The sequence below is a fragment of the Zafaria sp. Z1313 genome, assembly GCF_050563205.1.
In the GTDB taxonomy this organism is placed as follows: Bacteria; Actinomycetota; Actinomycetes; order Actinomycetales; family Micrococcaceae; genus JAZDCJ01.
Genome location: NZ_JBNWUK010000018.1, coordinates 1 through 55852, shown reverse-complemented (window position 1 = coordinate 55852; position 55852 = coordinate 1). Strand labels below are relative to the sequence as shown.

At 72.2% G+C, this 55852-nt stretch carries 50 protein-coding genes (1 of these 50 cut by a window edge); 16 read left to right on the top strand and 34 right to left on the bottom strand.

Going from position 1 to position 55852, the window contains the following annotated elements; translation table 11 throughout:
• Positions 1–353, top strand: the 3' portion of a protein-coding gene (locus tag ACQ3I4_RS13935) for a MerR family transcriptional regulator (RefSeq protein ID WP_430633777.1). The gene continues 31 nt to the left of window position 1, outside the view; the window shows 353 of its 384 coding nt (coding positions 32–384); its start codon lies beyond the left edge, outside the window; its stop codon occupies positions 351–353.
• 78 nt (positions 354–431) lie between these two features.
• On the opposite strand, the gene ACQ3I4_RS13930 is transcribed toward ACQ3I4_RS13935, so the two are convergent.
• Complete coding sequence (locus tag ACQ3I4_RS13930) at positions 432–776, bottom strand: ArsR/SmtB family transcription factor (RefSeq protein WP_430633776.1); 345 nt, start codon at positions 774–776, stop codon at positions 432–434.
• Positions 777–858: 82 nt separating this feature from the next.
• Here ACQ3I4_RS13930 and ACQ3I4_RS13925 point away from each other — a divergent pair, with 82 nt between their 5' ends.
• Positions 859–2193 (top strand): NAD(P)-binding domain-containing protein, encoded by a 1335-nt coding sequence (locus ACQ3I4_RS13925; protein ID WP_430633775.1) that lies wholly within the window; start codon positions 859–861, stop codon positions 2191–2193.
• Positions 2194–2257: 64 nt separating this feature from the next.
• Here the strand turns inward: ACQ3I4_RS13925 and ACQ3I4_RS13920 are convergent, their stop codons facing one another.
• The 5 genes from ACQ3I4_RS13920 to trxB are packed head-to-tail and all read right to left on the bottom strand — an operon-like array spanning position 2258 to position 6061.
• Positions 2258–2662, bottom strand: a complete 405-nt coding sequence (locus ACQ3I4_RS13920; protein WP_430633774.1) for an arsenate reductase ArsC — start codon at positions 2660–2662, stop codon at positions 2258–2260.
• 15 nt (positions 2663–2677) lie between these two features.
• Positions 2678–3682 (bottom strand): metalloregulator ArsR/SmtB family transcription factor, encoded by a 1005-nt coding sequence (locus tag ACQ3I4_RS13915; protein WP_430633773.1) that lies wholly within the window; start codon positions 3680–3682, stop codon positions 2678–2680.
• A complete protein-coding gene (arsB, locus tag ACQ3I4_RS13910; RefSeq protein WP_430633772.1) occupies positions 3679–4767 on the bottom strand; it encodes an ACR3 family arsenite efflux transporter in 1089 nt (362 codons plus the stop codon). The genes ACQ3I4_RS13915 and arsB overlap by 4 nt, the downstream gene beginning before the upstream one ends.
• The gene (gene trxA / locus ACQ3I4_RS13905) at positions 4764–5090 is read right to left on the bottom strand and encodes a thioredoxin (protein WP_430633771.1); all 327 of its coding nucleotides are present in this window, start codon (positions 5088–5090) and stop codon (positions 4764–4766) included. Before trxA ends, arsB begins: the two co-directional genes overlap by 4 nt.
• On the bottom strand, positions 5087–6061 hold the full coding sequence (trxB, locus tag ACQ3I4_RS13900; RefSeq protein ID WP_430633770.1) for a thioredoxin-disulfide reductase: 975 nt from the start codon (positions 6059–6061) through the stop codon (positions 5087–5089). Before trxB ends, trxA begins: the two co-directional genes overlap by 4 nt.
• Before the next feature lie 175 nt (positions 6062–6236).
• On the opposite strand from trxB, the gene ACQ3I4_RS13895 reads away from it, so the two are divergent.
• Positions 6237–7346: a DUF4113 domain-containing protein gene (locus ACQ3I4_RS13895; protein WP_430633785.1), complete on the top strand. Its 1110-nt coding sequence runs from the start codon at positions 6237–6239 to the stop codon at positions 7344–7346.
• Between the two features lie 45 nt (positions 7347–7391).
• Here ACQ3I4_RS13895 and ACQ3I4_RS13890 read toward each other — a convergent pair whose 3' ends face one another.
• The 6 genes from ACQ3I4_RS13890 to ACQ3I4_RS13865 all read right to left on the bottom strand — a co-directional run bounded on the left by ACQ3I4_RS13890 (position 7392) and on the right by ACQ3I4_RS13865 (position 15914).
• The gene (locus ACQ3I4_RS13890) at positions 7392–9203 is read right to left on the bottom strand and encodes a BCCT family transporter (protein ID WP_329862461.1); all 1812 of its coding nucleotides are present in this window, start codon (positions 9201–9203) and stop codon (positions 7392–7394) included.
• 192 nt (positions 9204–9395) lie between these two features.
• Positions 9396–12779, bottom strand: coding sequence for a S8 family serine peptidase (locus ACQ3I4_RS13885; RefSeq protein WP_430633769.1), 3384 nt, complete (start codon positions 12777–12779; stop codon positions 9396–9398).
• Between the two features lie 172 nt (positions 12780–12951).
• Complete coding sequence (locus ACQ3I4_RS13880) at positions 12952–13689, bottom strand: VOC family protein (protein ID WP_430633768.1); 738 nt, start codon at positions 13687–13689, stop codon at positions 12952–12954.
• A gap of 100 nt (positions 13690–13789) precedes the next feature.
• Entirely contained in the window at positions 13790–14614 is an 825-nt protein-coding gene (locus tag ACQ3I4_RS13875; protein WP_329862455.1) for a hydroxymethylpyrimidine/phosphomethylpyrimidine kinase, read from the bottom strand.
• Between the two features lie 33 nt (positions 14615–14647).
• Positions 14648–15202 carry a hypothetical protein gene (locus ACQ3I4_RS13870; protein ID WP_329862453.1) on the bottom strand — a complete coding sequence of 185 codons (555 nt, stop codon included), beginning with the start codon at positions 15200–15202 and terminating at the stop codon, positions 14648–14650.
• Positions 15203–15221: 19 nt separating this feature from the next.
• The gene (locus ACQ3I4_RS13865; protein WP_329862451.1) at positions 15222–15914 is read right to left on the bottom strand and encodes a TetR/AcrR family transcriptional regulator; all 693 of its coding nucleotides are present in this window, start codon (positions 15912–15914) and stop codon (positions 15222–15224) included.
• 190 nt (positions 15915–16104) lie between these two features.
• Between ACQ3I4_RS13865 and ACQ3I4_RS13860 the strand changes: the two genes are divergently transcribed.
• Together ACQ3I4_RS13860 and ACQ3I4_RS13855 are read left to right on the top strand one after the other, a co-directional pair.
• Complete coding sequence (locus ACQ3I4_RS13860; protein WP_329862449.1) at positions 16105–16809, top strand: queuosine precursor transporter; 705 nt, start codon at positions 16105–16107, stop codon at positions 16807–16809.
• 150 nt (positions 16810–16959) lie between these two features.
• Positions 16960–17571 carry a DUF4126 domain-containing protein gene (locus ACQ3I4_RS13855; protein WP_329862447.1) on the top strand — a complete coding sequence of 204 codons (612 nt, stop codon included), beginning with the start codon at positions 16960–16962 and terminating at the stop codon, positions 17569–17571.
• Positions 17572–17700: 129 nt separating this feature from the next.
• Here ACQ3I4_RS13855 and tgt read toward each other — a convergent pair whose 3' ends face one another.
• Positions 17701–19047: a tRNA guanosine(34) transglycosylase Tgt gene (gene tgt / locus ACQ3I4_RS13850; RefSeq protein WP_329862445.1), complete on the bottom strand. Its 1347-nt coding sequence runs from the start codon at positions 19045–19047 to the stop codon at positions 17701–17703.
• Between the two features lie 108 nt (positions 19048–19155).
• On the opposite strand from tgt, the gene ACQ3I4_RS13845 reads away from it, so the two are divergent.
• Positions 19156–20340 (top strand): FUSC family protein, encoded by a 1185-nt coding sequence (locus ACQ3I4_RS13845; RefSeq protein WP_329862443.1) that lies wholly within the window; start codon positions 19156–19158, stop codon positions 20338–20340.
• 6 nt (positions 20341–20346) lie between these two features.
• On the opposite strand, the gene ACQ3I4_RS13840 is transcribed toward ACQ3I4_RS13845, so the two are convergent.
• Together ACQ3I4_RS13840 and ACQ3I4_RS13835 are read right to left on the bottom strand one after the other, a co-directional pair.
• A complete protein-coding gene (locus ACQ3I4_RS13840; RefSeq protein ID WP_329862441.1) occupies positions 20347–21234 on the bottom strand; it encodes a DUF6707 family protein in 888 nt (295 codons plus the stop codon).
• Positions 21235–21241: 7 nt separating this feature from the next.
• Positions 21242–21781 carry an NUDIX hydrolase family protein gene (locus ACQ3I4_RS13835; RefSeq protein ID WP_329862439.1) on the bottom strand — a complete coding sequence of 180 codons (540 nt, stop codon included), beginning with the start codon at positions 21779–21781 and terminating at the stop codon, positions 21242–21244.
• 288 nt (positions 21782–22069) lie between these two features.
• Between ACQ3I4_RS13835 and ACQ3I4_RS13830 the strand changes: the two genes are divergently transcribed.
• Entirely contained in the window at positions 22070–23485 is a 1416-nt protein-coding gene (locus ACQ3I4_RS13830; protein ID WP_430633784.1) for an MDR family MFS transporter, read from the top strand.
• Between the two features lie 267 nt (positions 23486–23752).
• On the opposite strand, the gene ACQ3I4_RS13825 is transcribed toward ACQ3I4_RS13830, so the two are convergent.
• A complete protein-coding gene (locus tag ACQ3I4_RS13825) occupies positions 23753–24463 on the bottom strand; it encodes a LysE family translocator (protein ID WP_329862435.1) in 711 nt (236 codons plus the stop codon).
• A gap of 103 nt (positions 24464–24566) precedes the next feature.
• Positions 24567–25682 (bottom strand): NADH:flavin oxidoreductase/NADH oxidase, encoded by a 1116-nt coding sequence (locus tag ACQ3I4_RS13820; RefSeq protein WP_329862433.1) that lies wholly within the window; start codon positions 25680–25682, stop codon positions 24567–24569.
• Between the two features lie 132 nt (positions 25683–25814).
• On the opposite strand from ACQ3I4_RS13820, the gene ACQ3I4_RS13815 reads away from it, so the two are divergent.
• The 4 genes from ACQ3I4_RS13815 (at position 25815) to ACQ3I4_RS13800 (ending at position 29240) form a co-directional block, all read left to right on the top strand.
• A complete protein-coding gene (locus tag ACQ3I4_RS13815; RefSeq protein WP_329862431.1) occupies positions 25815–26156 on the top strand; it encodes a DUF6507 family protein in 342 nt (113 codons plus the stop codon).
• A complete protein-coding gene (locus tag ACQ3I4_RS13810; protein ID WP_329862429.1) occupies positions 26153–27268 on the top strand; it encodes a hypothetical protein in 1116 nt (371 codons plus the stop codon). The genes ACQ3I4_RS13815 and ACQ3I4_RS13810 overlap by 4 nt, the downstream gene beginning before the upstream one ends.
• Before the next feature lie 85 nt (positions 27269–27353).
• A complete protein-coding gene (locus tag ACQ3I4_RS13805) occupies positions 27354–27812 on the top strand; it encodes a hypothetical protein (RefSeq protein ID WP_430633767.1) in 459 nt (152 codons plus the stop codon).
• A gap of 3 nt (positions 27813–27815) precedes the next feature.
• Positions 27816–29240: a hypothetical protein gene (locus ACQ3I4_RS13800; protein ID WP_329862425.1), complete on the top strand. Its 1425-nt coding sequence runs from the start codon at positions 27816–27818 to the stop codon at positions 29238–29240.
• On the opposite strand, the gene ACQ3I4_RS13795 is transcribed toward ACQ3I4_RS13800, so the two are convergent.
• Positions 29237–29962, bottom strand: a complete 726-nt coding sequence (locus tag ACQ3I4_RS13795; protein ID WP_329862423.1) for a VOC family protein — start codon at positions 29960–29962, stop codon at positions 29237–29239. The two genes, ACQ3I4_RS13800 and ACQ3I4_RS13795, sit on opposite strands and share 4 nt — an antisense overlap.
• A 2-nt stretch (positions 29963–29964) precedes the next feature.
• Complete coding sequence (locus tag ACQ3I4_RS13790; protein WP_329862421.1) at positions 29965–30150, bottom strand: CopG family transcriptional regulator; 186 nt, start codon at positions 30148–30150, stop codon at positions 29965–29967.
• A gap of 287 nt (positions 30151–30437) precedes the next feature.
• On the opposite strand from ACQ3I4_RS13790, the gene ACQ3I4_RS13785 reads away from it, so the two are divergent.
• Positions 30438–31055 carry a YdeI/OmpD-associated family protein gene (locus ACQ3I4_RS13785; RefSeq protein WP_329862419.1) on the top strand — a complete coding sequence of 206 codons (618 nt, stop codon included), beginning with the start codon at positions 30438–30440 and terminating at the stop codon, positions 31053–31055.
• Here ACQ3I4_RS13785 and ACQ3I4_RS13780 read toward each other — a convergent pair.
• The 4 genes from ACQ3I4_RS13780 to ACQ3I4_RS13765 all read right to left on the bottom strand — a co-directional run bounded on the left by ACQ3I4_RS13780 (position 31021) and on the right by ACQ3I4_RS13765 (position 35620).
• On the bottom strand, positions 31021–31800 hold the full coding sequence (locus ACQ3I4_RS13780; protein ID WP_329862417.1) for a glutamine amidotransferase: 780 nt from the start codon (positions 31798–31800) through the stop codon (positions 31021–31023). The genes ACQ3I4_RS13785 and ACQ3I4_RS13780 overlap by 35 nt on opposite strands.
• On the bottom strand, positions 31797–32876 hold the full coding sequence (locus tag ACQ3I4_RS13775) for an ABC transporter ATP-binding protein (protein ID WP_329862415.1): 1080 nt from the start codon (positions 32874–32876) through the stop codon (positions 31797–31799). The genes ACQ3I4_RS13780 and ACQ3I4_RS13775 overlap by 4 nt, the downstream gene beginning before the upstream one ends.
• On the bottom strand, positions 32873–34393 hold the full coding sequence (locus tag ACQ3I4_RS13770; protein WP_430633766.1) for an ABC transporter permease: 1521 nt from the start codon (positions 34391–34393) through the stop codon (positions 32873–32875). The genes ACQ3I4_RS13775 and ACQ3I4_RS13770 overlap by 4 nt, the downstream gene beginning before the upstream one ends.
• A gap of 141 nt (positions 34394–34534) precedes the next feature.
• On the bottom strand, positions 34535–35620 hold the full coding sequence (locus ACQ3I4_RS13765) for an extracellular solute-binding protein (protein WP_329863882.1): 1086 nt from the start codon (positions 35618–35620) through the stop codon (positions 34535–34537).
• A 263-nt stretch (positions 35621–35883) separates the two neighbouring features.
• On the opposite strand from ACQ3I4_RS13765, the gene ACQ3I4_RS13760 reads away from it, so the two are divergent.
• The gene (locus ACQ3I4_RS13760) at positions 35884–36663 is read left to right on the top strand and encodes an SDR family NAD(P)-dependent oxidoreductase (RefSeq protein ID WP_329863884.1); all 780 of its coding nucleotides are present in this window, start codon (positions 35884–35886) and stop codon (positions 36661–36663) included.
• 14 nt (positions 36664–36677) lie between these two features.
• The gene (locus ACQ3I4_RS13755; RefSeq protein ID WP_329863886.1) at positions 36678–37889 is read left to right on the top strand and encodes an acyl-CoA dehydrogenase family protein; all 1212 of its coding nucleotides are present in this window, start codon (positions 36678–36680) and stop codon (positions 37887–37889) included.
• Positions 37890–37918: 29 nt separating this feature from the next.
• On the opposite strand, the gene ACQ3I4_RS13750 is transcribed toward ACQ3I4_RS13755, so the two are convergent.
• From ACQ3I4_RS13750 to ACQ3I4_RS13720, 7 genes are all read right to left on the bottom strand, one after another.
• Entirely contained in the window at positions 37919–40384 is a 2466-nt protein-coding gene (locus ACQ3I4_RS13750) for a cell wall-binding repeat-containing protein (RefSeq protein WP_329863888.1), read from the bottom strand.
• A gap of 94 nt (positions 40385–40478) precedes the next feature.
• The gene (locus ACQ3I4_RS13745; RefSeq protein WP_329863890.1) at positions 40479–41297 is read right to left on the bottom strand and encodes a DUF1684 domain-containing protein; all 819 of its coding nucleotides are present in this window, start codon (positions 41295–41297) and stop codon (positions 40479–40481) included.
• Positions 41298–41337: 40 nt separating this feature from the next.
• The gene (locus tag ACQ3I4_RS13740) at positions 41338–43140 is read right to left on the bottom strand and encodes a hypothetical protein (RefSeq protein WP_329863892.1); all 1803 of its coding nucleotides are present in this window, start codon (positions 43138–43140) and stop codon (positions 41338–41340) included.
• Between the two features lie 114 nt (positions 43141–43254).
• Complete coding sequence (locus ACQ3I4_RS13735) at positions 43255–44274, bottom strand: pseudouridine synthase (protein ID WP_430633765.1); 1020 nt, start codon at positions 44272–44274, stop codon at positions 43255–43257.
• Positions 44275–44388: 114 nt separating this feature from the next.
• Positions 44389–44598, bottom strand: coding sequence for a dodecin (locus tag ACQ3I4_RS13730; protein WP_329863912.1), 210 nt, complete (start codon positions 44596–44598; stop codon positions 44389–44391).
• Between the two features lie 134 nt (positions 44599–44732).
• Complete coding sequence (locus tag ACQ3I4_RS13725; RefSeq protein WP_329863896.1) at positions 44733–45641, bottom strand: DNA-formamidopyrimidine glycosylase family protein; 909 nt, start codon at positions 45639–45641, stop codon at positions 44733–44735.
• A gap of 125 nt (positions 45642–45766) precedes the next feature.
• Positions 45767–51016, bottom strand: coding sequence for an Lhr family ATP-dependent helicase (locus ACQ3I4_RS13720; protein ID WP_329863898.1), 5250 nt, complete (start codon positions 51014–51016; stop codon positions 45767–45769).
• Positions 51017–51219: 203 nt separating this feature from the next.
• Here ACQ3I4_RS13720 and ACQ3I4_RS13715 point away from each other — a divergent pair, with 203 nt between their 5' ends.
• Positions 51220–51696: an SRPBCC family protein gene (locus tag ACQ3I4_RS13715; RefSeq protein WP_329863899.1), complete on the top strand. Its 477-nt coding sequence runs from the start codon at positions 51220–51222 to the stop codon at positions 51694–51696.
• Between the two features lie 7 nt (positions 51697–51703).
• Here ACQ3I4_RS13715 and ACQ3I4_RS13710 read toward each other — a convergent pair whose 3' ends face one another.
• Together ACQ3I4_RS13710 and rlmH are read right to left on the bottom strand one after the other, a co-directional pair.
• Complete coding sequence (locus ACQ3I4_RS13710) at positions 51704–52333, bottom strand: DUF4232 domain-containing protein (protein WP_329863902.1); 630 nt, start codon at positions 52331–52333, stop codon at positions 51704–51706.
• 83 nt (positions 52334–52416) lie between these two features.
• Positions 52417–52875: a 23S rRNA (pseudouridine(1915)-N(3))-methyltransferase RlmH gene (gene rlmH / locus ACQ3I4_RS13705; protein WP_329863904.1), complete on the bottom strand. Its 459-nt coding sequence runs from the start codon at positions 52873–52875 to the stop codon at positions 52417–52419.
• A 93-nt stretch (positions 52876–52968) separates the two neighbouring features.
• Here rlmH and ACQ3I4_RS13700 point away from each other — a divergent pair, with 93 nt between their 5' ends.
• Positions 52969–53709 carry a phosphatase PAP2 family protein gene (locus ACQ3I4_RS13700; RefSeq protein WP_329863906.1) on the top strand — a complete coding sequence of 247 codons (741 nt, stop codon included), beginning with the start codon at positions 52969–52971 and terminating at the stop codon, positions 53707–53709.
• Between the two features lie 330 nt (positions 53710–54039).
• Here ACQ3I4_RS13700 and ACQ3I4_RS13695 read toward each other — a convergent pair whose 3' ends face one another.
• On the bottom strand, positions 54040–54909 hold the full coding sequence (locus ACQ3I4_RS13695; RefSeq protein ID WP_430633783.1) for a tyrosine-type recombinase/integrase: 870 nt from the start codon (positions 54907–54909) through the stop codon (positions 54040–54042).
• A 29-nt stretch (positions 54910–54938) separates the two neighbouring features.
• The coding region (locus tag ACQ3I4_RS13690; protein WP_430632801.1) for an IS256 family transposase at positions 54939–55852 on the bottom strand (914 nt) is incomplete at its 5' end.

Here is a 55852-nt window from a genome sequence, read left to right as displayed (position 1 = left end):
AACTGGCAGATCGCACGGAACTGTCATTAAGGACATTGCGCCACTACGACGAGATCGGTCTCTTGGAGCCTTCCGGTCGCTCTGAGGGAGGTTTTCGCCTCTACACCGAGGGTGACTATGAGCGGCTCATGCTCATCCGCAGGATGAAGCCGCTCGGGTACTCGCTGGAGCAGATGCGCGACCTGCTCCGGGCGCTGGACGCGACCGGACCCGAGAGCGCCTCCGGCGCTGAAGCATCGCAACTCCTCGCCGAGTTCCTCACCGACGCCGAGCAGCGGCGGGCGAAGCTCGAGAAGCAGCTCGCCGCCGCCGATGAGTTCATCGGCCTATTGAGCGACCGCATCACGAGTTAGTCCACCCAAGGCATCACCGGGACAGCTATCTGGCGACCAGGACCCGCCCTGGCCCCCGGCCGGGACGCGGAAAGTCGATCAACCCGCCAGCAGCGCCTTCGTGGCGTCAGCGAGCGTGCCGGTGGTCGGCTGGTAGTAGGCCCATTTCCCACGCTGCTCGCGGGTGACGAGGCCCGCCTCGACGAGCAGCTTCATGTGGTGGGAGACGGTCGGCTGCGACAGGCCCACGGGGTCCGTGAGGTCACAGACGCACATCTCGCCAGCGCTGCTGCCGACGATCATGGAGAGCAGCTTCACCCGCGTCGGGTCGCCGAGCGCCTTGAAGACCTTCGCGAGGTCATGGGCGGTACCGTCATCCATCGCCTGGCCGGGGGCGCAGCAGGAGCCCGCGCTGATGTCGATCGTGACGGGCAGTGCGTTCATGGCTCCATTCTGCCCGACGTATTGACATCTGTCGATATGAGCGTCAGGATCGTTCGTGTCTCACATCGAAGAACGTCTATGCATGGAGGTCGCAGTGAACCCTGTCGTCGTCATCGGTGCTGGTCCGCAGGGACTGGCCGCCGCAACCCATCTCATCGAGCGCGGGCTCGACCCGATCGTCCTGGAGTCCGGTGACACGGCTGCCTCCGCGGTGGCCGAGTGGGGACACGTGCGCCTGTTCTCGCCGTGGACGGAGCTCACCGACCCCGCGTCGCGACGCCTGCTGGAACCGACCGGATGGACTGCTCCGACGCAGGGCTACCCGACCGGCGCGCAGTGGATCGAGCAGTACCTCGCGCCCCTCGCCGACGCCCACGGCGACCGCGTGCGCTACGGGGCCCGGGTCGTCGGCGTCGGCCGCAAGGGCCGCGACCTCTCCGTCGACGCAGGCCGCGCCGAGCAGCCCTTCGTCGTCCACGTCGAGCGCGCGGACGGCACCGAAGAGCGGATCGAAGCGCGCGCGGTGATCGACGCTTCGGGCACCTGGCGCACTCCGAGCCCCGCCGGCGCTGACGGGCTGCCCGCGCTCGGGGAACGCGCTGCAGTTGATGCGGGGCTCCTGGAGCACCGCATGCCCGCGATCGAGAACGCCAATGCGCTTGCAGGTCAGCACGTCGTGGTGGTCGGCAACGGCCACTCCGCGGCGACCACGATCGGGATCCTGTCGCGAGTGGCCAAGCGCGAGCCGGGGACGCGGATCACCTGGGTGCTGCGCCGCGGCGCGGTCGGCAACACCTTCGGCTTCGGCAGCGCCGACGAGCTGCCCGAGCGCGGCGCGCTGGGGCAGCTCGCGAAGAAGGCCGTCGAGGACGGCCTCGTCCATCTCGTGACCGGGTTCCGCACCGAGCAGGTCGTCATCGACGCCGGCCAGGCGGTGCTCGTGGCAGAGGACGGCCGACGGCTCGCGCCCGCGGCCCGGGTCTTCGTCGACACCGGCTTCCGCCCCGACCTCTCCTTCCTCTCCGAGATCCGTCTCGACCTCGACATGCGCCTGCAAGCCCCGACACGTATCGCCGCTGAGGTCGACCCGAATGTCCACTCGTGCGGCTCCGTGCGTGCCACCGGCGCTGCCGACCTCGAGCAGCCCGAGCCGGGTTTCTACATCGTGGGAGCGAAGTCCTACGGCCGCGCGCCGACCTTCCTCGCCCTGACCGGCTTCGAGCAGGTGCGCAGCGTCGTCGCCGCGATCGCCGGGGACCGCGAAGCCGCCGAGCGCGTGGAGCTCGCTCTGCCGGACACCGGCGTATGCGGAGGCTCCGGCCTCTTCGACGCGCCGGACGAGTCCTCCAGCGCTGGATCGTGCTGCGCGCCGGCCCCGCAGCTCATCCAACTCGGCATGGCACCAGCTGGCCGCTGAGTCGCGGACTACAGGAAGGGGCAGGAACCAGATGGTTCCTGCCCCTTCGCACGTGCGGTACGGCTCAGCCCAGGAGCTCGGCGAGAAGGGTTTCGACGCGGCCCTTGATCTCGTCACGGATCGGACGCACCGACTCGATGCCCTGCCCCGCCGGGTCGTCGAGCTTCCAGTCCTCGTAGCGCTTACCGGGGAAGAACGGGCACGCGTCACCGCAGCCCATCGTGATCACGACGTCGGAGTCCTGCACAGCTTCGGTGGTGAGGACCTTCGGCTGCTCGGCGGTGATGTCGATGTCCTCCTCGAGCATCGCCTCGACGGCGACGGGGTTGATCTGGTCGGCGGGCATGGATCCGGCGGAGCGGACCTCGACGCGGTCGCCCGCGAGCTCGCGGAGCCAGCCGGCGGCCATCTGGGAGCGGCCGGCGTTGTGGACGCAGACGAAGAGGACGGAAGGCTTCTGGTCGGTCATGTTGGTTCGCTTCTTTCAGTCGGTAAGGGTGGCGAGGAGGTCGCGGACGCGGCCCTCGATGTCGTGGCGGATCGCATCGACCCCATCCGGGGATGCCAGCGCGGGGTCCCCGACGGCCCAGTCCTCGTACCGGACCCCGGGGATGATCGGGCAGACGTCGCCGCAGCCCATCGTGACCACCACGTCGGCCGCGCGCACCGCGTCGTCGGTCAACGGCTTCGGGAACGCAGCCTCGGCCTCTTGCTCGCCCTCGATCTCGGTGAGCAGGGAGCGCACATGCGGGTGCACCTCCGACGCCGGGGTGGAGCCTGCGGAGCGGGCGACCACGCGGCCGTCGGCGAGCTGGTTGACGATCGCGGCGGCGAGCTGCGAACGGCCCGCGTTCTGCACGCACACGAACAGCACCCGCGGCACCCCGGACGAGCGATCCCGGGTCAGATCAGCGAGGCGCTGCCGGGCGAACCGCTCGGTCAGGGGGATCATGTGCGCCGTCAGCTTGGCCGAGCGCACCAGGCCGGCGTAGGACTCGCGCACGATCGCTATCACGAGGTCCCGGTTCAGCCCGGTCAGCTCGTCCGCGAGCTCTTCGGCGAGGCGGGTCACGCGGGCGTCCATCTGCTGCAGGGCCTCGGCCCGTGCTGCGGTGTCCTCGGGCTCGTCCGTTGTGGCAGCGGCGGGGGCGAACGCGTCGAGGAGGGCCGCGACGGCGCGCTGCTTGCCCGGGGCGATGCGGTAGTACACCCAGGTGCCGCGCCGCTCGGACAGCAGCATCCCGGTCTCCTTCAGCACTTTCAGGTGGTGGGAGACGGTCGGCTGCGACACCTCGGCGAGCTCGGCGAGATCGCACACGCAGGACTCTCCGCGCGGGTCGGTCGCGATCGCCGAGAGCATCCGCAGCCGCAGCGGGTCAGCGAGCGCCTTCAGCGCGCCGGCCACGGTCGCAGCTGCTTCGGTGCCGATGGCGTGCGTCGTGGACGGCGTGCACGCGTCGGCGTCGGCGATGACGGCGGTATCGGTCATGACATCCTCGATTCGGTGGCGTAGGGGTCGGTGTGGAACCAGGCTCGCGCGGCCCAGAGCGAGACATAGACGAGACCGACCAGCACCGGCACCTCGATGAGCGGGCCGACGACCCCGGCCAAGGCCTGGCCGGATGTCGCGCCGAAGGTGCCGATGGCGACCGCGATGGCCAGCTCGAAGTTGTTGCCCGCGGCGGTGAACGCGAGCGTCGTGGAGCGCGCGTAGCCCAGGCTGAGGGCTTTGCCGAGCAGGATGCCGGCGAACCACATCAGGCCGAAGTAGACGAGCAGCGGCAGCGCGATCCTCGCGACGTCCATCGGGTGGGAGGTGACCTGTTCGCCTTGCAAGGCGAACAGCAGCACGATCGTGAACAGCAGCCCGTACAGCGCCCAGGGCCCGATCTTCGGAAGGAACTTCTCCTCGTACCAGTCGCGCCCCCTGCGCTTCTCGCCAACCCAACGGGACGCGAAGCCCGCGATGAGAGGCACGCCCAAGAACACGAGCACGTTCAGCGCGATCTGCCAGACAGAGATCTCAAGCCCCTGCGCATCCAGCCCCAGCCAGCCGGGCAATACGGTCAGGTAGAACCAGCCCAGGACGGAGAACATGACTACCTGGAACACCGAGTTGATCGCGACCAGCACCGCGGTCGCCTCCCGGTCACCGCACGCGAGATCGTTCCAGATCACCACCATCGCGATGCACCGGGCGAGCCCCACGATGATCAACCCGGTCCGGTACTCGGGCAGATCCGGCAGGAAGATCCACGCGAGCGCGAACATCACTGCGGGCCCCACGAGCCAGTTCAGCACGAGCGAGGAGACGAGGAGCTTCTTGTCGCCGGTCACGGCGGCGACCTTGTCGTAGCGGACCTTCGCGAGCACCGGGTACATCATCACCAGCAGGCCCAGCCCGATCGGGATCGAGATCCCGCCGACCTCCATCGCGGAGAGCGCGTCCGAGAGCGCGGGCACGAAGCGTCCGAGCAGGAGGCCCGCGACCATGGCGAGGCCGATCCACAGTGGCAGCCACTTGTCGAGGGTGGAGAGCCGCTTCGGGACGGTGCGGGTCAGGGTGTCGGTCATGCGAGCAGCTCCTCGATCTTCGCGATGTAGACGGGTTTCGGGTGCGCGTCGATCAGCACGTCCACGCGTTCCCCGTCCCGGTAGAAGCCGAGGGTCGGGATCGAGGTCACGCCGGCCGCGGTCACGGTCTCGGGATTCTGGTCGGCATCGACCTTCACGATCTTCACCCGGCCCCCGTACTCGCGGGCGAGCTGGTCCAGGATCGGGGCGATCGCCTTGCACGGGCCGCACCAGGTCGCCCAGATGTCGACCACGACGGGGAGCTCGGACTCGAGCACCTCGGCTTGGAAGGTGGCGTCGGTGATAGGGGTGACGGTGCTCATGCGGAGACCTCCAGGACAGGTGTGGGAACGGTGGCGGGTGCGAGGTTCGACAGGTAGTGCTGGGCGTCCTGCGCGGCCGCGCAGCCGGTGCCCGCGGCGGTGATCGCCTGCCGGTACGTGTGGTCGACGAGATCCCCGGCCGCGAACACCCCGGCCAGGTTCGTGCGCGTGGACGGGTGCGAGACTCGCACGTACCCGTCCGCGTCGGTGTCGACCTGACCGGACACCAGCTCTGAGCGCGGGTCGTGCCCGATCGCGACGAACACCCCCGTCGCGTCGAGCGTGCATTCAGCCCCGGTGACGGTGTCGCGCAGCGTGAGCCCGGTGACCTGCTCGTCGCCGAGGATCGCGGCGACCTCGCTGTTCCAGGCGACCTCGATCTTCGGATCATCGAGCACGCGCTGCGCCATGATCCTCGACGCGCGGAACTCGTCCCGGCGGTGCACCACGGTCACCTTCGACGCGAAACGGGTGAGGAACAGCGCTTCCTCCATCGCGGAGTCACCGCCGCCGATCACGGCGATCTCCTGGTCGCGGAAGAAGAACCCGTCGCACGTCGCGCACCAGGACACACCGTGCCCGGACAGGCGCTCCTCCTCGGGGAGGCCGAGCTTGCGGTACGCGGAGCCCATCGTCAGGATCACCGCGCGCGCCCGATACGTAGCCCCGGCACCGGTCTCGATGACCTTCACGTCGCCGTCGAGCTCGAGGCCGATCGCGTCGTCGTAGACGATCCGAGCGCCGAACCGCTCGGCCTGCGCCCGCATCGACTCCATCAGCTCCGGGCCCTGCACGCCGTCCACGAAGCCCGGGAAGTTCTCCACCTCGGTCGTCGTCATCAGCGCGCCGCCCGCGGTCACCGAGCCCGCGATCACGACCGGGGCGAGACCCGCACGGGCAGCGTAGACCGCGGCGGTGTATCCGGCGGGACCGGACCCGACGATGACAAGCTCGATCTCTTGATTCGACATACTTCTATATTGACATCTATCGAACCAGTCCGCGAGCCCACGCAGACTCTTGTCACCGAATGTTCACCAACCAGGCCCGAGCAAGAATCCCACCGCCCTGCGCACATGACTTCCGTGTCGACCAAGAGTGTGCGAAAAGTGCACTCTTCAATAGTCGGACCTACCAGTAGAGGTCATCGGCCGCTTCGGGGCGTGGCAGGAGGTCTACTCGATCGACGAGTCGTTCCTGGGCCTGCCGGAGGCGGGCGAGGACGTGCTGGCGAGCACGGCGCGGGAGGTGCGCTCCGCCGTCGCACTCCACGTCGGCGTCCCCGTCTGTGTCGGCGTCGCGCCCACCAAGACCCTCGCGAAGTTCGCCAACCACGTCGCCAAGCGCAATCCGGGACTCGGCGGAGTGTGCTCGCTCGGCTCGCTGCCGCCGGGGGAGCTCGAGCGCATCCAGTCCCGCCTGCCCGCCACGGACGTGTGGGGCGTGGGGCGCAAGAGCGGGGAGAAGCTCGCCGCGCTCGGCATCGGCACGATCGCCGCGCTCAGGGCCGCAGACCCGCTGATGATCCGCAAGCGCTTCTCGGTGGTCATGCAGCGGACTGTCCTGGAGCTGAACGGCACGCCATGCATCGCGCCGGTCGACGAGCGGGCGGACCAGCAGCAGGTCATGTTCTCGCGCAGCTTCTCGACGCCCGTGGACACGGCGGCGCAGATGGAGGAGGTCATGTCCGTCTACGCGCAGAAGGCGGCCGGACGCCTTGCGGCCAAGGGGCTGCGCGCGTCGGTCGTGACGGTGAGTGCCGGGACGAGCCGCTTCGCCCACGGCACGCAGTCGTTCCCGAGCGCCTCCGTGCCCCTGCCGGTGCCGACGGACGATCCGATCCGGATCACGAGGGCCGCGGTCGCGGCGATGCGGGGTCGTTTCGAGCCGGGCGCCGCGTACGTCCGCGCGGGAGTGATGCTCTCGGGCCTGGGACGGGGCGGGCAGGCGGAGCAGCTGGACCTCTTCTCCGGGCTGGCGGAGGGGGAGGACGACGCCGATGCCGCCGCCGGCGCCCCGGGCGGCGGGGCGGCGGGTGGCCGGGCGGGCGCTCGGCCCGGGCGCGCGGCGGATCCGACCGGGGGCGTCGAAGGCCTCGGTGCCCTGCTGGGCAGCGTTCGGGCCCGGTTCGGGGAGGCCGCGATCGGGCTCGGGCAGGGCGGCCTCGCCGAACCCGCCGCGTGGTCGATGAAGCGCGAGTTCTCCTCGCCGAAGTACACCACCGAGTGGTCCGAGCTGCCGCGCGTCAGGGCCTGAAGCGCGGCTGCCCGGACCGGCCCCTGGCCCGGTCGCGGCCCGCGGTCAGCGGGGGAGCGGGGCCCCGGCCGCTTCGCGACCGCCCGCGTCGGGGTCCTCGGCCGAGGGCGCGGACGGCGTCTCGGGCTCGTCGCCCGCCGGGGGCAGCGGGCTCGACGGTCCCTCCGGGACGTCGACGTGGACGACGCCGGCGACGGCCTCGAGCGCCCGGTGCCGGCGTCGGAAGAAGCGCGTGAGGTTCAGGACCCGGGAGTCCTGGTTCGGCCCCTCGACCTCGAGGCCGTAGATCTCGCCGATGCGGCCCACGAACGCCTCGCGCCGCGCCTTGTCGTAGGCCCGGATCTCGCGGCTGAACGCCCGGACCGTGGCCCAGCAGATGAGGATCATGATGACGCTGAACGGCAGGGCGATGATGATCGCGGCCGTCTTCAGCGCGTCGAGACCGCCCGAGAGCAGCAGGGCGATCGCGAGGCCGGACGTCGAGAGGGTGAAGAAGACCCGGATCCAGTTCTTCGGCTCCACCTCGCCGCCCGTGGCGATCATGCTCATGACGAGCGAGCCGGAGTCGGCGGAGGTGACGAAGAAGATCGCGATGAGGATGACGACGCCGATCACCAGGACGGCGCTGCCGGGGAGCTGCTGCATGAGGGCGAACAGCGAGCCCTCGACGTCGACCTCGCCGTTCGGGCCGATCAGGCCGCCCTCGCCCTCGAGCTCGGTGTGGATCGCCGTTCCGCCCAGGACGGAGAACCAGATGAAGGTCACGAGGGTGGGAACCAGGAGGACGCCGGCGACGAACTGGCGCACGGTGCGGCCGCGGGAGATGCGGGCGATGAAGATGCCGACGAACGGCGCCCAGGACATCCACCAGCCCCAGTAGAACGTGGTCCACGTGGCCTGCCACAGCTCGCCCGCCTCGCCGGAGAAGGCGCTCACGTTGAACGCCATGGCCAGGAAGTTCTGCAGGTAGTTGCCGACGGACTGGACGAGGTTCCGGAAGAGGAACTGGCCCGGGCCCACGATGAGCACGAACACGACGAGCAGGGCCGCCAGGACCAGGTTGATGTTGGAGAGCCACTTCATGCCGCGGGCGACGCCCGAGAGCACGGAGAACAGGACGGCGCCGGTGATGATCAGGATGATGACGATGTTCAGGGTCTGGGTGGCCTCGAACAGGTTCGCGCTCTCGAGGCCGGCGCTGATCTGCAGGACGCCGAGGCCGAGGGAGGTCGCGACGCCGAAGATCGTTCCGACGAGTGCGACGATGTCGATCACGTTGCCCGAGGCGCCCTTGACGCGGCGGCCGAGGAGCGGCTCGAGGGTCCAGCGGATGGAGATCGGGCGGCCGCGGCGGTGGATCGCGTAGGCGAGCGCCAGGCCGAGCACCACGTAGACGGACCAGGCGTGGACGCCCCAGTGGAGGAAGGTCTGGGAGAGCGATTGCTGGGCGAGGACGGCCGGGCTGCCGTCGACGCCGGGCTTCGGGGAGGCGAAGTGGCTCAAGGGCTCGCTCACGCCGTAGAAGACCAGTCCGATGCCCATGCCGGCGGCGAAGAGCAGCGCGAACCAGGAGCCGACCGAGAACTCGGGTTCGTCGTCGTCCTTGCCGAGCTTGATGTCGCCGAAGCGGCTGAAGCCGACCCAGAGGGCGAAGATCACGAAGCCCGTCACGAGCAGGACGTAGTACCAGTTGAAGTTGTGCACGATCGTCTGCTGCACGGAGGCGAAGACCGACTCCGCCGTGCGCGGCGCGATCATGGCGAACGCGGTGAACGCGAGCACGATGATGGCCGAGGGCCAGAAGACGGCCCGGTGGACGGGTGGCTTGGACGTGGTGTTCTGGGCGGATTCGCTCATTCTTCACAGGATATGCAAAGGTCCGACGCGAAACCAAGGCAGCAGGGGGTGGACGTGTCCAGCGACACGCCGCCGGGCGGCTGGCGTGTCGCCGGACACGCCGGCGGTGTCGCGCCCTCGACCCGCGCCGCGCGGGCCGTGGACACGCAGGCGGCCCGGCACGGGTGCCGGGCCGCCTGCGGTGCGTGGTGCCTACTTCTTCTTGGTGAACGTCACCAGCTCGGCCTTGTCGCCGGTGTTGGAGCCCTTGCCGGAGAGGTTGCCCGTGGCGTTGTGGTAGTGCAGGAACAGGCCCGTCGCCTCGACGGAGGCCTTCTTGTCCTTGCCCTTGTCCTTCCCCTTGGCCTTCGTGGCCGTGGCGGTGGAGGAGTAGTCGCCCACGTGGGCCAGCAGGGACTGGCCCGGCAGGTCGACGAACGCGGTGCCGGTGCCGGCGCCCTCGAACCACAGGTCCGGGCTCACGGCGTTGTAGGCCACCCAGTCCGTGGTGTCGACCGGAACCGTGTTGCCGTCCAGATCCGTGTTGTACCAGCTGTAGGTGCTGACGCGGTACTGGATCTGGCCGGAGCTCGTGTCGTCGATCCCGAGCGCCTCGAGCGAGACGGGCAGGGACGCCACGTTGGTGTCGAACACGTTGGTGTCGGTCTCTCCCGTGAGGCCGTTGACCGGCCACAGGTCCACCTGGGCGCCCGTGGCGAGGTCGAAGGTCGCCGCGAGGTCCTGGTCGATGCCGTCGATCTGCGCCGTGAAGGTGACGAAGTCGGGGCGGCCGTCGCCGTTGGTGTCGATCTCGACGTCGATCTCCGTGCCGCCGGCGAGGTGGGTCCAATTGCCCCACGTGCTGACCCCGAAGTTCAGGACGCCGTCGGCGGTGCCGACGAGCGGGGCGTCGGAGGCGGCGCCCACATGCTGTAGGTCCATTTCACGCGCTCCGGGCACGGCGTCGACCGAGGCGCCGAGACGCGGGCTGGAGGCCCCGTGCTCGAACGCGGAGACGAGCGAGACGATCCGCTGGTCGCCGTTGCCCTGGAAGCGCCCGTTGCCCTTGAGCTTGACCTCGACGGTGTCCTGGCCCTTCTTGACCGTGTACTTCTTGCCCGCGGTCATGTCAGAGGAGGCCTTCGGGGCCGCCTGGACGGGAACGCGCAGGGTCGGCTGGCCCTTGGCGGTGAGCTGGATGCGGCCGTTGGCGTCGGCCAGCCACTGCCGGTTCAGGCCCTGCTGGGTCCGCTCCATCGTGGGGTCGATGGTCTTCGCGAAGCGCGCAGGGTCGACCGTGAGGGTGATCTTGAACTTGGCCGTCTTGCCCGCCTTGACCGTGACCTTCTTGGTGCTCAGCGCGTAGCTGGCGCCGGGGATCTCGGAGGAGGGGACGTAGGCGACGTCGTAGGTCTGGGTCCACTTGGACTTGTTGTGGACCGTGACCGACTTGGTCTCCTTGTGCTTCTTCTTCCCGAGCTCGATGACGCCGAAGACCACGGAGGTCAGGTCGGGGTCGTCGCTCGCGAAGGCGTAGGCCGGGGTCTTCAGCGCGGCGTCGCCGATCACGCGACCGGAGCCGACGCGGTTCGGTCCGTAGGCGGCGCCGTTCGGCGCCAGGACGTCCGCGGAGGCCGTGTTCATGACGATGCTCTTGATCTGGTACGGCGTGTAGTCGCCGGAGCCGGCGACGAGCGCGGCGAGGCCGGCGGTCATGGGCGTGGCCATCGACGTGCCCGTCATGACGGCGGGGCCGTTGCCCGTGCCGACGCCGGCGGAGCCGATCAGGGTGCCGGGTGCGGCGACGTCGGGCTTGACGATGCCCTCCGAGCCGTGGACGCCCCGCGACGAGCTCGGGTTCAGCGTGTCAAGCGCACCGGAGTCGCCGGACGCGGCGCCGATGAGGTCCGCGTCCACGCGCAGCTGCAGCGTTTCGGCCTCGGCGGCCGGGCGGAGCAGCTCGGAGTAGGTGCGGTTCAGCTGGACGCCGGGGATGCCCGTGTTGCCGGCGATGCCGGCATCGAAGACGAGGCGCGGCGAGTCGAGCACCACGCCGCCGCCGCCGGCGGCCTGCACGTTGTTGAAGCGGACGCCGGAGCCGCAGGGGAATGCGCCGTCCTCTTCCCACTGCAGCCAGACCCACTTGCCGCCGAGGTCGGTCCCCGGGGGGAACGGGTTGCAGCCGAACGCGTTGTCCGCCGGGGCCATGACGACCTCGCCGGTCAGCTGGTCGTCGCTCGCCGCGGCGTAGTTGAAGTTCACGGAGTACTGGCCGGAGGCCGTGCCCGCCACGTCGGCGGGGGCAAGGACCTCGATGGCGTCCATCGTGACCTTGGAGCCGATGCTGTTCGCGACGGTCAGCGAGGACCGCGAGTTGCCGGGGGATCCGCCGACGTCGGTGACGTCGCCGGCGTTGCCCGAGGCGACGACGGAGAGGATGCCCTGCTCGGCGAGGGCGTCGACGATCGCGTTCTCCGGGTCGTCGACGGGGGAGTGGTCCGAGCCGAGCGACATGTTCACGACGTGGGCGCGGTCGCTGAAGTCGCCGTCGTTGTTCGGGTCCAGGACGTAGTCGAGGGCCTGGCCGACGACGGCGGAGGATCCCTCGCAGCCGAACACGCGGATCCCGACGACCTGGGCCTTCGGTGCCGTTCCGGGGCCGATGCGCATGGCGGAGACCTGCGCGGCGGTGAGCGAGGAGTAGTCGCCGTCGAACGTGCTGCCGTCGGCGTTGACGCCGTAGCCGGCCGCGGATCCGGCGACGTGGGTGCCGTGGCCGGCGCTCGCGCAGTCCAGCGGGTTGGGGTCCGGGTTCGGGACGGGCTGGTACGTGGGCGAGCTCGGGTTGGCGTTGTAGTCGTCGCCGACGAGGTCCCAGCCGCCGATGAACTTGGCGGGATCGCGCAGCCCGGATGCCGCCGAGGGGAGCTCGAAGGAGTCCTGGGCGGCCTCGTAGGCCTCGAGGGTGCCGGGTCCGCCGAAGTCGGCGTGCGTGTAGTCGACGCCCGTATCGAGGACGGCGATGGTCACGCCCTCGCCGGTCTCGCCGAGGTTGGTCCAGGATTCGAGCGCCTTGGTGTCGATCACGGCGCCCTTGTTGTCCGGGCTCTTGGGGACGATCGCGCTGATCTTCACGACGTCGGGGCGGGCCGCGAGGGCGCGGAGCTGGTCCGCGTCGCCGCGCAGGGCGACGCCGGGGACCGTGTTGGTGGTGGTGTAGATGACCTTGGACTTGGATTCGGTGGCGGCGGAGCGCCCCTTGGCCGTGATTCCGTCGCGGATCTGGCGGACCTTGGCCTGGGCCTTGACGGGCTTGGCCTTGCCCGTGCGGACCTCCACGGGCTGCGTCTGTTCGAAGGCGCCGGTGCCCTCGAACTGGACGAAGACGGAGACCTCCCCCTGCGCGGTCGCGAGCGGGCCGCTGACCTTCAGGTCCTTCAACGCGGAACCCCCGAGGGCCTGCGAGAGGCTCCCGGGGGTTTCGGCGACTTCTTGTGGTGCCCCCAATGCCGGGGCGGACATGGTCGCGGCGAGGGCCACGCCCGCTGCCGCGGCCACGACTGCCCGGGCGAGCCGGGGCCGGTGCGAGTTTTTCATGATGCTCCTTGTTGCCTCGAGGCGGACGAAAGGGGCCCGCGCGGCCATCAGCCGCAGCACGCCCCCCGATGTGAAAGCCTAGGTGACCGGAACCACATGTCAAGGGTTCGTTTGACGATGTTTGTTGACAATCGTTCGACAACAAGGTGTGTCGAGGCGGGGAAGGCTGTCGTCAACGCGGGCGCAGCACGCAGAAGTCGTTGCCCTCCGGGTCGGCGAGGCACACCCACGGCACGTCGCCCTGGCCGAGGTCGACGTCCGTGGCCCCCAGCGACCTGAGCCGCGCCACTTCCGAGTCCTGGTCGTCGCCGGGTCCCGGCAGCACGTCGAGGTGGACGCGCCCGGACGAGGCGCCGGGGTCCACTTGGCGCACGAACTCCAGGAACGGTCCCACGCCCCGGGGCGAGCGCAGCCGCGCGAGGTCCGCTCCGGCGTCGTACGCGTCCCAGCCCAGGGCGTCGCCCCAGAACCCCGCCGTCGCCAGCGGCTCGGAGCAGCCCACCACGACGGCCGCGATCGGCCCCGTGTCGGCGTAGAGGCCGCGGGGTTCCAGGACGCAGAAGAGGTTGCCCTCGGGGTCGGCCATGACGGTCCACGGCACATCGCCCTGGCCGATGTCTGCCCGGTGGGCCCCGAGCGTCAGGAGGCGGGCGACGAGCTCCTCCTGGTGCGCGGCGGAGCTCGTCGCGAGGTCGAGGTGCGCCCGGTAGCGGACGGTCTCCGGATCCGGGACGGCGACGACGTCCACGCAGACGACGGAGGGGTCCGGCCAGTCGAAGCCGTGGGGCTCGACGTTGGCCACGCCGGGGGCCTCGCTCGAGACGCCCCAGCCGAGCGCGTCCGCCCAGAAGCGGCCCAGCGCCGCCTCGTCCGCGGCCTTGAAGTTCACCTGTACGAGATCCAGTGCCATGCGGCCCGACCCTATACCTCCACGGCCCCGCGCGGGAGGGGGTGCTCGAGGGGCGCAGGAGGGAGGACGACGGCGGTGCCCGGGTCGCGTCGTCGTCCCGCTATCCCGCGCCGCCCTGCCAGAGGGCGTCGAAGGGGGCCGCCGAGGCGACGCGGTGGCGGATGCCGGTGGTCACGAAGTCCTTGGCGGTGCGCGCGGCCGCGAGCGGCGCGGCGCCCTTCGCGAGTTCGGCCGTGACGGCGGCCGCGAGGGAGCAGCCGGCTCCGGACACGGCGACCTCGCCGATCTTGGGCGCCGCGAGGAACTCGGTGGTGGTTCCGTCGTGGTAGACGTCGACGGCGTCCGGGCCGTCGAGGCGGACGCCGCCCTTGGCCAGGACGGCGGCGCCGCTGGCCTCGTGGATGATCCGGGCCGCCTCGGCGAGGTCCTCCACGGAGCGGATCGTGCGGCCGGAGAGCGACTCCGCCTCGAAGTGGTTCGGGGTGATGAACGTGGCCCGCGGCAGCAGCGTGGACTTGAGGGCCTGGTCGGTGTCCAGGGCGTGGCCGGGTTCCTGGCCCTTGCAGATCAGCACCGGGTCGAGGACGACGTTGCGCCACTCCTGGCTGTCCAGCGCCGCGGCGACGGCCTCGATGGTGGCCGGGCTGCCCATCATCCCGAGCTTGACCGTATCCAGCTGGCCCACGTAGCACGCCTGTACGGCCTCGAGCTGCTCGGCGATGACGCGGGGCTCGACGGCGGTGAAGCGGTGGTTCCAGTTCTCCTTCGGGTCGAAGGAGACGATGCAGGTCAGGGCCGTGATGCCGTACACGCCGAGCGCCTGAAACGTCTTGAGGTCGGCCTGCGCGCCCGCCCCGCCGGTGGCCTCCGAGCCGGCGATGGTCAGGGTGATGGCTGGGGCGGGAGCGAGATCGGTCGAGGTCATGGCGTCCAGTCTAGGCAGGGGATGCGGCGCCGGTCATGGTCGGGCGGCACTGCCGTCCTGCGCCGGGTTGTGCACGTGGACATCGCGCCACACGGCGGCCCGTCCGACTGCGGCGCTTGCTGCCCCGAGTGCGAGGAGCGGAAGTGAGTCCCTGATGTCCAGGCCGAACACGGTGGCGCACAAGGCCGCTGCAGCGGCTCCGGCGAGGAAGAACACGGTGACGTGGACGAGCTGGCTGCGGACGGGCCGCAGGAGGACGCCCAAGACCAGTCCGAGAGGGAAGCCGAAGACCGCGCACGCAACGAGGGCGATGAGGCAGATCCAGGCGAAGCCCGTGGCCAACGTCAGCCAGCCTTCGAGACCGTTCCCGGCGCCGCCGACTGCCGTGCCGCCGAGGAATACCAGGGCCGCCAGGACCAGGCACGCCCAGGTGGCGGCGAGGCCCTTGAGCAATGCGCCCGCTGTGAACGTCACGCGGTGGTGGTCCGGATGGTGGTCGTAGCGCCGGTGCAGGGCGTCGCCCGAGGCCGAGACCTGATCGCCGGCCCGATGCGGATCCGGATGGTTGCCGGTGGGGTTCGAAGCCATGACGCGAGGTTATCGCGGTTCACCGACGATATGGCGTCCGATCGCCGTCCGCGGCGGAGCGCACGAGCCCGATCACGTCGTCGAGAATCGCGCGCACCACCGGCAGGCGGGAGAGCACGGACAGGCGGGCCAGGAGCGGCGCCGCGTTGCGCACGAGGCGCCGCGTCCGTTCCCGGCCCGGCGAGGCGTCGTAGGCCCAGAACAGGAGGATCCCGCGCTGGACCAGCCACAGCAGTTCCGGCAGGTCGTTGCGGATCGCGAGCGGAGGCTGCGGCCGGGCCGTGGTCACGGCCTGCCGCCAGAGGCCGAACTCCTTGGCCCGGTTCACCGCCGCGACGTCCGCATCGGCGGCCTCCGGTCCAGCCCCGCCGCTGAAGGCCGCGCGGAGGAAGGCCGGCCCGAAGCCCTGGAACGGCTCGAGGGCGTCGAGGGCCGTGTCCATGACCGCGCGGATGTTGCCCTCGAGCGTGTTGCCGACGAGCAGGCGCGGCCAGGCGAGGTTCCGGTGCGCCTCCCGCGTCGCCCGGTACAGCTCCCCGGCGAGCTGCTCCTTGGACTCGAAGTAGTAGTAGGCGCTCCCCAGCGACATCCCCGATTCGGCGGCGATCGAGCGCAAAGTGGTCTTCTCGTAGCCGTGGATCGCGAAGAGCTTGGCGGAGGCATTGACCAGTTTCTGCCGCGTGTGCGCGGCCTTGGGACTCGAAGGGGCCATGTTCTGCCTTGCCGTTGCTGGGATCCAGGCCAGTCTACCGCTTTTTGAACATGTTCAAAAAATTGAGGCAAAATGACCTGCCGCCACGGCCCGTGGGAGAATCGGGGGTCAAGTGCTAATACAGCGGGCGGCCGCACCGGGGAACCGGGCGCCGCCTGGCGAACCACTTCCACGATTGGGAACCCCTCACATGGCCGCGAACACCGCCACCCCCTCGCCCGTCCGCGCCGCCTTCGCGGCGGCCGGAAGCCCCTACTTCTCCACCGCGCTGGCCCTCATGGCCGTCGTCGTGGTCCTGTCCAACATCGGCGCCACCAAGGGCGTCACCTTCGGCCCGATCGTCACGGACGGCGGCTTCTTCCTCTTCCCGCTCGCCTACATCCTCGGCGACGTCATCAGCGAGGTCTACGGCTTCAAGGCCGCCCGCCGCGCCATCATCACGACCTTCGCCCTGTCCTTCTTCACGAGCTTCTGCTTCTGGATCCTGATCCACCTGCCCGCCGCCGACTGGTACGAGGGCCAGGAGGCGCTCGCCGCCACGCTCGGACCCGTGTGGCAGATCGTCGCGGCCTCGCTCCTGGGCTTCGCCGCCGGACAGACGCTCAACTCCTGGGTGCTCGTGAAGATGAAGGAGCGCTTCGGCGAGAAGCGCCTCGTGATCCGCCTGCTCGGCTCCACCGGTGTCGGCGAGTTCGCCGACACGCTGATCTTCTGCTCCATCGCCGCCGGCGTCATCGGCATCAGCGACACCGCGACCTTCATCAACTACGTCGTCGTCGGCTTCCTCTACAAGACCGCGGTCGAGGTGCTGTTCGTCCCCGTCACCACCACCGTCATCGCCTGGTTCAAACGCCGCGAACCCAGCTACGGGGAAACGGCGCCCTCGGCGGCCTGACCGCCACGCCCGTCGCCCTCGGACGAGGCGCCGGGACCCCACCCGTCCGGGCGAGGCCCCGCCCGCCCGGACCGGCGCGCCCGGGCGCGGACCCGGCGTCGTCCTCCCCGGCCCTACTGCACCGTCCCCGCCCGGCCTTACCCTGAGGGTATGGAATTCCTCACCGCGATGGGACTGAGCTCGGCGGCGGGGCTCAACGCCTACATCCCGATGCTGGCGCTCGGCCTCATGGACCGCTTCACGGGGCTCGTGGCCCTGCCCGCGGAATGGGCCTGGCTGTCCAACGACTGGATGCTCGCGCTCCTCGGCGTCCTCCTGCTGCTCGAAATCGTGGCGGACAAGATCCCCATCGTGGACAGCATCAACGACTGGGTCCAGACCGTCGTCCGCCCCGCCTCGGGCGGGATCGTGTTCGCTTCCGGGCTCGGCGCCGAGACGGTCACCGTCTCCGACCCGGACTCGTTCTTCGCCGGGGACCAGTGGATCCCCGTCGCGCTCGGCGTGGGGATCGCGCTGGCGGTGCACCTCGTGAAGATGGTGTCCCGGCCCGTGCTGAACGCCGGAACCGTCGGGACCGCCGCCCCCGTCGTCAGCACCGCCGAGGACGGGGCCGCCGTGGGGCTCGCCGCCGCCGCGATCTTCCTGCCGATCCTGGTGCTGCTGCTGCTCGTCGGGCTCGTGGTGATGATGGTGGTCCTGGTGCGCCGCGTCCGCTGGCGCCGCGCCGCGCCCGGGGCGCCCTGGCGGCGATCGGAGCTGTAGGGGCGGGGAACCGGCGGCGCTCCCTTCCCGCGCACCTTTCGGCGTTCCTGCGCGGTTAAGCCGCGGCTCGACCCCGCTGACGTGGGCGCCCGCGTTTGCTTGAAGCTAAAAGTGCGCTGGGGCGGGGGGCTAGAGTCCCTGCGGGTCCGGGTTGCCGGCGTAGTAGTCCGCGAGGGTGCGCTCCTTGAGCTCGTAGAAGGTCCCGTCCTCGATCGCCTGCCGCGCGTCGTCGACGAGGCGCACCACGAAGCGCTCGTTGTGGATGGAGATCAGCGTGTGGCTCAGGATCTCCTTGGACTTGAACAAGTGGTGGATGTAGGCGCGCGTGTAGTGGGTGCACGTGTAGCAGTCGCACCCCTGCTGCAGCGGCGTGAAGTCCGTCTTGTAGCGCGAGCCGGAGAGGTTGAAGCGCCCGTGGGCCGTGTAGAACGCGGAGTTCCGGGCGACGCGGGTGGGGGAGACGCAGTCGAAGGTGTCCGCCCCGTTCTCGATCGCGGTGAAGACGTCGTCCGGCTCGGAGATGCCCAGCAGGTGCCGCGGCCTGTCCTCCGGCAGCGCCTCGGCGCACCAGCCCACGATCGTGCCCAGGTTCTCCTTCTCCAGCGCCCCGCCGATCCCGAAGCCGTCGAAGTCCATCGCGCCGAGGTCGGCGCACGCCTTGCGCCGCAGGTCCTCGTACTGCGCCCCCTGGATCACGCCGAACAGCGCCTGGTACGGCCTGTCCGCCCGCTCGTCGGTGAGCCGGAAGTGCTCCTCGACGCAGCGCACGGCCCACTGCCGCGTGCGCTCGAGCGCCTCCTCCTGGTAGCCGCGGGAGTTGTGCAGGGTGGTCAGCTCGTCGAACGCGAACATGATGTCCGCGCCGATCCGGTGCTGGACGGACATGGAGATCTCGGGGGAGAAGCGGTGCCGCGTTCCGTCGAGGTGGGACTTGAACCAGACGCCGTCGTCGTCGACGTTCGCGAGCCGCTCCTTGCCGGGCGCCACGGCGTCGTCCGCTCCGGAGGCGTCGACGTTCTTCATGTCGATGACCTTCTTGAACCCCGAGCCCAGGCTCATCACCTGGAAGCCGCCCGAGTCGGTGAACGTGGGGCCGTTCCAGTTCATGAAGCGGCCGAGCCCGCCGGCGGCGTCGAGGACGTCGGCCCCGGGCTGCAGGTACAGGTGGTAGGCGTTGGCGAGGACGGCCTGGGCGCCGAGCTCCGCGACGGCCTCGGGGGTGATGGCCTTGACGGTCGCCTTGGTCCCGACGGCGATGAACGCCGGGGTCCTGACCTCGCCGTGGGGCGTGCGGATGGTGCCCGTGCGGCCGAGCCCCGGCGTCCCGTCGGGCCGGGTGAGCCGGGTCCCGAGCGTGAACCCGAAGTCCGCCTGCCGCGGGTGCCCCGTGCCGGGTACGACGCCGGAGCGGGCGTCCGCGCCCTCGGCGGCGTCGGGGTCGGTCAACGGGGGGACGGGGGCGTTCGCATCTGGCACCCCTCTAGTCTGCCTCATGGCCTCCCGCGGTCCCGGCGCGGTGTTGCGTCGGCCACGAACGCGGCCCGACGCGGCGGGAGGGCAGGTGGCCGGGGATACGGTAGGCGCGTGGACAACGACAACGGCACGGGGGCGCCGAGCCCCGATCCCGTGGATCCCGCGGAGGCGGGAGCGGCCCTGCCGCGCGCCACGACGGCGGACTCCGTGGCGCCCGCTTCGGGGCCGGCCGCGCCCTTGTCCTGGGGCGCCCTCCTGCGGCTCGGGCCGGGTGACCGCGATCCGTGGATCGGCCTCCGCTGCGCCCTGGGCGTGTTCCTGCCGCTCGCGGCCCTCATCGCCGCCGACCGGCTGGATCTGGCCGTCTTCGCGGTCTTCGGGGCGTTCACCGGGATCTACGGGCGGGTACCGGGCCACCGCGACCGCCTCGCGGCCCAGCTGCGGGCCGGCACCATGTTCTGGGTGCTCATCGCTGCGGCCTGGGCCGCCTCGACCTTCCTCGTCGACCACGGCTCGGTGGGCGGCACCTGGGTGGTGACCGGCTTGACGACGCTCGTCGCCGGCGCGTGCGCTCTCGTCGCGGGGACGTGGCAGATGCGGCCGGCCGGATCGCTCTTCCACATCTTCGCGTTCGCCGCGATCGCCTCGATCCCGGCGCTGCCCCCGGCGCCCGAGTCCCTCGCGACCGCGGCCGCTACGGTCCTGCTGGCGCTCGCCCTCGGCCAGGCCGGCCGCCTGCACCCGGCCCGGCGCACGCCCTGGGTGCGGAGCGCGCCGCGGCCGATGTCGCGGCGGTACCGGATGGCGGTCCGCGTCGAGTCGCTCGGCTACCTCCTCGCCGCCGGGGCCGCCGGCGCGGCCGCCACGCTGCTCGGCCCCGTCTTCTCGGCCGGCCACCCCTACTGGGCGATGGTCGCCGCCGTCGTGCCCCTCGTCGGGCACAGCACGCGGCACCGCGTGGCCCGCGGCCTGCACCGCGTCCTGGGCACGCTCGCCGGGCTCGGCGTCATGGCGCTCGTGATCCTGGCGGATCCGAACCCGTGGATCCTGATCCTCCTGATCGGTTCGGCCCAGTTCGCCGCGGAAATGCTCATCACGCGCAACTACTTCTGGGCGCAGGTGTGCGTCACGCCCCTCGCGCTCGTGGGCAGCTCCCTCATGACGGGGCCGTCCACGGCGCTGCTCTACGACAGGATCGTCGAGACCGTCCTCGGCTCGGTGGTCGGCGTCGCCGTCGTCCTGCTGGGTTCCTCGCTCGCGCGCCGGATGCGGGACGGGGCGCCCCCGGCGCCCTGACCGGGCTCAGCCCGCAGGCGCGTCGGGGCCCTCGCCGGCCAGCCCGCGCAGGGCGTCGAGCTCGTGCCGGATCATCCGCGCGAGCTCGTCCGCGCCGAGCGTGCGCGATCCGCCGTGGGCGCGCAGGTGCAGGAGCGCCTCGAAGCGCTGCAGCCGCCACTCGCGCTCGGACTCCCGGTCCCCGGTGGCCGCGGCGCGGTGGATTTCGCGGTCGAAGAGGTTGGGCTCGTCGAGCTGGCGCTGGCGCAGCTCGGCGCCGAGCCGGGAGCGCACCGGGTCGGCCTCGACGTGGTCCGTGGCCCGCAGCGCCTCGGCGTACCGGTCGGCGGCTTCGGCGTCGCCGTCGTCGAACGCGAGGTAGGACGCCGCGGCGAGGGCGAGCTGGATGGTCTTCCAGCGGCCGAAGTTCCCGTCGAACGGCAGCTCCGTGAGGATCCCGAGCGCGCGCCAGGCGTTGGCACGGTCCTGCAGGTCCACGAGCAGCAGCCGGGCGAGCAGGCGCACGTCCTCCAAGTGGGCGCCGGCCTTGGCGTTGAAGCCCCGGCTGAGCCGGGCGATCGGCTCCAGCACTCGCTGGTCCCACGGGTACTCGCGGGCGATCTCGATCAGGACGGCCTCCGGCGAGCCGTCCTCGACGGGGATGACCGTCAGCTCATCGAGCGTGACCTCGGGCGGGGGCTCGGTGGTGTGGACGCGGATCGAGGAGCCGTAGGCGATCGTCGCGGTCTGGCCGCTCTCGAGGACGGCCTCGACGTAGGCGGGCGTGCCGAAGCTGTCCTGCACGGTGCGCACGCTCGCCACGGGAAGGCTCGGCGCGCCCGTGCGGGTGATGAAGCGGTGCCCGGGGGCGACCTTCTCGGCGCGGACGGAGCGGACGTAGCTGTTCTGTTCCACGCGGCTCCTAGCGGCACCAGCCGACGTGGGCGAGGGCCTGGCGGACCAGGTTGCCGCGGCCGCCGGGCAGTTCGTCCTGGACCTCCGGGCTCAACGCGTCCTCCGGGCTCAGCCAGGTCAGTTCCAAGGCGTCCTGGCGCGGGCTGCATTCGCCGCGCACGGGGATGATGTAGGCGAGCGAGACGGCGTGCTGGCGCTCGTCCGTCAGCCCCGTCTCCGAGGGCGAGGGGAAGTACTCGGCGACCGTGAAGGGAACGGGGCTCGCGGGCAGTTGCGGCATGGCGAACGGTCCCAGGTCCTTCTCCATGTGCCGCACCAGGGCGGCGCGGATGGTCTCGCGGTACATCACGCGGCCCGAGACGAACGTCCGCTTGAACTGCGCGTCGGCGTCCGCCGTGTAGAGCAGGCCGACCTCGCTGACGTAGCCGAGCGGATCCAGGCGCACCGGGATCGCCTCCACGTAGATGATCGGCAGCCGCTGGCGGGCCTCGTAGAGGTCCTCGTCGGACAGCCAGCCGGGGTAGGGATCGGGGGTGCGCACGCTCATAGTTCATGTTTAGCGCATCGGCTCCCCAAGAGCACGCCCCCATCCCGGCGGCGACGCAATCACGCCTCACGGCGAGGAATCCTCCGCGCCGGGAATAGTTGCCGCACTCAACGGGTTACCGTTGAGGTTCGGGCGGGCACGGCGTGATGCAGCGACCCCGGATCCATCCCGGAACCCCAGAACCAGCGCGGGCCAGCCCCGCGCCTCCCCAGAGGACCCATCGTGCAGCCCACCGCCCCCGCCAGCTCTTCGACCGCCGCGCCGGACCGGCTCGATCCCGCAGCCCGCATGACCATCGGCGTGCTCCTGGTCTCCTCGTTCGTCGTGATCCTCAACGAGACCATCATGAACGTCGCCCTGCCGCGGCTCATGGACGCCTTCGGTGTGACGGCCGACGCCGTGCAGTGGCTCGCCACCGCGTTCATGCTGACCATGGCCGTCGTCATCCCGACGACCGGCTACCTGCTGCAGCGCTTCTCGATGCGCACGGTGTTCCTCATGGCCATGGGCCTGTTCTCGACCGGCACGCTGCTGGCCGGGCTCGCCCCCGGATTCGAGGTGCTGCTCGGCGCGCGCGTCATCCAGGCCTCGGGCACGGCGATCATGATGCCGCTGCTCATGACCACCATCCTGAACCTCGTGCCGCCCACGCGTCGCGGCACCATGATGGGCAACGTCAGCATCGTCATCTCCGTCGCCCCGGCGATCGGCCCGACGATCTCCGGTCTCATCCTGCAGTACCTCGAGTGGCGCTGGATGTTCCTGCTGGTGCTGCCCATCGCCCTCGCCGCGCTCTTCATCGGCGCCCCGCGGCTGGACCGCGTGGCAGAGGCCGGCTCGACGCCGCTGTCCGTCCCCTCGCTCCTGCTGGCCGTCCCCGGCTTCGGCGGGCTCGTCTACGGACTGAGCAAGATCGGCGGAGGGCACGACGGCGGGGCCGCGCCCGGCGTCGACCCCGGAGCCGTCGCGGCCCTGGCCGTCGCCCTGCTGTGCCTCGCCGGCTTCACGTTCCTGCAGCTGCGCCTGCAGCGCGGGGACCGCGCCCTCCTGGACCTGCGCCCCTTCACCTACCGTCCGTTCACGACGGGCCTGATTCTCATGGTGCTCGCGATGGTGGCCCTGTTCGGCGTGATCATCCTGCTGCCGATGTACCTGCAGAACGTCCGCGGGCTCGATACCCTCGGCACGGGGCTGCTCCTGCTGCCCGGCGGGATCCTCATGGGCGTGCTCGCGCCGTTCGTCGGGCGGCTCTACGACCGCGTCGGCCCCCGCCCGCTCGTCGTCCCGGCGTCGGTGCTGCTGACCCTGGTCCTGGCCGGCTACACGCAGCTCACGGCGCAGACCCCGGTCTGGGCGCTGGTCCTCGCACACCTGTTGATGTCGCTGAGCTTCGCGTTCCTGTTCACCCCGTCCTTCACGACGGCCCTGAACCCGCTCCCGCACCACTTGCACTCGCACGGTTCCGCCGTGCTCAGCACCCTGCAGCAGCTCGGCGGCGCGGCCGGCACCGCGCTGCTCGTGGGGATCATGGCCTCCGCGGCGGCCGCCTCGGCGGCGGCCGGATCCGGAGCCGTGGACGCCCAGGTGGACGGGTTCCGGCAGGGCTTCTTCGTCGCCGCCCTGGTGAGCGGAGCCGTCGTCGTCCTGGCCACGCAGATGCGCAAGCCGGCCGCCGAGCCGGTCCCCGCCGACGCCGGACACTAGCGCGGCCGCGTCAACCGGCCCCCGTCCGAACCGGACGGGGGCGGTGGTGCGTCCGCACCCGGCCCCCCGGCGTCGTCAGCGCGAACGCGTGGGCAGATCACGCGGATGCCCTTGGCGTTGTCCAGCATTATCTGCCCACGCGTGGGGAAATTGCCGCGGCGACCTGCTCCGGCTTCGGGTAGACCTGGTGATCTACCCACGCGTTGGGCAGGAGCGCGGAGCGTCATCCGCGGCCAGGCGACGACCCGGCGCCGCGCCCCGGCGTCGTCACCTCGAACGCAGGGCGAGCGCCGCGCCGAAGCCCAGCAGCGCGGTCCCGGTGATCCGGTCCGTCCAGCGGGCGGCCGCGGGGCGCTGCAGCCGCTCGCGGAACAGGTGCGTTCCCTGGATGATGAGCGTGAACCAGGCCAGGCCGAGCAGGTTGTGCACACCCGCGAGGGCGATCCCCATCGCCAGCGGCGCGACGCCCTCGGGCAGGAACTGCGGGATCATCGCGACGTAGAAGACGCCGACCTTGGGGTTCAAGAGGTTCGTGACGCAGCCCTTCGCCCACGAGGAGGCGAGCCGTTCGCGGGGCTCCGGGACGGCGTCGGGCGGCAGTGAACCGGGCGCAGTGGCGTGCCCCGTCCAGGCCGCGGCGCCGGGCCCCGGCGAGGCCAGGGCGCCGGGGCCCATCCGCCCGGGCCGCCGGAAGGAACGCCACAGCATCGAGCCGCCGAGGTAGGCCATGTACGCGGCGCCGGCGAGCTTGAGGACCATGAAGCCGGCCTCGGAGGCCACGAGCAGGGCCGTGGTGCCGACGGCGGCGCCGATGCCCCAGATCATGGCGCCCGTGTTGACCCCGAGCGCCGTCGCGTAGCCGTTCCGGCGCCCCGCGACGATCGAGGAGCGCAGCACGAGCGTGGTGTCGAGCCCCGGGATGACCGTCAGGAGGGCGGCTACCGCGGCGAAGGCGAGGAGGGATTCCGTGATGCTCATGCCCCAAGGCTAGGAGGGGCTGCTGCGCCGGGCACCTTATGACGACGCCGGGGCCGCACCGGCGGCGCGGGAGGCGCCGCCGGCGACGGCAGTGCAGACGCGACTACCAGGCGGCGCGCCAGTACTGCGCGGCGCGCGGGTTGGAGTCCGGGGCCACACCGAGCTCCTTCGCGGCGGCCGCCGCCCAGTGCGGATCGTTCAGGGCGGCGCGGGCGATGCTCACGCCGTCGGCCTGACCGGCGACGAGGACCTGCTCGGCCTGCGCCGCCGAGGTGATCATCCCGACGGCCGTGACGAACGAGCCGGTGCCGGCCAGGGCCTCCTTGACCGCCGCGGCCAGGGCGATCTGGTAGCCGGGCCCGGTGGGTCCGTGGTACGGGCCGAGGCCGCCGCTGGAGAGGTCGAACACCGTGACGCCGAGCTCCCGCAGCTCCCGGGCGAGCCGCACGGTGTCGGCGATCCGCCAGCCGCCGTCGACCCAGTCCTCGCCCGAGAAGCGGATGCCGAGGGGCTTGTGGGCCGGCCAGGCGTCCCGGACGGCCTCGACGACCTCGCGCACGTAACGCGTCCGGTTCTCGAAGCCACCGCCGTAGGCGTCCGTGCGGTGGTTGGAGAGCGGGGAGAGGAACTGGTGGATGAGGTAGCCGTGGGCGGCGTGGATCTGGACCAGGTCGAACCCGGCCCGGTCCGCCCTCCGGGCCGCCTCGGCCCAGTCGCGCACCGAGGCGCGGATCTCCTCGACCGTGAGTTCCCGTGGCGGCCGCAGCCCGTGCAGATCCGTGGCCGAGGGGGCGAGGGTCTCCCAGCCGCCGTCCTCGGGCGGGATGCTGCCGGTCCGGCCGCCGGCGGCGTGGTCGGGCAGCCATCCGTAGGTGGAGGCCTTGCCGCCCGCATGGGCAAGCTGCACGCCGGCCGCGGCGCCCTGGGCGTGGATGAAGTCCGTGACGCGGGTCCACGCCTGCGCCTGGGCGTCGTTCCACAGCCCCACATCGAGATCGGAGATGCGTCCCTCGGGGACGACGGCGGTCGCCTCCGCGACCACAAGCCCGAACCCGCCGGCGGCCCGGGCGCCGAGGTGCATGAGGTGCCAGTCCGTGGGGACGCCGTCGCGGGCGGTGACCGAATACTGGCACATGGGGGCGAGGAACGCGCGGTTGCGCAGCGCCAGCCCGGTGCCGTCGGTGGTGGACAATTCCGTGGGGGAGAAGAGAAGGCTCACATCCCGTGCGAACCCGGTGCGTTGGCGGCGTATTCCCGCCCGGTCCGCGCCGGCGGCGGGTCAGATGGGGAGAAGTCCCCATCGCAGCGCGTCCGCGGTCACGCTACGGTGGTCCCCGGAGGTGGATCATCAATGTCTTTGACGTATTGGTCGGTAGACGTCGCCGGCGCCAATGGTGTCATCACGGCGACCGAGACCGAGGCCGGGGAGTTCGAGGACCTCGTGACGGGGCTGCGCACTTCCATCGAGGACGCCGTCGGCGCCAGCCAGAGCAGCCTGATCTCGGGGGCGCTCCAGGACGTGCACGACGCCTATCTCGGCAAGGTCGCGACGCTGGCACACTGGCGTTCGCTCAACGTCGTCGCGGAATCCCGGAAGATCGTCCAGGCGTGGGTGGACGGGGACGACATCATGGCCGCCGACGCCCGACGCGAGATCGCCTCGGTGCCGAGCTCCGCGGAAGACGCGACGTGAGCGTGGACCTGAGCGGGCTGCCCGAGCTGCCGGATACGGCCGATCTCCGGGGCAAGGCCCGCGCCGTGAAGACGGCGGGAAGCAGGGTCGCGACGAACGCGGACCAGGCCCGGAACGCGTGGCTTCCCGTCAACGGCTTCATCGATTGCGACTACGGGGCCGAGAAGATCCACAACGCCATGGACGAGGTGCCCGGATACGGAGAGGCCTGCGAGCTGGGGACGAACGCGATCCGCGAGGCGCTGTACGGCTACTGCGAGGAGATCGACGGCATCCGCGACCGCTACAACGCCGCGGTCGCAGACTCGATGGTCTGCTACGCGGAGTCCACCGACGACGACCCGAACTACCGCGTGAACCAGGAGAAGGCGGCCCAGGACGAGGTCAACGCCGTGGCCGCTGCCCTGCTGGAAATGGAGGAGCGCTGCGCCGAAGTGATCCGCCAGGTCGATCCCGCCCACGTCCCGGACCCCGGGGTCTTCGCGAGCCCGGGATCGGCCGTCGCCTACACGGCGGCGACGACTGCCCTCGAGCACCTCCGCGTGGACCGCTACGTCTTCGACATCGTGGAGACCATCAGCATCACCCGGCTTGACGTGTCGCACCTGGAGATCCTCTTCGCCGACGGCAGCGTCCTCAGCCGGACCGAGATCAACCTGCGCCAGACGGTGATCCAGCAGCGGACCCGGATCGACGTCGTCGACGCCAGGTTCGGCATTGCGGGCGAACCGCCCTCCTGGGCCAAATGGGGCGGGCGCTTCATCGAGGGCGCCGACGTGCTGCTCAGTGCCTGGGGAAACGGGGCGGAGGAATGGAACCAGGACCTCATCGAGCACCCCGAATACACGGCGGAGGAGCGCTGGGGCAGTGCCGCCAAGTCCGCGGCGTTCGGCGCCGGTGGATCCTTCCTCGGTTCGCTCGGCGGCGCGGCGGGCGGCGCGGCGATCGGCACGATGATCTGCCCCGGAGTGGGCACCGTCATCGGGGCCGTGGCCGGCGGCATCATTGGCGGCTGGGGCGGCGAGATCCTGGGCAACACCATCGACAACTGGACCGACGGCGAGGGCGCGCTCGACGGCGTCAAGAACGCGTGGAACGACTTCTGGGGATGAGGCGCCGTTATCGTGGTCAGGTCCCCTTCGGGGAGGGCCCCGCCATCCGCCGCCCCTCGGCGCCGGGAGAAAGAGAGTCGAGGCAATGACCGACCACGTCCTGTTCCTGATCGTCTATGCGGCCCTCGGCCTGGGCGGCTTCGCTGCCTTCATGACGGCCTGCGTGCGCTCGTACCGGGGCGCCTACCGTTCCTGGATGCTGACGAGGCCGCCGCTCCTGCCCGTGGGGCGCCACTGGGGACTGCTGCCCCTCGGCATCGCCGCCGTCACCCTGCTATTGGCCGGCGGGGCGTTGTTCGCCGAGCAGCTGATGCGCTACTCCCCGCGTCCGGCGGAGTTCGGCGCCGGCGTCGCCGCGGCCGTGGTGGTGCTCGGCGTGGTCCTCTCCCTCGTCTTCAGCCACCGGCTCCCGGAACGGTGGAAGCCCGGCTGGTACCGGGACTGGGAAGCGCGCGGTGCGGACCGCGCGGACATCTCGGCTTGGCTGGTACGACGACGGACCGGGCCCCGCGATCGGCGCGACACCTCGGAGAACGGACAATAGATCATGGACCACGGCACCACGCGTGCTTCGACCCCGCCCGCCTGGGCCCGGGTCGACGCCGGCCCGGTCAGCATCGGGCATCCCGAGCACTGGACCGACCGCCGGAACGGGGAGCGGCCGCCCGGCCTGGAACTGCTCCTGGCGCCCGACGCCGCCCCGGGGCGCTTTGCTCCGACCCTCGTCGTCGCCGTGAATTCCTTCGACGGGACGGTGCCACAGCTCTCCACGCTGACGCTGGCCGGCAACCGCTCCCAGCTTCACGCATGCCACGTGCTCGCCGTGGACGCCTGGGACCGGCCCGTTCCGGGGCGGAGGATCGAGATCGTGCACCGGATGTCCGCCGGGGCGGTCCACGCGGTGCAGCTGCTCCTGGCCCACGAGGGCCAGGCCGTCACCGTGACGCTGAGCTGCGCCGAAGCCGACCTGCCGGAGTGCGACGCCCTCTTCCGGCGGATGCTCGATGAGGTGCGCTGGGAGGGAGGCCCGGCGGTGGACGCGCCACCCTTCGGATTCGTTCCGGACCGGGATCCGCGGTTCGAGGAGTTCGCCTCCGCTCAGACGGGAAGGGACCTCGAAGAGCTCTCGGGCCTGGCCGGCTCCCAGCCGTACCACTCGAAGGGGCCGTGGCTCGCCCCGGACACGCTGCTCCTGCTCCAGCGACTGGGGGATTCCGCGCAGGTCGAGGCCCTTCCCGACGGGGGACACAGGATCCGTGGCGGTCTGGGCCGGCTGGAGCTGGGGGCGTCGGCCGCCGCCCTGGCGCAGCTCGAGTCGGCGGGGCTCGCCGAGCCCGGTGGAGCCCTGACTCCTTCCGGGTTCACCGTGACCACCCCGCTGCGCGAGGCGGATCGCTCCGTGCGCTTCGCGACCGAGCGGGAAGGCCGGACCTCGTTGCTGCAGCTGTGGCTCGGGCACGACGACGGCTGCCTCGTCCTGGCCGGTCCTTCGGCCCTCGAGCAGATGGCCGCGGAACCGGGCGGGGCGGCGTGGACGGACCGCCAGCAGATCGACTTCCTGCACGCAGGCGAGGCGCCGGCCGCCGTCGCTGCGTGGCTCGGCATCGGCCCGGCCTGGGCGCCGTCCGACGGGCCCTACGCCGTCTCGGAGGATGCGTTCCGAGCCCGCCGGGACGCCGTCGGCGCGGCTCCCGGTGGTGCCCCGGAAGCCTTGCAGCACCTCTGGGGCCAACCGTGGCTGTTCTGGTGGATCGAGTCGCCGGGTCAGGACGTGGTCGCCTACCTCACGGCCGGCTCCGCAGGCCACTTCCGGGTCGTTCGCCAAGGCGGCCGGATCGTGCTGGACCCGACGGCGAGCCGCAACGTCTACCGGCACCTGTGCCAGATCCTGGCCCCGGCCGGCGTGCGGCGCTCGCTGGATTCCCAGGGCGCCGCGGCCGATCCTCGTGGCGCCACCGGGATCGCCGGCTAGTCCGTCGGGACGTCGACGAGCCGGTAGCCGTAGAGGTCGCGCTGCTTCTCCGTGATCCACAGGTCCTCCCCGCCGTCCGGATCGGCGACCTTGACGGTGCGCCCGTAGGACTCGTCGACGAGGTGCGCGTCGAGCCCCGCGCCCAGGAGGCGTGCGAGCAGGAGCCCGGCATCGCCGTCGTACTCGAAGGAGAGGTCGATGCGCGGATCCACGCCCGTGTGGACCGCGGCGAGGCCGCCGTTCCTGGCCCGGAGCTGGGCCCAGCCGCCCGTCTCGCTGACGACCTCGAGCCGCGCGCCGATCGATTGCAGGGCGGTCGTGGCGCCCGCAGTGTCGGGAGTGACCCAGAGCTGCAGGACGTGCATCCCCGGGTCTGTTCCGGGGAGCGGCCCTGTGGTCTCGGGGTCGGCGGTGAAGGCGATGCCGTCGGGGCCGGTCATGGTGGCCGTGCGGCCGTGCGCCTCCTCGGTGATGACGGCCCGGGTTCCGGCCTCCTCGGTCCGGCGGGCGAACTCGTCGAGGTCGCCGACCTCGAACGCGAGGCGCGTGGTGCCCGCCTTCTCCGTCGAGCCGGAGGCGGCATGGAGGGCCACGCGGCCCTGGGCGGAGTCGAAGACGTGCCAGCCCGGGGCCTCGATGGAGCGCTGGAAGCCGAGCGCCTCGAGGAGGGCGGTCCAGTCGTCGAAGGCGTCGGTGAATCGGAGGGGGCGTGAGCGCAGCATGGCTACTCCTTCTCGCTCGTGGGTGGGATGGCGCCGGCCCGGATGTGGCCGGCCAGGACCTGCTCGACGTAGGCGGAGAGGCTCGCGCCGGCGTCGATGGCGGCGTGCTTGACCTCCCGCACCAGCGAAGCCGGGAGGTAGACGTTGAACTGGACCTTGGGGTCCGTGGCGGCGGGCTGCTCTGTCATGGCTAGAATGCTAGCAAATTAGCCCCCGCCGTCAAGACCCCCGCGCACTTTTAGGTTCAACCTTTCCGAAAACGCCTAGTCAGCACGGTTGAGCCGGGGCTAAAACGCGCAGGAGCGGCCAAAGGTGCGCAGGAAAGGTACAGCGCGCGCGGGAAGCGGCTGCGCGGGCGACTAGCGGCGCGCAGGAAGGGTGCAGTGTGCGCGGGAAGCGGCTGCGCGTGCGGCAGGCGTGCGAGGTGCGCGGGACGGGTGGACGAGGCCCGCCGCCGGGTGGTGGACTGTGGTCCATGGCCGCACCGCTTCCCGAACTCCTGCTCCCGGACGCCGCCGCGTGGAGGGCCTGGCTCGAGGAGCACCATGCCGAAGGCCATGGGGTCCGCCTGGTCCTGCACAAGAAGGGCGGCGACGTCACGGCCCTGACGTACGCGCAGGCCGTGCAGGAGGTGCTCTGCTTCGGCTGGATCGACGGCCAGGCGGGCAGCCGCGACGAGGGCAGCTACACGGTCCGCATGACGCCGCGCCGCCCCGGCAGCATGTGGTCCGCCCGCAACGTCGGCTATGTCGAGAAGCTCATCGAGGCCGGCAGGATGCACCCCGCCGGACTCGCTGAGGTCGCCACGGCCAAGGCCAACGGGCGCTGGGAGGCCGCCTACGCGGGCGGATCGTCGGCCGAGCCGCCGCGGGTGTTCCTGGACGGGCTCGCCGCGGACCCGGCGGCCGCCGAGGCCTACGCCCGGCTCAACGCGTCCAACCGCTATGCGATCTACCACCGGCTGCAGACGCTCAAGACGGAAGCGGCCCGCACGCGCCGGGCCGCGGAGTTCGTGGCGATGCTGGCCGCCGGGCAGGCCCCCTCTGCCCAGCCGGGCTTCACCGAGGCACCGCGGCGTCCGCGTAGATCCTGACGAAGTTGCGCAGCAGCACTCCCGGCCACGGCACGTCGGCGGCGAGCGCCTCGCGCGTGAGCCGCTCCGCGTCCGACGGCGGGAAGTAGCCCGCGTCCCGGTACACGGCGATGCGCGTGGCCAGGCCGGCCGGATCCAGCTCGGGGTGAAACTGGGTCGCGTAGAGGTTCTTCTTGATCCGGAACATCTGCACGGGGCACGGCCCCGAGGTCGCGAGGAGCACGGCGTGCGGCGGCAGCTCGGAGACGGCCTCCTTGTGGCCCACGAAGGCCGTGAAGCGCCGCGGCATGCCGGCGGTGAGCGGGTCGGACACGCCCTCGTCCGTGAGCTCGATCGCGCTCGTTCCGACGGGCTCGCCGAAGCGGCGGTCGACGACGGCGCCCTGGTGGGTTCCGAGGGTTCCGACGCCGTAGCACGCGCCGAGGAAGGGGACGTCGTGTTCGACGACGTGGTCCAGCAGGCGTCCGAGCCCGGCCTCGACCTCGCGCTGGGCCGCGTCCTTGTGGTCGTGGGGGTCGGAGGAGTTGAAGGGGCTGCCGCCCACGAGGATGCCGGCGTAGGCGTCGAGCGCGGTGCCGTCCTGGAGCGCGTCGGGGACGGGCACGGCACCGGGGCCCGAGCCCAGGCGCAGGACCTCGAGCCGCCGGCGGTCCATCCCGGACTGGTCGAGGAAGCCGCGGACCTCGTCCTCGGCGGCGGTCGCGTTGGAGCGCGTGGAGAGGAGCAGGAAGGGCCGTGCGGTCATGGAAGGTAGGCTACGCCCTCGCCGTCGACGCGCAGAAACACGGCGGTTCCGGGGGACACGTGTGCCGCGCTCCAGTGGCGGATCGTGATGACCTGGGGCGCCGCGGGGCCGCCGCCGTCCGGCGCGTCGAGGCGGATCCGGACGGCGATCTCGGATCCGAAGAAGTCTGCGTCCACCACGGTCCCGGCGATGCCCGGGGAGTCCACGAGGCGGATCTGTTCGGGACGCAGCATGAGCTCGACCAGCGCGCCGTCGGCCGCGCCGGGCGGGGACGACGCCGGGACCGTCCCCAGCGCGCACCGGGCCAGTCCGCCGTCGAGCCGTGCGTCGAGGACCACCGCCTCTCCGAGGAAGCGGGCCGTGTCGAGGTCCGCGGGCCTGGCGTAGACCGTGTGGGGGTCGCCGACCTGCGCCAGGCGGCCGTCGCTCAGGACGGCGACCTGGTCGGCGAACGACAGGGCCTCGGCCTGGTCGTGGGTGACGAGGACCGTGGTCACCCCGGCCCGGGCGAGGGTGGCCGCGACCGCCTTGCGCGTCGCCACGCGCAGCCCGGCGTCGAGCGCGGAGAACGGCTCGTCGAGCAGCATCAGCTCCGGTTCGCGGGCCAGGGCGCGGGCGAGCGCCACGCGCTGCTGCTGCCCGCCCGAGAGCTGGTCCGGCCGGCGGCCGGCGTGCTCCGGCCCGAGCGCGACCATGTCCAGCAGCTCCTCGACGCGCTCCCGCCCGGCTCGGCCGCGGAAGCGGGCCCGGTCCAGCCCGAAGGCGACGTTCTCGCCCACGCTGAGATGCGGGAACAGGGCCCCGTCCTGGGCGACGAGCCCGATGTTGCGCCGGTGCGCCGGGACGGGCGGGCGGCCCGATCCGTTGAGCAGGGTCCGTCCGCCGAGCTCGACGCGTCCCGCTTCGGGCGTGGAGAACCCGGCGATGATCCGCAGGAGCGTCGTCTTGCCGGATCCGGAGGGTCCGACGACGGCGGTCGTGCTTCCGGGGGCGACGTCCAGGTCGACGTCGGCAAGGGCCCGGGACCGTCCGTAGGACTTGGTGATGCCGGAGAGCCGGAGGTGGGGATCGGTCATGTCTTCTCCCTGAAGACCCGGGCCACGAGGATCCAGGTGGGGGCGATGGCCAGGAGTACGAGCAGCGCCGCGTAGGGCGCGGCGGCCGCGTAGGCGTTGACGGAGGTGTGGGTCCAGAGCCGCGTGGCGAGGGTCTCGAAGCCCGTGGGCCGCAGCATGAGGGTCGCGGGGAGCTCCTTGACGGCGGTCAGGAGGACCAGGAGCGCGCCGGAGGCGATGCCGGGCAGGGCCAGGGGCAGGGTGACCTTGAGGAAGACGCGGACCGGGCCGCGCCCGAGCGCGGCGGCCGCCTCCTCGGCCTGGGGAGGGGCCAGGAGTACGGCCCCGACGACGGGACCGAGCGCGAGCGGGAGGAACAGGGTGCAGTAGGCGAGGGTGAGGAGCCACTGGGTCTGGTAGAAGGCGTAGGCGACGTTGATGCCGAGGAACACCACGGAGAGTCCGACGACGACGCCCGGCAGCGAGTGCGCGAGGTAGACGAGCCGTTCGGCGAGCCGTGGCCAGCGGGAGCCGGAGCGGGCGATCGCGATCCCGAGCGGCACTGCGAGCGCGGTGGTGGCGAGGGCCCCGAGCCCCGCGGCCCAGACGGAGCCGCCGAACGCCGCCGCGACCTCGGCGAGGGATCCGGGGCGGGAGACCCCGCGGACGCTCCACACGCCCATCGCGGCGAGCGGACCGCCGACGGCGACGCCGACGAGCAGCCAGGCGGCCGCCGCGGCGGGGACGCCGAAGCGGCCCAGGGGCAGCAGGGCGTGGGGGCGCCGGACGCCGGAGCCGAGGCGCGCATAGCGGGTCCCCGTGCGCCGGAAGCGGGACTCGACGAGCAGGATGAGCACCGTCAGGGCCAGGAGCACGGAGGACAGGGCCACGGCGCCGAGCCGGTCGAAGCCCATGTTGAACGAGGTGAAGATGGCCCGCGTGAACGTGTCGACGCGCAGGATCGAGACGCCGCCGAAGTCCGCGAGGATGTAGAGCGCGCAGAGCAGCCCCCCGGCGGCGACGGCGGGGAGCACGAGCGGGAGGGTGACCTTGAGGAACGTCCGGGCCGGCGAGTGGCCCAGGGCCCGCGCGGCCTCCTCGTGGGCCGCGTCGACGGAGAGCAGGGAGGCGCTCACGGCGAGGTAGACGTAGGGGTAGGTCACGAGGGTGAGGACGAACACGGCGGCCCAGAAGCCCTCGAAGCCCGCGCGCACGTCGAAGAGGCCGACGAGGGAGGTCCAACCGAACGCGGCGACGTAGCTGGGCACGGCCAGGGGCAGCGCCGCGGCGACGGCGAGGGCCCGGCGGCCGGGCACGGAGGTCCGGGTCACGAGGACGGCGAGCGCGACGCCGATCACGAGGCACAGGGCGGTGACCACGGCGACGAGCAGGAGCGAGGTGGCGGTCAGCCGCGCGATCCGCTCCGTGAACAGCTGGCCCAGCAGCGCCGCCGGCCCGTACTCGAGCGTCCGGACGACGAGGTAGGCGGCCGGGACGAGTGCGACGGCGGTCGCGAGGACGGCGCCGGCGGCGGCCACGGGGTGCCGGGCCGGCCAGGAGTCGCGCAGGCGCCGGCGGGGGCCCGGCGTGGGGGAGGTGCCGGGACGGCTCCCCGGAACGCGGGAAGACGGCGGCGCGGGGTGCGCGCCGCCGTCGTTCCGTGGGGGTGTCGTGGGTGGTCAGGCCAGGCCCGCCTCGGTGATCAGGGCGATCGTCGTCTCGAGGTCCTCGAGATCGTTGAGGTCGACGTCCGGGACCTGCAGCTCGGTCAGCGCCGGGATGCCGGCGGGGCCGGGGACGGACTCGAGCATCGGGTACTCGCTGGTCTCCTCGGCGAAGTACGTCTGCCCTTCCTCGGAGAGCAGGAACTCGAGGAGCTTGACGCCGTCGTCGTCCGCGGCGTGCTTGACCAGTCCGGCGCCGGCGATGTTCACGAGCGCGCCGATGTCGCCGTTCGGGAAGAAGTAGTTCGCGGCGTCGAGCTCGTCCGGCTCGACGCCCTTCTCCTTGGCCAGCTCGAACAGGTAGTAGTGGTTGACCAGGCCGAACGGGATCTTGCCGTCGTTCACGTCGGCGACGATCCCGCCGTTGCCCTCGCGGATCTGCGGGTCGTTGGCCTTGAGGTCGGCGAGGTACTGCTTCGCCGCGTCCTCGCCGTCGAGCACGCGCAACGCGGTGATGAAGGCCTGGAAGGAGGCGTTCGTCGGGGCGACGCCGAGCTGGCCCTTGAACTCCTCGCCGTTGAGCTCCTCGACCGTGTCCGGGAGGGTGTCGGCGGGGGCGAGCTCCTTGTTGTGGATCAGGACGCGGGCGCGGGCGGTCACGCCGACCCATTCCCCGTTGCCGTCGCGGTAGGCCTCGGGCACCACGGAGGTGATGGACTCGGGCAGGGCGGCGAAGAGTCCCGCGCTCGAGGCGGCGCCGAGGGCGCCGGCGTCCTGGGCCAGGAAGACGTCGGCCGGGGACTTGTCGCCCTCTTCGAGCAGCTGCGCGGCCATGGCGGCCGTGTTGCCGTAGCGGACCTCGACGTCGATGCCCGTGGCCTCGGTGAACTGGTCGATGATCGGCTGGACCAGGTCCTCACTGCGGCCGCTGTAGAGCGTGATCTTGTTGTCGGAGGCCGCCGCGGGCTCCGACGGGGAGGATCCGGCCGGCGACGTCGTCGCGGAGCTCTCGGCCGGGGCGCTGCCGCCGCCGCAGGCCGCGAGGCCGAGCATCGCCGCCGCGGCGAGCGCGGCCAGGGAGGTGCGCTGGATGGGCTTCATGGAGGTCTTGCCTTTCGGTGGAGTGGAACGCGGCGCCGCCCGGAGGGAGGCCGGGTGATTAGGTGCGCCTAAGTCCCCCCCAAGGATGCCCTAGGGAGACGCCGTGACGCAAGAAATACGCAACTGTTACCTATCGTAATGAGCTGCCGGGTGGCCGTGAGCCGGGTCACGCGGGTAGTGTGTAGTTAGCGATCATTAACCGAAACCGGCCGCGTCCGGCGTCCCCTCGGGACCCCGCGGCCCACCACCAGGGAGGGCGATCAATGGAGATCAACGGGGGATCCGCGCTGGTCACGGGCGGGGCGTCGGGCCTCGGCGCGGCCACGGCACGGCGGCTGTACGACGCCGGGGCGCACGTCGTGCTCGTCGACCTCCCCTCGTCCGGGGGAGCCGAGGCGGCCGCCGCCCTGGGAGGGCGGGCGAGGTTCGCCCCGGCGGACGTGAGGGACGGGGAGCAGGTGCGCTCCGCCGTCGCACTCGCCGCCTCCCTCGCCCCGCTGCGCGCCGTCGTGAACTGCGCCGGGGTCGCGACGCCCGGCAAGGTCCTGGGGCGCGACGGGGTGCTGCCGCTCGCCGCGTTCGAGGCGGTCGTGTCCGTGAACCTCACCGGGACCTTCAACGTGCTGCGCCTCGCCGCCGAGGAGATGGCGCGCAACGAGCCGTGGACGGACCCGGCCACGGGCAGCGGCGAGCGCGGCGTGATCGTCAACACCGCCTCCGTCGCCGCGTTCGACGGGCAGATCGGCCAGCCCGCCTACGCGGCCTCCAAGGGCGCCGTGGCCGCCCTGACGCTCCCCGCGGCCCGCGAGCTCGCACGCCACCTGGTCCGCGTCGTCGCGATCGCCCCGGGGATCTTCGAGACGCCGATGCTGGCAGGCCTGCCGCAGGCGGCGCAGGACTCGCTGGGCGCCCAGGTCCCGCACCCGTCCCGGCTCGGAAAGCCGCAGGAATACGCCGCCCTCGTGGAGCACATCCTGGCCAACCAGATGCTCAACGGCGACGTCATCCGGCTCGACGGCGCCATCCGCATGGCGCCGAAATAGGGCGGAGGACCCCCATGAACGCACGCGTCAACAACCCCGGCCTGCCCGGCGCCCTCGGCGGCCCGCTCGACGGCCTCCCCGGGGCCGACTTCCTCGGGATCGAACGGCAGCTCTCGCACCGCGAGCGGCTCAAGCTCGCCGAGGTCCGCGAGTTCCTCGACGCCGAGGTGGCCCCGCACGCCGCCGGCTGGTGGGACCGCGAGGAGTTCCCGCACCACCTGCTCGGCCCGCTGGGGGAGCTCGGCGTCAGCACGCCCACGCGGCACGGCTACTCGCACCTCTTCCACGGGCTCCTGATCGCCGAGCTCGCCCGCGTCGATGCCTCGATCGCGACGTTCTTCATGATCCACCACGACCTGTTCGTGGAGTCGCTGCACTCCTTCGGCACGGACTCCCAGCGCGACCGCTACCTCGCCGACGCCGCCGCGCTGCGCACCACGGGCGCGTTCGCGCTCACCGAACCGGGCCACGGCTCCGACGTCGGCAAGGGCCTGGGCACCACGGCCCGGCACGACAGCGACGCGTGGGTCGTCGACGGGCGCAAGCGCTGGATCGGCAACGGGACCTTCTGCGACCACCTCCTGCTGTGGGCGCAGGACGCGGACTCGGGGCACGTGAGGGCGTTCATCCTGGACATGTCCCTGCCCGGCGTCTCCGCCACGCGGATCGAACACAAGACCGCCCTGCGGACCGTGCAGAACGCGGACATCGTCCTGGAGGGAGTGCGGATCCCGGAGCGGGACCGCTTCGTCGGGATCGACTCCTTCGCCGACACCAACCAGCTGCTGCGTTCGAGCCGGATCATGGTCGGATGGGTGGCCGTGGGGCAGCAGCTCGCCGCGTTCGACACGGCCCGGGCCTACGTCCTGGGCCGCGAGCAGTTCGGGCGCCCGCTCGCCGCCTTCCAACTGGTCCAGCAGCAACTGGCGCAGATGCTCGGCAACACCACGGCGTCGATGGCGTTCATGGCGCAGCTCGCGGGGCTCCAGGCCGCCGGGCGGGAGGACATGGCGCAGGCCGCCCTGGCCAAGTCCTACACCACGGCCAGGATGCGCGAGACGGTCGCCCTCGGGCGCGGCCTGCTCGGCGGCAACGGGATCCTCAGCGACCACGGCATGGCCAAGGTCTTCGCCGACGCCGAGGCCGTCTACACCTACGAGGGCACCTACGAGGTGAACTCGCTCATCGTCGGCCGCGCCCTGACCGGGATCAACGCGATCAGCTGAGCGGCCCCCGCCCGCGCCCCGCGGAGGGGTCAGGACGGGCAGCGGTTCACCGCGCCGCTCGCCGCGTGCACGGCCGTGGAGGACAGGACGCCCGTGCCGCCGGCCAGGACGTTGGTGAAGCCCTCGAGCCGGGAGTAGGCCGTGGCCACGGCCGGAGGCAGGCAGGTGGGACGCGCCAGGAGCAGCGGAGCGCCGTTGTGTCCGGCGGCCACCGCGGCCGTCAGCCCGTCCGGGAAGTCGGCTCCCGAGGCGAAGAACGACCGTTGCGAACGGGAGGGCCAGAAGGCATTGGCCACGGCCGCGGACGTCGCATAGCGGTCCGCACCGCCGTAGCGGTTGATCCTCACTCCGGGCAGCGCCGAGCGGATCTGGGTGAGCACCGCGTCGGACACGACGCCGGTTCCGCCGGCCACGTAGACCGTGGCCGGATTGAGCCGCCGGAGTTCGGCGAGGGTGCCGGCCGGAAGCGATGAAGCTCGGGTCAGCAAGAGGGGCTGCTTGCGCTGTGCCGCGACGGCGGACAGGGAGAGCGCGTCCGGGAAGTTGGCCCCTGCGGCGAGGAACACCGCGGTGCTGGAGGGCCAGTTCCGGGAGGCCTGCGCCGCCGTCGCGTAGCGGTCGGCGCCGGCGTGCCGGGTGACCGGGGCGATCGCCGCGAGCTGCTGGGCGACGCCCGCCGAGACGACGCCGGTGCCGCCCACCACGTGGATGCGCGCCGGGCGCAGGCGCGCGATCTCATCCCGGACGTGAGGGGGCAGGACGCCGGGGCGGGTGAGCAGGAGCGGCCCCTGGACGCGGCCTGCGAGTGCCGTGCCGGCGAGGGCGTCCGCGAAGTCGGTCCCGGCGGCAACCACGACGGCCGGCGCCGTGGAAGGGAAGGAGTTGCGCGAGACGGCGACGGCGGTCGCATAGCGGTCGGCCCCGCCGAGCCGCACGGGTGCGAGCCGCGTCTGCGTGGAGGCGGTGCCGAGGTAGCTCGTTGTGAGGCGGTGCGGCGTGCTCCGCGAGTTCTTCGCGAAGTCCTGCAGGGAGGCCAGGTCGCCGTTCCAGACGTTGGAGTCGCCGACGAGGGGACCGGAGGAGCTGAACTGCCAGAGGTTGAAGGTCTTCCAGCCGGCGGGCAGCACGCGCGGGTTCTTGGGCACGTTGGTGGCGGTCGGGTAGAGCGCGACGTGCAGCGGCCAGCCCGCGAAGGCCGTCGAGCCGCCCGTGCACGGATCCCACCAGGCCTTGGCGGTGTAGATCATCGGGTAGCGGCCCGTCCGGGTCCTGACGGTCTCGCCGAAGTCCTTGATCCAGGCCACCATTTGCGCCGGCGTCATGCCGAAGCACATGTTGCCCTTGCCGTCGGGGTGCTGCGCGGCGGTGTACGGGTTCCACTCGATGTCCAGCAGCGGCGGGAGGGTCCTGCCGTCGTTGCTCCAGTTGCCGCCGGTGTCCAGGAAGTAGTTCGCCTGGGCGGCGCCCGTCGAGGAGGCCGGCAGGGCGAAGTGGTAGGCGCCGCGGATCATCCCCTGGTTGTAGGAGCCCGTGTACTGCTGGTTGAACTCGGAGTTCCGGATGTTCTGGGCCCGGGTGCCCTCGGTCGTCTTGACGTAGGCGAAGCGCGCACCGTCGGCCCAGGCCTGGGGCCAGTTCACGCCCTTCTGCCATCCGGAGACGTCCACGCCGAGCACGCCCGGCGGGGTCCAGGTCCAGGCCGCCGCTGCGGTGTCGGCGACCCAGTCGGCGGCCGGGCGGTAGACGGTTCCGGACGCAGACGCAGACGCAGACGCAGACGCAGACGCAGACGCTGACGCCGACGCTGACGCCGACGCGGACGACGCCGGGGCCGCGCCTTCCGCATCCTCCGTCGCCCCGGTGGGGACGCCGGCTTCCGTGGCGGATCCAGGTGTGGAGCCCGCGCCGGACGGGACCTCCGTGCCCGCGGGGGCTGGCGTGTCGGCGGAAGCGGCCGCCTCGAGGGCGGCCTCCTCCGCGGCGTCGGCGAGGGCCGCGAGCTCCTCGATCGTCGGCGCCTGCGGGTCGCCGGATTCCTCGATGCGCTTGACGCCCTGGCCGAGCCGGGCGCCCTCGGCCGGCAGCCCGATGGCCTCGTAGACCTCCTCGGCGAGCTCCTTGCGCTTCGCGGCACCGGGCGTGGTCTCGCCGCCGAGCTCCGCGCGCAGCCCGCGGGCCGCGTCGACGGCCGCCTCCGCGTCCACCGCCTGCGCCGTTCCGCCGAGCACGGCCGGGCCGCCCGGCACGGAGGCCGAGGAAGTCCCGGGAGCGTCCTCGACGTCCTCGCCGGCGGGCGGGGCCTGCGTCGGGGGAGAAGGCGTGGAGGACGAAGGGGGCGTGGTGGACGTCGATGAGGGCGTGGCCGGCGACGTCGCGGAGGCGTCGGCGGCGGCGGCCGGCGCGGCCAGTGCGGTCGGCGCGGAGATCAGGGTGGCCGCGAGTGCGGCGGCCACGGCGGGGGAGAGCAGGCCGAGGGGAAGGCTGCGGGCGGTCATGGTGGGGTCCTTGGTACGGTGTCGTCGGCCGGGGCAGTCCGACGAGTGTACCGTGAGTCACTTCCGTCTCACAGAGTCACTTCAACACCATCAGTCACACGCTGTGCCCGTCCTGGGCGATGTGGTCGCCGTCGACGGGGATGCGCTCGCCCGCGGTGACGGCCAGTTCCAGCCGGTTTCCGTGCAGGGGCATGGGGCACGCGGCGAAGCGGGAGAAGGCGAACGGGTAGTTCAGCGTGCGGTTGAAGTCCAGCACCACGAGGCCGTCGGGAGCCGGGGCCGGTACCGAGAGGAAGCGCCAGTCGGCCGTCGAGTCGCCGTTGGTCCCGTCGTGGAAGTTCAGCACCAGCGAGCCGTCCGCTCCCTCCTCGGCGGCGAGGCGGTGGGAGCGGCCGCCGGCCTCGAACACGACGTCACCGACGGCGGTCGCGGTCAGCCGCAGATCGGCCCGGTAGCTGCCGATCGACTCCGTCCGCTCCGCCTCGTAGGGCTCGAAGCGCCCCGCCAGGACCCAGGCGGGGTCGTAGTCGAAGACCGGCACGCCATGGAACGACTCGAGTGCCGGGTGGTGCTGCTCGCGCGTGCGGATCATGTAGCGGCCGTCCCGCAGGCCGAGCTCGACGAGCGTTCCGCCGTGGCGCAGCCAGAACACCGACGCGCCCTCCCCGAGCGCCCGGGCGAGGGGCGCGGTGACGGGGGTTCCGGCGTCGTACTCCACCACCGCGTCCTGCGCGGGATCCGGCACGTAGACGGCCCCGCCCGGCCCGCCCCCGAAACGACCGGGGAAGAACTCCACGGGCCCGGGTTCCGGCGGAAGCCACTGGTAGGAGCTCAGGGTCAGCCAGCCGAACTCGACGGCCAGGCCCTCCTCGCGGAGGCGGCGCCACTGCTTCCAGGTGTCGATCTCGCTCATGGACCCAGTCTGCCACCGCGGCGCTCCGGGCGGGGACGGGCTAGAACTCGGTGCGCTGCCCGCGGGCGGCCCGGCGCTCGGCGTGGCCGATCTGGTAGCGGCGGTTCTCGGTCGCCAGCAGCACGACGAACGCGCAGACTCCGGCGACGAGGGCCACGAGGGCGGAGGTGTTGGCGCCGATGAGGCGCGGCAGCATCATCCATGCCAGCCCCCAGGCGAAGCCGAGGGCCAGCACGATCCGCCCGCGCTCGGACATCGCGAAGGACACGGCCGCCCACGTGGCGCCGACGAGCGTGAGGACGGCCCACCATTCGGCCGGCAGCAGCAGCTCGATGCCCGCGCGTGTCAGCCACACCGCCAGGTTCATCGGCAGGACCGCGAGCATCCAGCCGAGGAAGAGCATCAGCGGGGCGTCGGTGAAGAACCGCTCGGCCCGCGTGCGGGCGGTGCGGAGGTTGACGTGGCGGAGCGTGAAGAGCAGGACGCCGGTCAGGACGATCGCGATCCACAGGGCGCTCGAGACCATGCCGTTGCGGGCGCAGACGAGCCACAGGGCGCCCAGGAGCGCGGCCGCCGCGGCGGGGTAGCCGAGCGCCCGCTGCCGCCGGGCCGAGCGCTGTCCGGGCAGCCACTGGAATCCGGCGAACAGCACGAGTCCGGCGAGGACCACGCCCCACAGGGTGAACGAATCGGTGCCCATCGACAGGAGGGAGCCGCGCGGCCGGAACGGGGAGTCGGGGCCGGAATGCGCCGTGGCGCCGCCGAAGAGGCCGAGCGCCCAGAAGCCGAGGAAGAGCGAGCCGAGGGCCGCGGCCGAGACCGCGATGCGGCGGTACAGGTCCGCAGGGGCCTCCTCGGGCTCGGGCCCGAAGGAGGGGAGGTTGTAGGGGGCGACGTAGACCGGTTCCGGCTCGTCGTCCGGATACGGCCGCGCCGTCCGCGAGGCCCGGATGGCCTGTTGGGCGCTCGCCACGATCGCTTCGAGGTCCTGCGGCGCGGCCGCGGCGGCGGACGGCCGTCCGGCCACGCCGGGGGCGGTCCCTGCGCCGGTGGCCCGGTCGCCGGCGGCGTCGGGCGCGGCCAGGGCGGATCCCGTGCCGGCGGATCCCGCGTCCACGGCGTCCGATCCATCGGGCGCCGGCCCGGACGGGGCCTCGCCGGCGGTGCGCTCGAGCTCCGCCGCCTCGCGGGCCAGGCGCTCCCGCTCCGAGCGTTCCCCTTCGAGTCGCTGGCGTTCCAGGTCCTCGCGCTGGAGGCGTTCGGCCTCGGCCTGTTCGGCCTCGGCGCGTTCGCGTTCGAGGCGCTCCTGCTCGGCGCGCGCAGCGGCGAGCTCCTTGCGGCGCTCGGCCTCGGCGAGCCGCTCGCGTTCGCGCTGCCGGCGCCTCACGCCGCGGGCGTGAGCCCGGGCCTGGGCTGCGCGCTTTTGACGCTCGACGAACTCGCTGCCGCGGGTGCGGATCTGCTCCCAGTCGGGTTCTCCGAGCTGGTCGAGCCATTCCCCGAGGCGGAAGCCCGCGGCATTGCCGCGCGTGTCGGCCCCGGCGTCGGGGTGGTGGGAGACCATGTGCCGTGCGGCGGGGGGCGTCTGGGGGCGCGGTGGGATCGAGGGCGGCCGTCCGGGGACCGGGACGTCCGTCGCGGGGTGTGGGGAGGCGGGGGCCGCGTCCGGTGCGGCGTCGGAGGGTGCGGGCGGGCGTGCGGGACGCGGGCCCGGGTTCCGGTGGGCCCCGTGCACGGCGCGCTCGGCCGCGGGGGTCCCGGCGCCGTCGGTGCGCGGCTGGCTGGCCTTGAGCCGTTCGAGCGCGGAGGAGGCGGCCGAGGTTTCCTCGCGCGTCTCAGCCATCGTCCGTCGTCCCCTTCCGTCGCTTCAGGAGTGCCAGCCCGCCCGCCAAAAGCACACCCACCAGCCTACCCAATGCAGGCGCCGGGTCGGGGGAGGCGCACCCTGGCGGGCTGCCTAGAGCGGGCTTTCCCGCAGCCGCAGCCGCGACGCGAAGCGCGCGGGACGCCCCGTGAGCGGATCCGTGAAGGCGATCGAACGGGCCAGGAGCTGCAGGGGCCGCTCGTGGTCGTCGGGCGCCTGGTCCAGGAGCACGGGATAGAAGGGGTCGTTGAGGATCCCGAGGCCGAGGGCGGCCAAGTGGACCCGGAGCTGGTGGGTCTTGCCCGTGTGCGGGCGCAGGCGGAAGTGCACGACGCCGGTGCCCGCGTGGGTGCCGCGGCTCACGCCGGTGCGCAGCGGCTCCACGAGCGTCTCGGCGTTGGCCTCACCGTCCTCCACGATGGCCCGCAGGGTGCCCTTCACCTTGGTCATGCGGTTGCGGTAGACGAGGGGAAAGCGGAGGTGGGCCGGCAGGCCGGGGACGGCGGCGGCGTCGTGCGGGTCGCGGGGGAGGACGACGCTGCCGGGCCATGCGGGCGGTGGCGGGGCGCCGGGGCCGGGTAGGGCGCTGACGGCCTCGTACTCCTTGTGGATCTGCCGGCGCTCGAAGAGCGTCTGGTAGGCGCCGCGCGTGGCCGGATTCGTGGAGAAGAGGATGACGCCGGCGGTCGCCCGGTCGAGGCGGTGCATCGGGACCAGCTCGGGCAGCCCGAGCCGGTTCCGCAGCCGGACCAGCGCGGATTCCTGGACGAACCGGCCGCCCGGCGTGGTCGGCAGGAAGTGGGGCTTGTCCACGACGAGCAGGTGATCGTCCTGGTGCAGCACCGTCTCGGTGACCGGGATCGGCTCCTCGCCGGGCAGGTCCCGGTAGTACCAGAGGAACTCGTGGCGCCCGAGCGGCGTGCGGGGCGTGATCGGCTCCCCGCCGAGCCCGACGACCTCGCCCTCGGCGAAGCGCCGCGCGATCCCGTCCGGGTCCACGTGGCCGAAGCGGTGCAACACGTAGTCCATGACGGTATCCCAGCCCTCGCGGGGCAGCCGCAGGCGGGTCGCGTTGACGCCGTCGCGCACGGGGAGTGGGGACTTCATGGCCATCCCCCCACGCTAGCCGACCCGCGGCACGGGTGGCGCCGGCGCTTCCGGGGTTCCCCGGCGGGCGCCGTGCGGGCCGGGCGGCGGGCGGAGTGCGGGCGGAGGGCTCCCGCACGGCTACTCCTCGATGCGGAAGCCGAGCTTGATTCCGACCTGCCAGTCCGCGACCTCGCCGTCCTTGAGGTGCCCGCGGATCTCTGTGACCTCGAACCAGTCGAGGTGGCGCAGGGTCCGCGAGGCCTGCGCGACGGCGTTGCGGACCGCGGACTCGACGCCGTCCGGGGACGTGCCGACGATCTCGGAGACGCTGTAGACGTGGTTGGACATGGTGACCTCCGCTGGCAGCGGCCCGGCGGGGGCGCCCGGCCTGGTGTTGGCCACGCTACTGGGGTGGACGACGCGCGTAAATGGGCGGCGGCCGTCGGGCCGGGCCGGCGGTTCCCCGTCTCCGCGGCGGCTGCCTACGCGGCCGGGTGCTGCAGCGGCTGGCAGTGCGGACAGTAGTAGAGGTCGCGCTCGGCCTGCTGCGCCGCGCGGGAGGCGCTCGCCGCGGCCGCCGCGGCGGCGAGCTCGGCGAGGTTCTCGGCCGCGCGCGGGCCCTGCCCGGCACCGGCGGGCACGGACTGGCCGTGGACGTTCACCGGATCGGCGATCTTCTCGTGGACGATCGGCGTGCCGCAGCGGTGGCACGGCTTGCCGCCGCGGCCGTAGACCCAGTACGGATCCCGGATGCTTCCCGGCGTCGTGACGCGGCGGGCCCGGTCCTTGTTGGTGTGCAGGAGCTGGTGGGCGAGTTCCACGAGCCGGGCCATGTCCGGCAGCTCGCCGGCCGGCGTGCGCGGGTTGGCCTGCAGGAGGAAGAGGAGCTCGCAGCGGTAGATGTTCCCGATCCCGGCGACGAGCCGCTGGTCCAGGATGGACAGGCCGATCGGCCGTTCCGGGTCCAGCAGGAGCCGCCGCTCGGCCTCGGCGGGGTCCCAGGAATGGCCGAGCGGGTCCGGCCCCAGGTGCCCGACCGCCTCGGGCTCGTCGGCCGTCCGGATAACGCGCAGGAAGCCGAGCTCGAACCCGACGGCCTGGAAGGCCTCGTTCTTCAGGATGCAGCGGGCCTTGAAGGCGGGTGCCCGCCAGCGCTCGCCGGGGGCGTAGACGTCCCAGTGCCCGTCCATCATCAGGTGGGAATGGATGCTCAGGTCGGCCGCCCGGATCAGCAGGTGCTTGCCCCGGGACACCACGGATCCCACGAGGGCCCCCGCCAGGTTCAAGGTGGCGTAGCGCGGGACGCGGAAGTCGCTGGATTCCAGGACCCTGCCGGTCAGGGCCGCGTCGAGCATCCGCGCGGCGCGGTAAACACTGTCTCCCTCAGGCAATGCCGGTCACATCCTTGTCCTCTGCTTCCTGTGCTCCTAGCTTGTCATGTCCTGCGCCCGTGTGGGTGGTTACGTTTTGGTAGCGGTCCGCGGGGCGTGCTCCGCGCCTGCGGTTTCCGCGCAGGTCATGGGCGGAATCGGACCCCGTGGGGGGAGGAGTAGAAGCCGGCGGCGAGGAGGGCCGCGGCGAGCGGCGTGTCCGGAACCGGCTGCCCGTTGACCTTCTCCACCGCCATCTTGTCCACGCCCGCCCGCCGCAACGCGGCGACGAGGGCGCGCGCCACGGCGTCCAGCCGGGCCGGGTCCTGCTCGTAGCAGAGCAGGGTCTTGCCGCCGCGCTCCACGTAGAGGGCCAGGGCGCCGTCGACGAGGACGACGACGGCGCCCGCCTTGCGCCCGGGCCGGTGCCCCGTGGCGCCGGGACTGCCGGACGGGCCGTCGGCGGCGGGCCAGGGCAGGGCGGCGCCGTAGGGGTTGGCCGGGTCGGTGGCGGCGAGCGCGAGGGCCGGGGTGCCCGCGTCGGCGCGGTGCACGGCGTCGAGCTCGGAGTCGCGCACATGCCCGCGCAGCCGGTCCACGGTGGCCGGGGTGGAGAACTGGGCGGCGCCGAGCCGCTCGATGAAGTAGCCGCGGCGTGCCCGCCCCGCCTCCTCGAGCCGCGCGAGGACCTTGTAGACCAGGCCGAAGCCGCCGGGGACGTCCTCGACGGCGACCGAGCCCCGGGTCACGACCCCGTAGCGGTCCAGGAGGTACTCCGCGAGGGCGTGGGCGCGCACCGTGGGGTCCGCTTCCGGGGCCGGCAGCAGCGACCATCGTCCGGCAGCATGGGACGGGAGGCGTCCGGCGTCGTGGCTCGCCTCGAGCCGCCCGGACGCATCCGGGCGGAGCCCGCCGCGCAGCGGCGTCCCGCCGGGGGCGCCGGCACCGCCCTCGAGGTCACTCCCGACACCGGGGCCGGGGTTCGGACCGCGGGATCCGGAGGCGCCCGACGCGGCTCCGCGCTGCGGCCTCCCGAGGCCGGCGTAGCGTCCCGGCAACCGCGTGCGGGCCCGTGGGGTCTGAGCCCGTTGCCGGTGCGCCGTCTTCCCGCCGCCCAGCATGCCGCGGACGGGGGCGAAGGTGTCGTTCCCGACCCGGCCTGCCCAGACCAGGTCCCAGAGGGCCGCAAGCAGCTCCTCCTGGGGCACCGGCGCCCCCGCGGAGGGCCCTGCCGCCGTGGCGCCGTCCACGGGAGGGCGTCCCTCCGCCCCCGGGCGCCCGGGCTGAGCGTCGCCCGGCAGCCGGGCTGCGGCGTCGTCCCGTCCCCGAGCGTCTCCCGGCAGCCGGGCCGCGACGTCGTCCCGTCCCTGCGCTTCGACGAGGGAAGCGAGCTGCCCGAAGAAGTAGGCCCCTCCGAGGCCCGTGCCCCCGGGGTCGAGCGCGGCCAGGATCCGGCGGTGCAGCGCGCCCGGCTCGAACGACGGATCCGGCTCGAGCGTCAGCGGGGCGTTCTCCGCGAGGTGGAGGCTGATCCAGCCGTCGTTGCCCGCGAGGGCACCGGCCCCGGACCACAGCACCTCGCCGGTGGCCATGAGCTCGTCGAGCATGCCGGGCCGGTAGTCCTCCACGCGCGCGGGCAACACGAACCCCTCCCAGGCGCTCGCCGGGACGGGGACGCCGGAGAGCTGGTCGATCACCGTGGCGACGCCGTCGAGCCCGCGCAGGCGCGCGCCGACGGACTGCCACTCGGGCAGGAAGCGGCCATAGGCGGCCGCGTCCACGGGTTCCACGTCGGCGCGGAGCGCGGCCAGCGAGCGCCGGCGGATCCGGCGCAGGACCTCGGCGTCGCACCATTCGGCGCCGGCCTCCCCGCTGCCGTCGTGGGCCTGCGCCGTGGGCCGGAACTCGCCCTCGACGACGCGGCCCTCCCCGGCCAGGCGCTTCAAGACGGCCAGCACGACGGCGCCACCGAGGCCCAGCCGGGCCGCCGCCTCCGCCGCCGTGAACGGCCCGTGGGTGCGCGCGTAGCGGCCCACGAGGTCCCCGAGCGGATCCGCGACCGGCTCGACGAACGCGAGCGGGACGCCGATCGGCAAGGGCACGCCGATCGCGTCGCGCAGCCGGGCCGCGTCCTCGATCGCGGCGACGACGGGCCGGCCGGCGAGGTTCAGGCGCAGCGCCCGGTTGGCGCGGACGAGATCCCCCACGTGGCGCGCGGCCGCGGCGGTCTCCTCCGTGTGGCGCCCGGCCGCGGCGGGCTCCTCCGGCCCAACTGCGGCTTCTCGACCGATCTGCGTCCGATGGACGGCGATCGGTCCATGGCCCGCGGTTTCGCCGGATGGGCCGGAAGGGCCGTCGGCGGGCTCGAGGCGCGCGGCGAGTTCGGCCTCGTCGAGCGGACCGAGCAGGCGCAGCAGGTCGGCCGTCCCCTCGAGCCCCTTGAGCCGGTAGCCCTCGGCGAGGCGCTGCAGCTCGGCCTCGGTGCGCTCGATGACCTGCGGGTCCAGCAGCTCGCGCAACTCTGCACGGCCCAGCAGCTCGTTGAGCAGTCCGGGGTCCAGGGACAGGGCGGCCGCCCGGCGTTCGGCCAGTGGTGAGTCGCCTTCGTAGAGGAACTGGGCGACATAGCCGAACAGCAGGGACTGGGAGAACGGGCTCGGCGCCCTGGTGGTGGTCTCCACGACCGTGATCTCGCGGCGGGCCACGGCGGCGGCGATGGAGCGCAGGGCGGGCAGGTCGTAGACGTCCTGCAGGCATTCGCGGACCGTCTCGAGGATGATCGGGAACGTCGGGTACTTCCGGGCGACGTCGAGCAGCTGGGCCGATCGCTGCCGCTGCTGCCAGAGCGGGGTGCGCTTGGCCGGATTCTGGCGGGGCAGCAGCAGGGCGCGCGCGGCGCACTCGCGGAACCGGGAGGCGAAGAGCGCGGAACCGCCGACCTCGGCCGTGACGATCGACTCGAGCTCGTCCTCCTCGAAGAGGAACAGCTCGGCGCCCGGCGGCTCGTCCTCCATCATCGGCACGCGCAGGACGATCCCGTCGTCGGCGGCCATCGCCGAACCGTCCAGCCCGTAGCGTTCGTGCAGGCGCGCCCCGACGGCCAGGGCCCACGGGGCGTGCACGGGCAGGCCGAAGGGGGAGTGCAGGACCACGCGCCAGTCGCCGAGCTCGTCCTGGAAGCGCTCCACGACGAGCGAGCTGTCGCTCGGGACGACGCCGGTGGCCTCGCGCTGGGCACGCAGGTAGTTCCGCACGTTCGCGGCCGCCCAGCCGTCGAGGCCGATCGCGTCGAGGCGCCGGGCCGCCTCGTCGTCGCCTGCCGCGGCCAGCTCCCGGCGGAAGGCGCCGAGGGCGTAGCCGAGCTCCACGGGCCGGCCGAGCGCGTCGCCGCTCCAGAACGGCAGCTTGCCCGGCTGCCCGAAGGCCGGGGTGACGATCACCTTGTCGTGCGTGATGTCCTCGATCCGCCAGCTCGTGGCCCCGAGCGCGAAGACGTCGCCCACGCGGGACTCGTAGACCATCTCCTCGTCGAGCTCGCCCACGCGCCGGCCGCCCTTGACGGTGTCCTCGCTCCCGGCGAGGAACACGCCGAACAGGCCGCGGTCCGGGATGGTCCCCCCCGAGGTCACGGCGAGCCGCTGGGCGCCGGGACGGCCGGTGATCGTGCCGGCGTCGCGGTCCCAGATGATCCGCGGGCGCAGTTCCGCGAACTCGTCCGACGGGTACTTGCCGGCGAGCAGGTCCAGCACGGCGTGGAACGCGGAACGCGGCAGGGCGGCGAAGGGCGCCGAGCGGCGGACGACGTCGAACCACTCCTCCGCGTCGACCGCGCCGAGCGCCGTGGCCGCGACCGTCTGCTGCGCGAGGATGTCCAGGGGGTTCGCCGGGACGCGCAGGGGTTCGATCCCGCCGGCGAGCATGCGCTCCACGGCGACGGCGGTGTTGACCAGGTCCCCGCGGTGCTTGGGGAAGAAGACGCCGTGGGAGGTCTCGCCGACCTGGTGGCCGGCGCGTCCCACGCGCTGCAGGCCGGAGGCCACGGACGTCGGCGACTCGACCTGGATCACGAGGTCCACGAGCCCCATGTCGATCCCGAGCTCGAGCGAGGACGTCGCGACGACGCAGCGCAGCCGGCCCGACTTGAGGTCGTCCTCGATCTGCGCGCGCTGGTCCTTGGACACCGATCCGTGGTGGGCCCGCGCCAGGAGCGGCTCGGCCCCGGCGACCGTCCCGGCCTGGGCCATGATCTCGGCCGGCATCCGCCCGGGCGGGCCGCCGGGCCCGGTTCCGGGCGCCGATCCACGGGATCCCTGCCCGGGACCGGCCCCGGTGCCGCCCTCGGCCCAGACGTCGCCGGTGCCGTCGACGCCCCAGGGATCCGTCCCCTCGGCGGCGGCCAAGCGGAGGGAGTGGATCTCGTTGAGCCGCCCGGTCAGGCGCTCGGCGAGCCGGCGGGAGTTCGCGAAGACGATGGTCGAGCGGCGGGAGAGCACCAGGTCGACGATCTTCTCCTCGACGTGGGGCCAGATGCTGGCCTGGGGCTGCAGGCCGGACGCGGGCCCGAGGTCGTGCGCGGCCGCGGCCGCGGGCAGGTCGGTCATGTCCTCCACGGGCACCGTGACGGTGAGCTCCCACGTCTTGGCCGATTCCGGGGCGACGACCTCGACGGGCCGCGCGCCCCCGAGGAAGCGGGCGACCTCCCCGCGGGGCTCGACCGTGGCGGAGAGGCCGATCCGCTGGGCCGGGCGCGCCAGCAGGGCGTCGAGTCGTTCGAGGGAGACGGCCAGGTGCGCGCCGCGCTTGGTGCCCGCGACGGCGTGGACCTCGTCGACGATGACGGTGTCGACGCCGGCCAGGGTCGCCCGCGCGCGCGAGGTCAGCATGAGGAACAGGGACTCGGGGGTCGTGATGAGGATGTCCGGCGGGTGGGAGAGCAGCTTGCGCCGCTCCGACGCCGGGGTGTCGCCGGAGCGCACGCCGACCGTGATCTCCGGGGCGGGGAGGCCGAGCCGGCCCGCAATCTGGGTGATGCCGATGAGCGGGCTGCGCAGGTTGCGTTCGACGTCGACCCCGAGTGCCTTGAGCGGGGAGATGTAGAGGACGCGTGTGGTGCGCCGGGCGTGCCGCGCGGGGGTGCCGGTGACGCCGTCGAGGTCCAGCTCGGCCTGCCGCGGCGCGTCGGCGGCCCGGATGAACGAGTCGAGGGCCCAGAGGAACGCCGAGAGCGTCTTGCCGGAGCCCGTCGGTGCGATGACGAGGGCGTTCGCGCCGGAGGACACGGCCTGCCACGAGCCGAGCTGGGCCGCGGTGGGCGCGTTGAAGGCCCCGGTGAACCACTCCCGCGTGGCGGGCGTGAACCGGTCCATCACCGATGTCGTGGGGGCCTGGGGTTCCATCGGGATCAGCCTACGCCGCGCCACCGACGCTTCGGCGGGCCCGCCGCTCCGGGTCGTCCCGGGAGCCCCGCCGTGCCCGGGCGGCGCCGCCCCGGGAGGCCGCCGTCCGGCGTCGTACCGTCCCCGTACCCAAGCGTCGGTGCCGCGCCCTACACTGGCGGAACCGGCCCGCGCGGCGCCGGCAACCGCAGAAGGGACGGCCCATGGACAGGATCGAGATTCGCGTCGAGCGGCTGGTCGCCGCCGACCCGCGCGTGGTGTGGGACGTGGTGACGGACCTGGACCACGCGGCGCAGACCTTCGGCGGCATCGAGGCCGTCGAACGCGTCGAGGGCACGGGCTACGCACCGGGCGTGCGGTGGCGCGAGACGCGCAAGGTCATGGGCCGCAGCGCGACGGAGGAGATGTGGGTGGACGAGGTCGAGGAGCCGCGCCGCACCGTCGTGCGCGCCGAGTCCCGCGGCGTGCGCTACGACTCCACGTTCACCCTGACGCCCGAGCCCGGGGGCACGCGGCTGGAGCTCGTCTTCGGCGGCGACCCCGTGGGCCAGGGCGCGGTGGCGCGCTTCATCGGCCGGCTGATGGGCCCGCTCGCCGTCAAGGGCACGCGCAAGATGCTCGAGCAGGACCTCGCCGACATTGCGCGCGAGGCCGAGGCGAGGGGTCGCACCGGCCTGTGAGCCGCGGCTACTTCTCGTACGGGCCCGCCTCCAGCAGCACCACGGTCGCCGAGGAGCACGCCGTCGCGTCGCGCTTCAGGTAGGATGTCGCGCCGCCGTCGGACAGGGCCACGGCCAGGAGCGGGGCGTCGACGGGCCGGCAGTCCTCCGGGTCGAACTTCCCGGCCTGCTTCTCGCGCAGCACGGCCGCGGCGCTCTCGCCGGTGCCGAGCGTGATCTCCGGCGCCGGCTCGCCCACGTGGGCCGCCGGCGCACCGAGGGTCTCGCCCTCGGCGGCCTGGTAGGTGATGACGGGGAAGCCGGCGAGCGTGCACTCGTCCCCTTCGTTGGTCACGACGAGCCGGCGCGTCACGGCCTGCGCGTCGGCGCCGCCCTCGACATCCTCGACGACGATCTCGGCGTCGTCCGCGCTGCACGGCAGGCCCGCCGGGGCCGTGCCGGGGGTCGCCGTGCCCGCGCCCGTCGGGGCGGCGCCGGCGGGCCCCGAGGACGACGCCGGTGCCTCCTGGGTCGAGGTGGCCTGCGGTGAGCCGGGGCTGAGGGTGGATTCGGTGGCCTGTTGCGGCGCTCCGCACGCGGACAGTGCGAGCGGCGCCAGCAGGGCCGCAGCCAGCAGGATCGGGGTTCGGTTTTTCACGGTATCCCTCCTCGGTCGTGGGCAGGCGGTGCCTGCTTTCCCGACGCTACACCCGGGCGGAATTGGTGTCTGCAGGCAACCGGTTATTCGTGGTGGTAGGGCCGGCCACCGGCGATCTCCTGGGCCCGGTAGAGCTGCTCCGCCAGGACCAGGCGGACCAGCTGGTGCGGGAAGACGAGCTTGGACAGGCTCCAGACGAAGTCCGCCCGCCGGTGCACCTCGGCGTCGACGCCGTAGGCCCCGCCGATGACGAGCGTGACGGGCCGGGCCGTGTCGAGCGGACGCTGCAGGGCGGCCGCGAGCGCGGGGGAGTCGATGTTCTTCCCGCGTTCGTCCAGGAGGACGAGGTAGTCGGACGGGGACACCTTGGACAGGATGCGGGACGACTCCTCGGCGCGGGCGGCATCGCCCTCCCGGGCGGAGTGCGGCAACAGCTGCCAGGAGAGGTCGAAGGGCTTCTTCATCCTCTTGCCGTAGCGCTCGATGCCCTCGGCGACCCACGATTCGTGCTTCTTGCCTACTGCCAGGATCCGCAATGCCATGGCACTAGTCTTTCAGCTACGAACGGCAGGGCGGACCCGGCCGCGGCAGCCGGCCGAGGGCCGGACCGGAACACGTGGAAGGACGGCAGGAAGATGACCCAGCCAGCGCATCAGGCGGACCCGGGGGACAAGGCGGCGTCCGTCGTCGCCCGGGTGGCCGGACCGTACGGCGCCCTGTGGCTCGTCCTGGTCCTGGGTGCGGCGGCCGTCACGGCCCTCACGGCGCTCGCGGCCGAGATCTACGAGTCCGTGGTCGAGGCCGACGGCCTGGCCGGGGTCGACCAACCGCTCCTGGACTGGATGATCACCCTTCGCTCGCCGGGGCTGGACGCCGGAGTCACCGCCTTCACCGACGTCGGCGGGACCGTGGGCATGCCGGTCGTCGCGCTCGCCGCGATCGGCGTGCTGACGTGGATGGGCCGGAGCTGGCGTCCGCTCATCCTGGTCGCGGCCACGGCGGCCGGATCGCTCTTGATGACGGTCGTCGGCAAGGAACTGATCGGGCGGGCCCGGCCGGCGCTCGCCGACGCCGTGCCTCCGTACGAGTCCTCCGCGTCCTTTCCCAGCGGGCACACGCTCAACGCCACGGCCATCGTCGCGGTGATCGTCTACCTGTGCTGGATCGAGCTGCGCAGCCGGACGGCCCGGATCGTGGTCCTGACGCTGGGCCTCCTGTTCGTCGTCGGCATCGGCAGCAGCCGCGTTTTCCTGGGGCACCACTGGTTCACCGACGTCGTCGCGGCCTGGGCGCTGGGGCTGGCCTGGGCCGCCGTCGTGGTCTTGGCCCACAGGGCGTTCCACACGGTGCGCCGGGTGCGCCGCCAGAGCCTCTAGCGGCTGCTTGACTTCAGCGCGATGATGGGCCTGCCGGGTGCGGCGTTCGCCAAGGCCCAAGGGACGGCATCGACCGAGTGCGGCAGCCCGCCCCTCCACGATGAGCACCTCGATGGGGATCAGGCCAACCGCGGAACTCCCTTGGATTGCCGAAAGGCGTGAACCGGAGAAGCGAAAGGCGCTTGCTTTGCTGTGTTGTCAACGAAGCAAGCGCCTTTCAGGTGGCGGTGACGGTGGGATTTGAACCAGTAGTCACGCGTTCCGGTGCCCCCGTCACCGATCGTCTTCCCTGTCACAGAGCCAAAATTGCTGCCATCGCCTGCGGCTTGCTCACACCTGATCACCCCTATTCGCAGGTGAACCATTGTCAGATCCTTGTCGGATCAGGTGCTCCGCACGCATCTTGCTCAGCGCCTCCGCGACGGTGTCCAGATCGTCGTCGAAGAGGTCTGCGTACACGTCCAAGGTCATGGCTGCACTGGCGTGCCCGAGCATCCGTTGCACGGCCTTGACGTTAGCGCCACTGCTGATCGCAAGCGACGCCGTCGTGTGGCGAAGGTCGTGCGGAGTGACGTGCGGGAAGTGCGCTTCGCTGGCCTGCGCCCGCTTTACGGCTCCCCGGAACCACCCGCCCTTCCCGTTGCCCGGCCGCAGGAAACCGCCGAGCTCAGAAGGGAAGAGCAACGCGTCTCGATCCTTACCTGCGCACGCCGCGGCCACCGTGTCGTCCAGGAAGTCCGGATACGGTACCGAGCGCCGGTGGTGGGTCTTCGGAGTGCCGACCTTCACCTGTCCGCCGACCATGACCGCGTTCTCCACGATCTCGACCCGTCGACGGGCCGTGTCCACCCGCTTGACCGTCAGGCCGGTAGCCTCTCCCCACCTCAGACCCGTGAACGCCAGAAACCTGATCAGCCCGGGGTACTTGGACGCTTCAGCAAGCCGCTCGACCTGCTCGAGCGTTAAGTAGGCCCGGGGCTTCCTGACCTTCCTCGGCGTCCTCACGTCACGAGCTGGATTCGACGGGATCCGCCGGTCGCGCACTGCGCTGTCGAGGATCGCGGCGAGCACGCCGTGCACCCGCTTGACGGTCGTTGCGGACTTCTCCTTGCTGAGCTCCGCGACCCAGGTCGCGACCTCAGTGTGCCGAATGCTGCCGACGGCGCGGGTGCCCCACTGCGGCTTCACATGGGGGACTATCTCATTAACGGTGTATCCGGCGGTTTCTTTTAGTAGCTTTCAGCGGCCGGGAATCGGTCGCTGAAAGTGATGGCGAAGGCGTTCAAAGCGGGCTTCCAACGCACGGCCCATCGGGTCTTGCCGGCACCGGTCGGATCGAGGGATCGGGTGACCAGATACAGGCACTTTAGCGCAGCCTGCTCGGTGGGGAAATGACCCCGGGCCTTCACGGCGCGCCGGTACCTGGCGTTGAGGGATTCGATCGCATTGGTCGAGCAGATCACGCGCCGGATTTCCACGTCATAGTCCAGGAACGGGATGAACTCCTCCCACGCGTTCTCCCACAGCCGCACGATGGCCCCGTATTTCTTGCCCCAGCGCTCGGTGAGCTCCTCGAACGCCGCCCTGGCGGCCGCAGCGTTCACGGCGGTGTAGATGGGCTTCACGTCCCGTTTGAGCGCGTCCCAGTCCTTCTTCGAGGCCAGGCGGAAGGTATTGCGGATCAGGTGGATGATGCAGGTCTGCACGGTTGTCAGCGGCCAGACGTTGGTGACGACTTCGGGCAGGCCTTTGAGGCCGTCGCAGACCAGGAAGAAGGTGTCTTTCACGCCGCGGTTCTTGATGTCGGTGAGCACGCTCATCCAGAACTTCGCGCCCTCACCGCCGGTGCCGGCCCACAGGCCGAGGATGTCCTTCTCACCCTCCAGCGTCACGCCGATCGCGGCGTAGACGGGCCGGTTGGCGACCTGCCCGTCGCGGACCTTGACGACGATGGCGTCGATGAAGATCGCCGCGTAGACCTCATCCAGCGGCCGGTTTTGCCACGCGGCCATCTCGTCGAGCACCCTGTCGGTGATCCGCGAGACGGTCTCCTTTGACACGGACGCACCGTAGATCTCGGCGAAGTGCGCGCTGATTTCCCCGGTGGTCAGGCCCTTGGCATAGAGCGACAGGACCATCTCAT

Excerpts from the sequence above, each read along its gene's own strand:
- ACQ3I4_RS13755 (WP_329863886.1), top strand. The coding sequence starts at position 36,678 with ATGAACGCACGCGTCAACAACCCCGGCCTGCCCGGCGCCCTCGGCGGC.
- trxB (WP_430633770.1), bottom strand. The coding sequence starts at position 6,061 with ATGTCGAATCAAGAGATCGAGCTTGTCATCGTCGGGTCCGGTCCCGCC.
- ACQ3I4_RS13720 (WP_329863898.1), bottom strand. The coding sequence starts at position 51,016 with ATGGAACCCCAGGCCCCCACGACATCGGTGATGGACCGGTTCACGCCC.
- ACQ3I4_RS13785 (WP_329862419.1), top strand. The coding sequence starts at position 30,438 with ATGGCCGCACCGCTTCCCGAACTCCTGCTCCCGGACGCCGCCGCGTGG.
- ACQ3I4_RS13830 (WP_430633784.1), top strand. The coding sequence starts at position 22,070 with ATGACCATCGGCGTGCTCCTGGTCTCCTCGTTCGTCGTGATCCTCAAC.
- ACQ3I4_RS13930 (WP_430633776.1), bottom strand. The coding sequence starts at position 776 with ATGAACGCACTGCCCGTCACGATCGACATCAGCGCGGGCTCCTGCTGC.
- ACQ3I4_RS13855 (WP_329862447.1), top strand. The coding sequence starts at position 16,960 with ATGGAATTCCTCACCGCGATGGGACTGAGCTCGGCGGCGGGGCTCAAC.
- ACQ3I4_RS13700 (WP_329863906.1), top strand. The coding sequence starts at position 52,969 with ATGACCCAGCCAGCGCATCAGGCGGACCCGGGGGACAAGGCGGCGTCC.
- trxA (WP_430633771.1), bottom strand. The coding sequence starts at position 5,090 with ATGAGCACCGTCACCCCTATCACCGACGCCACCTTCCAAGCCGAGGTG.
- ACQ3I4_RS13925 (WP_430633775.1), top strand. The coding sequence starts at position 859 with ATGGAGGTCGCAGTGAACCCTGTCGTCGTCATCGGTGCTGGTCCGCAG.
- ACQ3I4_RS13780 (WP_329862417.1), bottom strand. The coding sequence starts at position 31,800 with ATGACCGCACGGCCCTTCCTGCTCCTCTCCACGCGCTCCAACGCGACC.
- ACQ3I4_RS13760 (WP_329863884.1), top strand. The coding sequence starts at position 35,884 with ATGGAGATCAACGGGGGATCCGCGCTGGTCACGGGCGGGGCGTCGGGC.
- ACQ3I4_RS13885 (WP_430633769.1), bottom strand. The coding sequence starts at position 12,779 with ATGAAAAACTCGCACCGGCCCCGGCTCGCCCGGGCAGTCGTGGCCGCG.
- ACQ3I4_RS13870 (WP_329862453.1), bottom strand. The coding sequence starts at position 15,202 with ATGGCTTCGAACCCCACCGGCAACCATCCGGATCCGCATCGGGCCGGC.
- ACQ3I4_RS13920 (WP_430633774.1), bottom strand. The coding sequence starts at position 2,662 with ATGACCGACCAGAAGCCTTCCGTCCTCTTCGTCTGCGTCCACAACGCC.
- ACQ3I4_RS13805 (WP_430633767.1), top strand. The coding sequence starts at position 27,354 with ATGACCGACCACGTCCTGTTCCTGATCGTCTATGCGGCCCTCGGCCTG.
- ACQ3I4_RS13835 (WP_329862439.1), bottom strand. The coding sequence starts at position 21,781 with ATGAGCGTGCGCACCCCCGATCCCTACCCCGGCTGGCTGTCCGACGAG.
- ACQ3I4_RS13880 (WP_430633768.1), bottom strand. The coding sequence starts at position 13,689 with ATGGCACTGGATCTCGTACAGGTGAACTTCAAGGCCGCGGACGAGGCG.
- ACQ3I4_RS13800 (WP_329862425.1), top strand. The coding sequence starts at position 27,816 with ATGGACCACGGCACCACGCGTGCTTCGACCCCGCCCGCCTGGGCCCGG.
- ACQ3I4_RS13740 (WP_329863892.1), bottom strand. The coding sequence starts at position 43,140 with ATGGCTGAGACGCGCGAGGAAACCTCGGCCGCCTCCTCCGCGCTCGAA.
- arsB (WP_430633772.1), bottom strand. The coding sequence starts at position 4,767 with ATGACCGACACCCTGACCCGCACCGTCCCGAAGCGGCTCTCCACCCTC.
- ACQ3I4_RS13715 (WP_329863899.1), top strand. The coding sequence starts at position 51,220 with ATGGACAGGATCGAGATTCGCGTCGAGCGGCTGGTCGCCGCCGACCCG.
- ACQ3I4_RS13790 (WP_329862421.1), bottom strand. The coding sequence starts at position 30,150 with ATGACAGAGCAGCCCGCCGCCACGGACCCCAAGGTCCAGTTCAACGTC.
- ACQ3I4_RS13735 (WP_430633765.1), bottom strand. The coding sequence starts at position 44,274 with ATGGCCATGAAGTCCCCACTCCCCGTGCGCGACGGCGTCAACGCGACC.
- ACQ3I4_RS13875 (WP_329862455.1), bottom strand. The coding sequence starts at position 14,614 with ATGACCTCGACCGATCTCGCTCCCGCCCCAGCCATCACCCTGACCATC.
- ACQ3I4_RS13765 (WP_329863882.1), bottom strand. The coding sequence starts at position 35,620 with ATGAAGCCCATCCAGCGCACCTCCCTGGCCGCGCTCGCCGCGGCGGCG.
- ACQ3I4_RS13745 (WP_329863890.1), bottom strand. The coding sequence starts at position 41,297 with ATGAGCGAGATCGACACCTGGAAGCAGTGGCGCCGCCTCCGCGAGGAG.
- ACQ3I4_RS13825 (WP_329862435.1), bottom strand. The coding sequence starts at position 24,463 with ATGAGCATCACGGAATCCCTCCTCGCCTTCGCCGCGGTAGCCGCCCTC.
- ACQ3I4_RS13860 (WP_329862449.1), top strand. The coding sequence starts at position 16,105 with ATGGCCGCGAACACCGCCACCCCCTCGCCCGTCCGCGCCGCCTTCGCG.
- ACQ3I4_RS13915 (WP_430633773.1), bottom strand. The coding sequence starts at position 3,682 with ATGACCGATACCGCCGTCATCGCCGACGCCGACGCGTGCACGCCGTCC.
- ACQ3I4_RS13865 (WP_329862451.1), bottom strand. The coding sequence starts at position 15,914 with ATGGCCCCTTCGAGTCCCAAGGCCGCGCACACGCGGCAGAAACTGGTC.
- rlmH (WP_329863904.1), bottom strand. The coding sequence starts at position 52,875 with ATGGCATTGCGGATCCTGGCAGTAGGCAAGAAGCACGAATCGTGGGTC.
- ACQ3I4_RS13750 (WP_329863888.1), bottom strand. The coding sequence starts at position 40,384 with ATGACCGCCCGCAGCCTTCCCCTCGGCCTGCTCTCCCCCGCCGTGGCC.
- ACQ3I4_RS13775 (WP_329862415.1), bottom strand. The coding sequence starts at position 32,876 with ATGACCGATCCCCACCTCCGGCTCTCCGGCATCACCAAGTCCTACGGA.
- ACQ3I4_RS13795 (WP_329862423.1), bottom strand. The coding sequence starts at position 29,962 with ATGCTGCGCTCACGCCCCCTCCGATTCACCGACGCCTTCGACGACTGG.
- ACQ3I4_RS13815 (WP_329862431.1), top strand. The coding sequence starts at position 25,815 with ATGTCTTTGACGTATTGGTCGGTAGACGTCGCCGGCGCCAATGGTGTC.
- ACQ3I4_RS13890 (WP_329862461.1), bottom strand. The coding sequence starts at position 9,203 with ATGAGCGAATCCGCCCAGAACACCACGTCCAAGCCACCCGTCCACCGG.
- ACQ3I4_RS13730 (WP_329863912.1), bottom strand. The coding sequence starts at position 44,598 with ATGTCCAACCACGTCTACAGCGTCTCCGAGATCGTCGGCACGTCCCCG.